Source organism: Fusobacterium ulcerans (assembly GCF_003019675.1).
Lineage (GTDB): Bacteria > Fusobacteriota > Fusobacteriia > Fusobacteriales > Fusobacteriaceae > Fusobacterium_A > Fusobacterium_A ulcerans.
Map to the genome: position 1 here is coordinate 519,043 of NZ_CP028105.1, position 57,671 is coordinate 576,713.

Consider the following 57,671-nt stretch of genomic DNA (forward strand, 5'->3'; position numbering starts at 1 on the left):
AGTATTTGATGTAAAAGGAGAGATTTTAAGAAATTATTATATCAATGCTTTTCCTACTACTTTTATGATAGATAGAGAAGGAAATATAATGGGATATGTTGCAGGTGGTCTATCTAAAGAAAATATGAAAAAAATAATCGAAATGACATTAAATAACGAAAAATAATAATTAAAAAAAAGAAATGATAGTTTCTACTTGAATAATATAATATACAAATTGTAAGTTAGTGTATTAATAGTATATTAATAAGGAGGACTATTATGAGTAATAAAAGTTTTATGGATGTGTTGAAAAACAGAAGGACTATATATACTCTTTCTAAAGAAACAACTATTCCTAATGAAAAAATAGAAGAAATAATAAAAGATGCAGTAAAACATGTTCCATCTGCATTTAATAATCAAAGTGCAAGAGTTATGATACTTTATGGGGAAAACCACAAAAAATTATGGGAAATTGTTATGAATACTCTTCGTAAAGTAGTACCCGCTGGAAATTTTGAAACAACTGAAAATAAGATTAAAGGATTGGCTAATTCTTATGGAACAGTTCTTTTCTTTGACTCTACTAGAACAACAAAAGAACTTATGGAGAAATTCCCTTTATATAGAGATAATTTTCCAGTGTGGGCTGAACAATCTAATGGAATGTTGCAGTTTGCTATATGGGCTCTTCTTGAAGAACAAGGATTAGGAGCAAGTCTTCAACATTACAATCCTTTGATTGATGATGAAGTAAAAGATGTCTTTGGAATACCTAAATCTTGGAAACTTATAGCACAAATGCCTTTTGGAAAACCAACTGCTCCTGCAACTGGTAAAGAGTTTCTTCCAATAGAAAAAAGAGTTATAATTTTATAATATACCAACATTATGAGACGAAATCATTCATTTCGTCTCTTTTTTTTATTGTCAAAGTATGAAATTTAAGTTATAATTATAACAGCGAAATAAAATATCTTGGAGGAGGACAAATATGAATAAAAAAAGAATTTTAGCTCTTATGCTATGTGCAGCTTTGAGTATTTCAGCTTTTGGAGTTGAATTCAAAGAAGGAACATATGTAGGTGAAGCTAAAGGATACAGAGGAGAGGTAAAAGTTGAAGTAAAAACTTCTAAAAATAAAATTGAAGAAGTAAAGGTAATAAAAAATACTGATACTCCTATAATCTCTGAATCAGCAGCAAAAAAAGTTCCTGAACAAATAGTAAAATATCAATCTTTAAGAGTAGACGGAGTCTCTGGTGCTACTGGTACAAGCAGAGCTCTTACTTCAGCTGTAAGAAATGCTCTTAAAAATTCTGGAGCTGATCTTAAAGAATTAAATAAAAAACCTGTTATAGAAGCTAAAAAATTAGTAAAAGAAACTCAAAATAAAGATGTAGTTGTAATTGGAGCAGGGGGAGCAGGTCTTGTTGCTGCTATTGAAGCTAAAAATAATGGTGCTAAAAATGTAATTGTACTTGAAAAAATGGCTTTTGCTGGAGGAAATACTCTTATATCTGGTGGAGAATATGCTGCCCCTAACAACTGGGTACAGGTTAAAAAAGGATTAAAAGACAGCAATGATGCTTTCTATAATGATATACTAAAAGGTGGAGACAACGAAGGTGATCCTAAATTAGTAAGAGTTCTAGCTGATAATGCCCTAAGCGGTGCTGAATGGTTAAAGGACTACATCAACATGACTTTTGAAGACAGACAGATGTTCTTTGGTGGACACTCTGTAGAGAGAAGTCTTGTTCCTCAAGGGGCTACTGGAGTTGAAATGATATCTAAGCTTCTTGCTAAAGCTGAAGAATTAAATATTCCTGTATTATATGAAACTCCTGCTACAGAACTTATAGTTGATAAGGGAAGAGTTACAGGAGTAAAAGCAGTAAGTGAAGATAAAGAATATACTTTCCTTGCTAAAGATGGAGTTATCCTAGCTACTGGTGGATTTGGTTCTAATCTTGAAATGAGAGTTAAATACAACAAAGATGTAGATGAAAATATTCTTTCTACAAACACAGTTGGAATAACTGGTGATGGAATAACTATGGCTGAAAAAATAGGTGCACAGCTTGAAGATATGCCGTTTATCCAAACTTACCCTACTTGTGATCCTATAAGTGGAGCTCTTCTTTACTTTGGAGATGTAAGACTTGTTGGTGGAAGTATTCTTGTTAATCAGGAAGGAAAACGTTTTGTTGAAGAATTAGAAAGAAGAGACGTTATCTCTATGGCTATAAAAAACCAAACTGGAAATGCTGCTTACCAATTCTGTGATGAAGCACAGGTAAAATTAAGCGGAGTAGCTGAGCACCATGCTGATGAAGTAAACTACTTATTTAATAATAAACTTTTAGTTAAAGCTGATACTATCAAAGAAGCTGCTGATTTCTTTGGAATAGATGCTGCTGAACTTGAAAAAACTGTAGCAAAGTATAATCAATATGCTAAAGATGGAAAAGATCTTGAATTTAATAAAAGAGGAAAACTTACTCCATTTGAAGCAAAAGGGCCTTTCTATATTATGAAAGCTGTTCCTGCTGTACATCATACAATGGGTGGAGTAAAAATTGATGAGAATGCAAGAGTTATAAATACTAAAGGTAAAGTAATAAAAGGACTTTATGGAGCTGGAGAAGTTACTGGAGATATCCATGGAACTAATCGTCTAGGTAGTGATGCAATTGCTGATATTACAGTATTTGGAAGAATTGCTGGACAAAATGTAGTTAAAGATAATAAATAATAATATAATATGAATAATTAAGAATGACCTAAAATTATATTATATGAATAACTTAAAAACTAGATTAAGTTTTAAAAGTTATTTATGTATATTTTTCTAAAAGGTCATTCTTTTTTTATTGAATTTATTTTTTAAAATATTTTTTGAAAAAAATAGATTTTTTCGCTACAATTGCTATTGATATTATACACTTTTTAAAGTATAATTAAATTAAGAATAGTAGTACATGAATGGACTACTTAAAATTCAGAGGGAGGAAGTTATGCAAGATGTGGTAGACAAATTAATGAATTTTGGATTTACCAGAACAGAAGCTATAGTCTATATAACCTTGCTGAAATCAGGAAAAACAAATGGTTATAAGTTAGCTAAGGAACTAAATCTCTCAAGATCCACTGTGTATCAGGCTTTAGAGTCTTTATATAAAAATGGATATATATTCATGATCCCTAATGGAAGTAAAGAATATGAGGCAAAAGAACCAGAAAAGATCTTTGAAGAAATAGAAAAAAAATTTCATAAAAATGCTGAAAGTATAAAAAAGCAGCTTAAAAATATAGAAAGACCTTTAAAGAAAGATTATTATCTAAGAATAGAAGGTTATGAAAACATTATTCATACTCTTCATAATGTAATAAAAGACGCTAAAAAAGAAATATATTTAAATACAGACTTCAACCTTGAAATAATGGAAGCTGATTTAAAAGAAGCAGTTAAAAGAGGAGTTAGAATTATAATATTTTCTTTTAATAAACTAGAAGATATTGGGGAAGATATAGAGTATTATCACAAAACTGAATTGAAAGAAACTCATAAAAATCCAAAAAGAATAATGATGGTAACAGATCTTCATAACAGTTTCGTAGTGACCAATACTGGCGATAAAATGATAGGTACTCTCACAGACAATGAAGTCTATGTACAAATAATCTCTGAGCATATACATAGTGATATCTACATGGCAAGACTAGCTGAAATATATGAAAAATCTTTCGAAAAGAAAATCAGTATAAACAGCCTTCATGAAAAGAAAAACTTTATTCAGTAACAGGGGGAACAATGTTTGAAAGAAGCAGCGGTATATTAATGCATATAACTTCTCTTCCTAGTAAATATGGAATAGGAGACTTTGGAAAAAAAGCATATGAATTTGTAGATTTTCTTGAAAGATCTGAACAGAAATTATGGCAGATACTTCCTATGGGGCCTACAGGATATGGAGATTCACCTTATCAATCTTTCTCAGCCTTTGCAGGAAATCCCTATTTTATAGATTTGGAAGAATTTGTAGAGCTTGAATATATAGATGATAATGATCTTACTCCTTTAAGAGAGATCAATTATGATGATAATCTCGACTATGAACAGGTAAATGAAAGAAAAACTAAACTTTTAAAAAATATTTTTGAAATTTTCTTGAAAAAAATAGAAAAAAATGTTGAAATAGAGGGAGACTTCAAAAGTTTTAAAGAAAAAAATGCTTACTGGTTGGACAACTATGTTTTGTATATGGCATTGAAAGAAAAATTTTCTGGAAAATCATGGCAGAACTGGCCTAAATATTACAAATATAGAAATTTAAAAAAAATTGAAAAAAATGATGAAAAAATGAAAAAAAATATAGATTATTTTTCATTTGTGCAATATACTTTCTATAATCAATGGTTTAGATTGAAATCTTATGCAAATTCCAAAGGAATAAGCATAATTGGAGATATTCCTATTTTCGTAGCAACAGATAGTGCTGATACATGGAGTGAATCAAAAATATTCCAATTTGATAAATATAAAAGACCAAAAAGAGTATCAGGATGTCCTCCAGACTATTTCAGCAAAGATGGACAGTTGTGGGGAAATGTACTGTATGATTGGAAATATCTTAAAAAAACAAATTATGACTGGTGGATAAAAAGAATAGCTTACTGTTTTGAGATATATGACATTGTCAGAATAGATCATTTCAGAGGATTTGAAGCTTATTGGAGTATTCCAGCAAAAGATGCTACTGCTGTGAGAGGACACTGGGAAAAAGGTCCTGGAATGGATTTCTTCAGAGCAGTTGAAAGAAGACTTGGAAAACTTCCAATAATAGCTGAGGATTTAGGACTTCTTACTGAAAGAGTAAAAAAACTTTTAAAAAGGAGTGGTTTTCCTGGAATGAAAGTGCTTGAATTCGCTTTCGATTCAGAAGACAGCGATTACCTGCCTCATAAATATGAAGAAAATTGTGTAGCATATACTGGAACTCACGATAATAATACTGTAACTGGATGGTATGAAACTATCTCACCAGAAACTAAAAACTATTGTGATGAATACTTAAAAAAATATCTTAGTAAATTTGAAAGTGATTACTGGCTTCCTATCAATTTAAGATTCATTGATGCTATTTGGGCATCAAAAGCAAATATAGTAATAGCTCAGATGCAGGACTTTATTGGTCTGGGAGAAAATGGAAGAATGAATGCTCCATCTACATTAGGAAAAAACTGGAAATGGAGACTTGATGAAAAATATATTACTGATGAATTGTGCAATGGGATAAAAATGGTGACTAGAAAATTTAAAAGATAAACAAACTGTTAAGGGGAGAAAATATGAAAATTGAAAAGAACGAACTGAAGAAGCAAATTGAAAAATATGTAAAAATAAGTTTTGGTAAAGACATAACTGAAGCCAACGAATTTGAAATTTACAGAGCTTTAGGGCAGGCTATTATTGAAGAGATTTCTGAAGACTGGTTTGAAACTAAAAAACTTTATTCACAAAAGAAGCAGGCATTTTATCTTTCAGCTGAATTTCTTATGGGTAGAGCATTAGGAAATAACCTTATCAACCTTGGATTATTAAATGAGGTAAAAGAAGTGCTGGCAGAATATGGTATTGATTACAATAAGGTAGAAGATGAGGAAGAAGATTCAGCTTTAGGAAATGGAGGGCTGGGAAGACTGGCTGCATGTTTCTTAGATTCCCTTGCAACTCTTAACCTACCTGGACAAGGGTATGGTATCAGATATAGAAATGGTATCTTTAACCAGACTTTCAAAGATGGATATCAAGTAGAAAAACCTGAAACTTGGTTAAAATATGGAGATGTATGGTCTATAGAAAGACCAGCTGATGAAGTAATCGTAAGTTTTGGAGATGAAGATGTAAGAGCTGTTCCTTATGATATGCCTATAATAGGATATGGAACTAAAAATATAAATACTTTGAGACTTTGGGAAGCTCATTCAATAGTAGACCTTGATCTTGGAAAATTTAATCAGCAGGATTATCTTCATGCTACTCAGGAAAAAACAAGAGCAGAAGATATATCAAGAGTCCTTTATCCTAATGACTCAACTGATGAAGGTAAAAAACTGAGACTGAAGCAGCAGTATTTCTTTGTATCTGCTTCATTGCAGGATATCCTAAGGAAATTCAAAAAAATCCATGGAAGAGATTTTGATAAATTTGCTGAATTTACAGCTATTCAATTAAATGATACTCATCCTGTTATAGCTATTCCTGAATTAATGAGACTTCTTTTAGATGTAGAGGGAGTGTCTTGGGAAAAGGCATGGGGAATAGTTGAAAAAACTTTCTCATATACTAACCATACAATACTTGCAGAAGCTCTTGAAAAATGGTGGGTTGGACTTTATGAGCAGGTTGTACCAAGAGTATATCAGATAACTCAGGGGATAAATGATCAACTAAAAGGATTCCTTGCTGAAAAATTTCCTAATGATCCAGCTAGACAAGGAAGAATGGCTGTCATACAGGGAAATATGATTCATATGGCATGGCTTGCTATTTATGGAAGCCACACAATAAATGGAGTTGCTGCTCTTCATACAGAAATTCTTAAAAAGAAAGAATTAAAAGACTGGTATGAAATATATCCTGAGAAATTCCAAAATAAGACTAATGGGATAACACAAAGAAGATGGCTTCTTCAATCAAATCCACAACTAGCAAAGCTGATAACTGAACTCCTTGGAGATGGATGGATCACTGATTTGAGCCAGTTAAAAAGATTAGAAGAATATATTGATGATGAGGGAATTTTAAGAAGAATCCTTGAAATCAAACATGATAAAAAAATAGAATTAGTTAATTATTTAAGAGAAACTCAAGGAATAGAAATTAATCCAAACTCAATATTTGACATGCAGATAAAGAGACTTCATGAATATAAAAGACAGCTTTTAAATATATTCCATGTTATTGGACTGTATCATAAATTAAAATTAAATCCATCTATGGAATTTAATCCAGTTACTTATATCTATGGAGCAAAGGCTGCCCCAGGATATTTGATGGCTAAAGGTATAATCAGGCTTATCAATGAAGTAGCTCAAGTTGTAAACAGAGACCCTGATGTAAATGGAAAATTAAAAATAGTTTTTGTTGAAAACTATAGAGTATCAGTAGCAGAGAAATTATTCCCAGCAGCTGATATCTCTGAACAGATATCTACAGCTGGAAAAGAAGCTTCTGGAACTGGAAATATGAAATTTATGCTGAATGGTGCTTTAACTATTGGAACTTTAGATGGTGCCAATGTGGAAATAGTAGAAGAAGCAGGAATAGAAAATAACTATATCTTCGGATTAAAAGTTAATGAAATAGAAGAAATGAGAACTAAAGGATATGACCCTCATGTTCCGTACAATAATGTACAAGGGTTGAAAAGAATAGTGGATTCATTGATTGATGGTACTTTTAACGATCTTGGAACTGGAATCTATGGAAATATTCATAGATCTCTTATGGAAAATGCTCCTTGGCAGCAAGCTGACCAATACTTTGTATTAGAAGATTTTGAAGCTTACAGAAAGGCTCATAAAACTATCAATAAAGAATACAGAGATAGAATAGGATGGGCTAAAAAACAGCTTATGAATATTGCTAATGCAGGAAAATTCTCATCTGACAGAACTATAAAAGAATATGCAGACGAAATATGGCATATAGAACCAGCTAAACTATAGGCTGGTTCATGTAACATCTTTGTTATCAAGGAGGTGCGTTTTAAAATGGAGCAAGAATTAGATGTGTATCTTTTTCATAGAGGAGAGCACAGAGAAGTATATAATTACATGGGAGCACATTTAACTAAAAATTCAGTTATATTCAGAGTATGGGCTCCTCATGCTAAATCAGTGGCTGTTGTTGGAGATTTTAATAACTGGACTGGCTATGACCATATGATGAAAAAAATAAATAATGAAGGTATATGGGAGCTTGAAATACCAAACCTAAAAAAATTAGAGAAATATAAGTACAGAGTGGAAAGTACTGATGGAAGAGTAGAGATGAAAGCTGACCCTTATGCTTTCTATTCTGAAATGAGACCTAATACAGCTTCTATTGTCTATGATATCCCTAAATTTAAATGGGCTGACAAAAGATGGCTGAATAAGAGAACTACTGGATTGAATAAACCAATTAATATATATGAAGTACATTTAGGATCTTGGAAAAGAGGAATCCATGGAGAATGGCTGAACTATAAAGATTCTGCTGTTATGCTTGCTGAATATCTAAAAGAAATGAATTATACTCACATTGAGATAATGCCTATAAATGAATATCCCCTTGATGCTTCTTGGGGATATCAGGCTACTGGATATTACTCAGTTACAAGCAGATATGGAACACCTGAAGATTTCATGTTCCTTGTAAACCTTATGCATAAAAATAATATTGGAGTTATTTTAGACTGGGTACCTGGACACTTCTGTAAAGATGCTCATGGACTCTACAGATTTGATGGAACTCCAACTTATGAATATTTAGATTCTAGAATTGGAGAAAATAAAGAATGGGGAACTTGTAATTTCGATGTTACAAGAAATGAAGTAAAAAGTTTTTTAATATCTAATCTTACTTACTGGTTTAAAGAATTCCATATAGATGGTGTAAGAATGGATGCAGTAGCTAATATGCTTTACCTTTCATATGGAAAAGACGGAGAAGATGATTTAAGAAATAAATATGGCGGAAAAGAAAATTTAGGTGCTGTAGATTTCTTCAAAGAACTAAATTCTGTTGTACATGATGATTTTCCAGATGTTTTAGTAGTGGCTGAAGATTCAACTGCATGGCCTAATGTTACTAAACACCCCATTGATGGCGGACTGGGATTTGACAGCAAATGGAATATGGGATGGATGAATGATACACTTAAATATTTTAGTATAGATCCTATATTCAGATATCAGCATCATGGAAAGCTGACTTTCTCTTTTATGTATGCTTTCTCTGAAAATTATGTACTTCCTTTGTCTCATGATGAAGTGGTACATGGTAAAAAATCAATAATTGAAAAGATGCCTGGATACTATGAAGACAAGCTGGCTCACACTAGATCTCTTTATTCTTATCAAATGGCTCATCCTGGAAAAAAATTAAATTTTATGGGTAATGAATTTGCTCATGGACTTGAATGGAGATTTTATGAATCTCTTGAATGGCATTTATTAGATCAGAATAATGGAAATAAAGAAGTGCAGGCTTATGTAAAAGCTTTAAATACACTTTACCTTGAGGATAAATCTCTATGGGAAGACAGTTGGGATACTTTTGAATGGATAGAGCATGAAAACTATACTGAAAATATGCTTGCCTTTCTTAGAAAAACAAAAGATTTCAAAGAACATTTAGTAGTTGTTTTTAACTTTTCTGGTGAAGACAAAAAGAAGTACAAGATCGGTGTACCAGAAAATAAAGTATATAATATTATCTTAAACAGTGATGACAAAAAATTCGGTGGAAATGGAACTGTTAAAAAGAAGAAGTACAAACCTATTGACAAAAGCTGGAACTATAGAGAGCAACATATAGAATTGGATATTCCTAAAAACACAGTAATTTTTTTAAAAACTGAAAAGGTTGAAAAGAAAAAAGGAGGAGCAAAGGGAAAAGGGACTGGGAAAGAAGAAAAAATAGAAACAACTGTAACAAAATCATCAACTAAAAAAGAAAATAAAAAGTTAGCCAAATAGTATTACATCGAATATTAGGAGGAAGTTATGAAGAAAAAACAAATAATAGCTATGATACTAGCTGGAGGACAAGGAAGCCGTTTATTAGATTTAACTGAAAAAATAGCTAAACCTGGAGTTCCTTTTGGAGGAAAGTATAGAATCATAGACTTTACTTTAAGTAATTGTTCTAACTCAGGAATAGACACAGTAGGAGTACTTACTCAATATGAACCTCATATCCTTAATGATCACATTGGAAGAGGATCATCTTGGGACTTGGATAGAATGGATGGAGGGGTAACTGTACTACAGCCTCATACTAAAAAGAATGATGAGGGCGGATGGTATAAAGGAACTGCCAATGCCATTTATCAAAATATGCAGTTCATTGATAAATATGATCCTGAAAATGTATTAATTCTTTCAGGAGACCATATCTACAAGATGGACTATGAAAAAATGCTTAAATTTCATAAAGAAAAAGATGCTGATGTAACTATTGGTGTATTTAATGTTCCAATGAAAGATGCACCAAGCTTTGGTATTATGAATGCCAATGAAGATTATTCAATATATGAATTTGAAGAAAAACCAAAACAGCCAAAGAGTACTCTTGCTTCAATGGGAATCTATATTTTTAAATGGAGCGTATTAAAAGAATACCTTCTTGAAGATGAAAAAGATCCTACTTCAAGTAATGACTTTGGTAAAAATATAATTCCTAATCTATTAAATGACCACAAAAAATTATTTGCATATCCATTTGAAGGATATTGGAAAGATGTTGGAACTATAGAAAGTTTCTGGGATGCTCATATGGATCTTTTAAAACCAGATAATGAACTGAATATATTTGATAAAGACTGGAAAATTAATACTCGTCAAGGAGTTTATCCTCCTCTATATGTAAGTGATGATGCTGTAATTACGACTTCATTAGTTGATAAGGGTTGTGAAATAGAAGGTGTAGTTAAAAATTCTGTTATTTTCCCTGGTGTTAAAATCGGAAAAAATAGTAAAGTCATTAACTCTGTAATAATGCAGGATACAGTTATCGAAGAAAATGTTATTATAAATAAAGCAATCATAGCTGATGAAGTAGTTATCAAGAAAAATACAGTTATTGGAGACGATACTGAAATTGCTATTATCGGTCATGGAAGAATAGTAAAAAGCGAAGTTATAAAATAAGCTTACAAGGGAGGACTTTATGCTAAATAATTATATGGCTATAATATTTTTAGCCGAATCTCTAGATAATATCAGATCTCTTACTAAAATGAGACCTCTGGCATCTGTTCCAGTAGGAGGAACTTACAGAATAATAGATTTTGCTTTATCAAATCTGGTTAATGCAGGAATAAGAAACGTTGGTATTTTTGGTGGAAATGATGATATGAACTCACTTACTGACCATATTGGAAGAGGTACTGAGTGGGATTTAGATAGAAAAAAAGATGGTATATTTATTTTTAAACAAATGGCTGATTCTACATATTCAACTAATATAAAAAGAGTTAAAAAGAATATGGAATATTTCTTCCGCAGCAAACAGCAAAATGTAGTTGTTTTAAGCTCTCATATGGTATGCAACATTGATATTGCTGATGTTGTAAAAAAACATGAGGAAAGCGGAAAAGATGTTACTCTGGTATACAAAAAAGTTGATAATGCAAATGAAAGATTTGATAATTGTGACAGTGTAAAAGTTGGAGAAAATGGAGAAATATTAGGAATCGGACAAAATCTTTTCTTTAAAAAGGATGAAAATATTTCTATGGAAGCTTTCGTTCTGAAGAAAGAACTTCTAATAAAGCTGATCTGTGATGGAATACAAGATGGGGCTTACTATACAGTAAAAGACCTTATCTCTAGAAACATTGCCAGATTGAGTATCAATGGATATGAATTCAAAGGATATTTAGCTTGTATCAACTCAACTAAAGAATACTTTGACTTCAACATGGATCTTCTAAATAAAGAAACTAGAGAAGATATCTTTAATAAAGATGGAAGAAAAGTTTACACTAAAACAAAAGATACCCCTCCATCAATGTTTAAAGAAAAAGCTGAAATAGTAAATTCCGTTATAGCTAATGGATGTATTTTAGGTGGAAAAGTTAAAAACTCTATTTTAGCTAGAGGAGCTACAGTTGAAGAGGGAGCTATAGTTGAAGACAGTATCCTTTTACAAGATAGTGTTGTCAAATCTGGAGCTGTATTGAAAAATATAATTGTAGATAAAAATAATGTAATCAAATGTAATGAAAGACTAAGTGCTTCTAGAAATTACCCTCTAGTTATTGAAAAGAGCATCAAATGGGATAAAGAACACTACAGAGATCTTTTAGAATACCTAAAAGGGAAGGGTAGAGACTAGTTCTTCATAAAGGAGTGATGAAGATGAAAGTACTTTTTGCAGCAGGAGAAGCATGGCCTTTTGTGAAAACTGGAGGGCTTGGAGATGTAGCTTACTCTCTGCCAAAAGCATTAAAAAAAGAAAAAATAGATGTAAGAGTGATAATGCCTAAATATAGTTCTATTCCTGATAAGTATAAGGAAATGATGCAGCATTTAGGAGATAAGCAAATATGGGTAGCTCATCATAATGAGTATGTTGGAATAGATTATTGTGAACTTGATGGGGTAACTTACTATTTCGTTGATAACGAAAGATACTTCAACAGAAGTAAAGTCTATGGTGAAGGAGATGACTGTGAAAGATTTGCATTCTTTGCCAAAGCTATCATAGAAACTTTCTATATCACAGGTTTTGAACCAGATATAATTCACTGTAATGACTGGCACACTGGACTGGTACCCATCTACTTAAAAGAAAGAGGAATGTACAATATAAAAACTATCTTCACTATTCATAATCTGAGATTCCAAGGTTTCTTTTACAATGATGTCATAGAAAAAACTTTAGAGCTAGATAGAGGAAGATATTTTGTTGAAGATGGAATCAAGTATTATGATATGATTTCTTTCTTGAAAGGAGGAGTTGTGTATTCTGACTATATCACTACTGTTAGTGATTCATATGCAGAAGAAATCAAAACTCCTGAACTTGGTGAAGGTTTAGATGGACTATTCAGAAAATTTGATTACAAACTGAATGGTATAGTCAATGGAATAGATGGAACTGTGTATAAGGTTCCTAGAAAAGGAAAGAAAAGATTAAAGGCTGAACTTCAGGAAAGTTTAGGACTTAATCAGGACCCTGATGTTCCTTTAGTGTCTATCATTACTAGATTAGACAGACAAAAGGGAATAGATTTGATTATAGACAGCTTTGATAGATTGATGAAATTAGGTATCCAGTTTGTTCTTCTTGGAAATGGTGAGCCTAAATATGAAGATTTCTTTAAATGGAAAGAAAGACAATATCCTGGAAGAGTCTGCTCATATATTGGATTTAACCAGCCTTTATCTATGGAGATATACAGTGGGTCAGATATGTTTTTAATGCCTTCTATCTTTGAACCTTGCGGCCTTTCTCAAATGATTGCTATGAGATACAGCTGTGTCCCTATAGTCAGAGAAACAGGTGGTTTAAAAGATACAGTCACTCCTTACAATGAATATACTGGAGAAGGAGATGGATTTGGTTTTAAAAATATAAGCAGTGATGAATTATATCAAACTCTGGAATATGCAATTTCTATTTATAAAGATAAAGATAAGTGGGAAAAAATTGTAAAAAGTGCTAAAGCTAGAGATAATAACTGGAATACATCTGCTAAAAAATATATTTCACTTTATAACGAAATTACAAAATAGAAAAAAAGGGAGAATACTTACAGGTAAGCTCCCTTTTACTATTTTTATTCTTGTACTCTGATTAGTAATTTTTAATTTAATTACTAATAGACTGTTATAAATTACTAACTATTTGTATTCTTTAAGTAATCTTCTTTTGTGTCCATTTCTTTATTGTATCTTTTATACTTTTTAGAAAATGGTTTTTTCATCTTAAAATACTTTTTATTTATGTTTTAAATCTATTTTTATTTAAAATTTTTCTAAAATCATTGTTCAATATAAATATAATAGTTACAATTATTAATGAAATTATTCCAACACTTATAGCTTTATAAAACCAAATTATCCAATTATTAATATTATTCAAACTTAATTTAAATACTTTACTTACAAAATAATCAATTGATATCATACTCAGTATAGATAAAGAAAAATATTTCATTAATGTTTTTAAATATTTTATTCCCTTTTGTTCAAAACATCTTTTAAATACTAATATAGGTTTTAAAATTAAAATTATAACTAAATTTGAAATTAAAGTTCCAATTATAACTCCATTCAACTGCATTTTTTGAACCATTATTAATGAAAATATTAAGTTTAATATCCCTTCTAAAAAAGGAGCATAAATGTCATCAAAAAAACCAGAAACAGTTTTAAAGATATCGGTTACTCCTCTTATCATTTGTATAAAAAGATTTATCAATATTAAAATTACACTTATCTTAGGTAACACATATTCTTCGCCTAACCAAAGTTTTATAAAAGGTGTTATTAAATAATATGTGCAAATAATTAAAAAAGTTGATATATAAAAATAAATTATGTATATTTCATTCCATTTTTTATAAATATCTTCTTTGGTATTTTCAGCTACATATTTTCCCATAATAGGAGTTAAAGCATCAGTAATTATTCCAATTAATATTATCAACATTTGATATATCATTAAATAACTTGAATATATACCAATTATACTTAAAGAAACAAATTTAGACAATACTATATAATCTGTATTAAAAACTATTACTCCTGCCAATTTATGCCAAAATAAATTTTTAGTATCCTTAATTAAGTTTTTATCAATTATTTTAACTTTATCAATTTTATAGTTAATTTTATAATTATAATTATAAAAAATATAAAGATATAAATTTTCTAAAATCATGATTAAAATAAAAATCAAAAAAGATTGAGTTTTTATCATAAAAATTATTTGTAAAATTTGAAAAACAATTCTTCCTGAGCCTTGTATCATTCTAACTTTATTAAATTCTTGGTTTGCAGTAAACAATATTGGATATTTTGCATAAAGATATGAAATTGAAGTATTTATAACATACAAACTCCAAAATATATATAACATATGACCATAACTATTAACTTTGATAAAATTATGTAGCATCACATTTAATAATAAACCCACTAATAATATTACTAAAGCAACTCTTTTATAAAAATAATTTATTGTTGCTATAATTATATTTATTTGATCTTGATTTCTCTCTGATAGAGGTCTATACAATGCATATGCAGATGCCATACCTATTCCCATATCAGCCAAATTTAAATATGCAATTATCTGGGTAAATAATCTCATTAATCCAAGAGTTTCTAAGCCCATATATTTACTAAAATAACCATTCAAAATAAAACCAGATATACTTGTTCCTAATGTAATTATCAAATTTAATTTCAAGTTTTGCTTCAAAATTTTTTTCATAATTAATTATCCTTTTATTTTAATAATTTTTTCAAATTTTTCTAAAAAGTTTTCATCTCCAAATGTTTTATTTATATCTAAATCTTCTTTTTCTTTCTCTTTTAGATTAAGTATTGCAAATTTTATTTTTTCTACAAAATCATTTTTTGAATCTAATGAGACAAAATATTTTTTTTTATAATTTTCTAAAACTTCACAACTTCCCAGAATTTTAGTAGCAACAATCATTTTATTAAAAATCATTGCTTCTATTAACGTTGTTGGCAGTCCTTCATAAAGAGAAGAGGATACATATATATTTGATTCTTTTAAATAAGGATAAGGATTTTCTTTAAATCCTAAAAGATATATTTTCTTTTCTAACTTTAATTTTTTTATTAAAGTTTCTATTTTATACATTTCTTCTCCTTTACCAATTATATATAATTTTACATTTTTATATTCTTTTAGAACTTCACTTATAACCTCTATTAAGTTTAAATACCCTTTCTCTGGAGATAATCTTCCTATTGTCAGAATATTTATATCATCTTCATTATATAATTTATTTTGCATTTTTGATTCTTCTTTTATTTTTTTTATATTTATTGGATTATATAAAACTTTTATTTTAGGGAAAAGAAAGGAATATTTTTTTTCAGCTAATTCCTTTACTGATTTAGATACTGCTATAATTATTTCTAATTTTTCATAAACATTTTTTTCCATTTTAGTTTGAATTTTACTTAATTTATTGATATCTGAATGTAACCAACCTATTTTTACAGATTTTAATTTTAGATTTGCTGCAATAAAATTAGATGGTCCTTCTTGAAATCCAATTATATATTTATATTCTTTTCCTTTTAAAATTTGATTAGACTTCATTTTTAAATACCACAAATAAATGTTTCTTCTAAATATTCCTTTAAAAAATATGCCTAACAACTTTTCTTTCAAACTATAATTTAAAAATAAAAGTTCTCTTAAAGGAATTTGTTTATATTTTGGAAAAATATTCATTATTTTTATATTTTCTTTAACATATTTTCTATATATACCATAATCATTAATCAATAGCAGCTCTACTTCATACTTTGTTCCAAAAATATTCAAGCATTCTATTAATATCTTTTGACTCCCTCCACTCCCGAGTGTATCCATAATAAAAAGTACTTTATTCATTTATTCTCATTCCTTTATTTTTATTGATTTTCTATAATATCTTTTTTAATTTTCTTATTCATAATAGATTTTAAAAATTTTATAAACAATAAAAAAACACAATATATTAAAAAAAATTGTATTATTTCTGATAATACTGGGAAAAAAGAAGCTCTTGGACTTATATATAAATTTTTTATAATAGGAATCATCATATATAGTTTAAATCTTGATGAAAGAAGGCTTTTTTCTATATTTGGAAAGGTATAACCTAATAAAACATTTATAAAAAATATAAAAATAATTCCTCCAAAATTATATAATTCTGCTAAATAATTTCCTCCTACACCAAATCCTAATAAATAGTATTCTTTATTTATCTGATATGATAAATGTGCTGAAATATTTGTTGTATGTAATAGTACTTCTAAAGATTGTTTTTTTGAATCATAGTTTTCAAACAAAAATACTATATAGTCTCTAATTGGTGAAAATAGCATTAATGTTGGATTTACTAAATATTTATCAATAAAAAGTTTATTTAAACCTATTATTCCTACACTTCCCCCCTGCTCTTTAAAAAATTTAATTATAGAATTTACTATACTCATACTTGAATTTATGCTACTTCTCATATTAGAAATTAACTGAAAAAAAAGTATTAGTGGAATAAATATTAATATCATTTTCTTAGTTACTTGTTTCTTAAATAAGATAATATAATATGTTAAGATAAGAAGTAAATTTATACCCAAAATTGTTCTTCCACCTTTAAGACTTTGAATTAAATTTATAATAACAAAAATAAAACTACACTTTAAAAAGTTCTTATGAGACGGTTTTGAGGCTAAAAATAAATAATAACTAAAAAAAAATAAAATATTCCATCCTTTTGTCCAAATTGGTAAAGAATAATTAAAGAATTCTCCATTATAAAGACCTGCATAACCTATCATTTTTATAATTTTTATTTCTAAAATTAACCTCATTAACAAAGGTAAAAATGAAATATAAATAATAACTTGAGATACTTTTTCCCAAATCTTATCTTCTTTTATTTTTACAACATATTTTTTTTTACAATTTTTATATAAAGTCATCCCTGTATATAGTCCTAAAATTGCAATAATTAATATTTTCAATGTATAGATTACTGTTTCGATATTTAAATAGCCATAATTAAAGATTTCAAGATTCCACCAATATTGTTTTGAAAATTTTGAAAAAAATATATTGCTTAAATTAAAAACTCCAAATGATAGTATAAAAAAGAAAATTATTGAAATTCCATTATTTATTTTGTAAGAATAATATAATATATATACATATATCATTAATAAAAAAGTTTCATTTGCCTTCAGTTCAGGCATAACTATAAGAAGAAACAAATAAATAATAGAAAATAATATTATACAAATAATTTCATTTAACAAATCTTTTATTTTCATTTTCTATTGATGAACTTAAAATCTTATTGCAAATATTTTCTACTGAAAATATTTGCTCATAATATCTTCGCCCATTTTCTCCTTTCTTATTTCTATCTTCTTCATCAAATACTATTTTTAAAGCATTCTGGAGTAACGATTTTTCATCTCCTGCTATTGAAGCATAGCCTCCCTTTATTTCATTTTCTAATATATTTCCATAATCAGTAAATTTATCAATTGAAGCTATTATTGGCAATCCTACTTTTAAATAATCTAAACTTTTAGAAGGAAAACTTGGAACAGTTAATTTAGAAGATAAGCTAACTATCCCTATATCAAAACTAGCAATTATTTCTTCATATTTTTCTCTTGGAATATAATCTAAAAATTTTATATTTACTATTTTTTGATCATTAACTATCTTTTTTAATCGTTCTTTGTCTGTCCCTTTTCCTATAAAAATAAATTTAATCCTTTCATAACTCAATAATTTTTTTGCCAAATTAATAATATTATCTAATTCTTGAACTATACTATGGGCTCCACCATATACAAAAATAATATCATCTTTTTTATATCCTAATATTTCCCTTGTTTGACTTCTTGAGTATTCTTTTCTCGAAGATATTTTAGCCCATATTGGGATTATCTTTAACTTCAATGGATCTATCCCTTTATAATTCATTAATAAAAACTCTTTGTTTCTCTTAGTCATACATCCTATCTTTTTATAAATTAAATAACTTCTATTTTCTAATATCTTCAAAATTTGAAAAAATAATTTAGATTTTAATAAATTTAGATCTAATAAATAATAAGGAAAAAAATCCCATAAAATTAAATAAGATGTTCCAGTAGATAGTTTTTGATAATATTTTACTATTTTGCTTGTTAGTAATGCTGGTGTAAATCCTATTATTAAATCAAATTTTATTTTTTTTAGATGTTTTTTAGTACTTCTTAAGGCCAATATTTGAAATATAAATTGTTTAATAAATTTTATAATTATAAAATCTGAAAAAAATAATTTTGGTAATTTATATCTATAAACTTTTATTTCATTTTCTTCTTTATATGAAGTTTCAGGGTCATCTTTTAACCATGATAAAGCTATCACATATACTTTATAATCTCTAGATTTAAGTTCATTAGCTAATTCATTTGTTAACCATTGATTACCTTGAATGCCATATTTTGTTGTTACTAACAATATATTTTTCATTAAACTTCCTTTCTCCATACTACTCTATTTATATAATCTGTATAAGATAATATTATTCTTAAAACTTTATCTGATACATTTGGCATAGAGTAATCATCTACTTTTCTTAAAGTAGTTTTATCTTGTGTTTCTAGAATACTTAATCCTTGCATTATTCTTTCTTTTTTCAATCCTACCATCATTACTGATGTTTCTTCCATAGCTTCTGGTCTTTCATGAGCTTCTCTTATATTCAATGCTGGAAAGTTTAATACAGAGGATTCCTCACTTATTGTTCCTGAATCACTAAGTACTGCTTTAGCCTCTTTTTGAAGTTTTACATAATCATTAAATCCAAGTGGTTTCATCAAATTTATTAAAGGATTAAAAATTATTCCTAATTCTTCTATCCTCTTTCTTGTTCTTGGGTGTGTGGATACTATTATTGGTAAATTATATTTTTCTGCTACCGCGTTTAAGCTTTCTACTAAGCTTAAAAAATTTCTATCAGAACCTACATTTTCTTCCCTATGAGCTGAAACAACAAAAAATTTTCCTTTTTCTAAATTTAATTTATCTAAGATATTTGAATCTTCAATATCTTTTAATTTCATATTTATTACTTCAAATATTGGACTTCCTGTTTTTATAATTCTATCTGCTGGTAATCCTTCTCTTAGTAGATATTCCCTAGCTATATCACTATATGTTAAATTGATATCTGCTATATGGTCTACTATCTTTCTATTAGTTTCCTCTGGAACTCTTTGATCGAAGCATCTGTTACCTGCTTCCATATGAAAGATAGGTATTTTCTTTTTTTTAGCAACTATTGCTGCTAAACATGAATTTGTATCTCCAAGAACTAAAAATGCATCAGGCTTTACTACATCTAGTAAAGAATCCATTTTTATTAAAATATTTCCTATTGTTTCGCTTGGTTTTCCAGTAGCCGTTTCTAAAAAATAATCTGGTTTTCTTATATTAAAATCTTTAAAAAAAATTTCATTTAGCTCATAATCATAGTTTTGACCTGTATGTACTATTGTGTGATCTATTGCATCTGATTTCTCTAGTTTGGCTATTACTGCTGAAAGCCTTATTATCTCTGGTCTTGTTCCTACTATTGTCATTACTTTTATTTTTTTCATTCATTACACCTCTAAGTAGTATGTATCTGGATTTTCTTTATCAAATAATTCATTTGCCCATATCACAAGTATCATTTCTCCAGTACCTATGTTCGTTATATTATGTGTATATCCAACTGGTATATCCACCACTTCTAATTTTTTATCAGATACATGATATTCAATCACTTTATCACTGTATATATTTCTAAATCTAATAACAGCTTCTCCCTTTATTACTAAAAATTTTTCATTTTTAGTATTATGATAATGATTTCCTCTTGTTATTCCAGGTTTTGAAGTTGAAATTGAGAATTGTCCACTATCCACTGTTCTTAATATTTCAACAAAAGCTCCTCTATTATCCTTGTGTTCTGTAAGCCCATATGAAAAGTTATCTTTTGAAAGATATGATAGATAAGTTGAATATAGTGCTCTTTCAAATCCTTTTCCTACTTTTTCTATTACAAGAGTTTTTCTATTATTTTTAAATGAATGAATAAGATCTGAAATCTCTCCAAGAGTTTTACTGTATACTGTTGGTATCTCGTAATATTCTTTAATTTCTATCTTTTCATGCAAATGAGAAACGAAAGTATTTACAACATCATCTATATATACAAAATTTAATTTTACATTTCTATCTGATATAGTTATATCTATATTATTTGCTATATTGTAACACCAAGTAGCAATTACAGAGTTGTAGTTTGGTCTGCACCATTTTCCAAAGACATTTGGAAGTCTGTAAATATATATTTGTGCATTATTTCTTTTACTATATTCTCTTAGAAAAATTTCTCCTTCTAACTTACTCTTTCCATAATCATTATCTTTTTCTGCCTGAATTGATGAAGTAACAAGAATTGGTATTTTTAATTCTTTTTTTTCTATTACATCTATCAGTTCTTTTATGGTATCTCTATTTCCTTTATAGAATTCTTCTGGATTCTCTGGTCTGTTTATTCCTGCAAGATGAAAGATAAAATCTATTTTTTCTATATATTCCTCAATTTCATCTATAGTATTTTCTTTATCAAATTGATGAATAACAATCCCATCTATCCTCAATAATCTTTCCACAAGGTTTTTTCCTATAAATCCTTTTGCTCCTGTTACAAGAACTTCCATAGTCATTTCACCCCAAACTCTTTTAATTCATCTTGTATTTCATATAGATTCAAAATCATCTTCTTTAATTCTTCTTCATTTAGTCTATATGTATTATGAGAATTATATTCATCTGCTTGAGTGATTACTTCCTGTCCATCTTCAAAGTATTTCGAATAATTAAGATCTCTTCCATCTGCTGGAACTCTAAAATATTCTCCCATATCTATTGCCCTTACTTTTTCTTCTTTAGTCATTAGAACTTCATAAAGTTTTTCTCCATGTCTTGTTCCTATTATTTTTACTTCATGTTCTGGTTTTCCTAATATATCTTTCATTGCATAAGCAAGAACTTCAATTGTTGCTGCTGGTGATTTTTGAATAAATAGATCTCCATTCTTTCCATTTTTAAATGCAAATAATACTAAATCTACTGCCTGATCTAAACTCATCATAAATCTTGTCATATTTGGATCTGTTATTGTTATTGGTTTTCCATTTCTTACTTGATCTATAAATAAGGGAATAACTGAACCACGTGATGCCATTACATTTCCATATCTTGTAAGGCATATTGTAGTTTCTTCTTCATTAATATTTCTTCCTTTTGCTACTATTACTTTTTCCATAAGAGCTTTTGACATTCCCATTGCATTTATTGGATAAGCTGCTTTATCAGTACTTAAGCAAACTACTTTCTTAACTTTTGATGCTATTGCTGCATTTAAAACATTTTCTGTTCCTAATATGTTAGTATAAACAGCCTGTACTGGATAGAATTCACATGATGGTACCTGCTTAAGTGCTGCTGCATGAAATACAAAGTCTACTCCTCTCATCACATCCATTACTGAGTTGTAGTCTCTTACATCTCCAATATAGAACTTCAACTTAGGATTATTATATGCTTTTCTCATATCATCCTGTTTTTTTTCATCTCTTGAAAAAATTCTTATTTCTCCAATATCAGTTTTTAAAAATCTTCTAAGTACAGCATTTCCAAATGATCCTGTTCCTCCTGTTATCAGTAAAACCTTATCTTTAAACATAAAATCTATCTCCTTAATCTTTTTTTATTATATTCATTATTGTTTTATATGCCTTATCTACTCCTAAATGTTCTTCATAATATCTTCTTCCATTATTTCCTAACTGCTTTCTTAAATCTTTACCATTGTATAAAATTAAAAATTTTTCATATAAATCTTCAACATTTCCAGCCTCAGCAAAAATTCCTCCCTTTACCTCTTCTTCAAGAAATTTTCCATAGTCCGCTGCTGAACATTTATCTAAACTTGCTAAAATTGGAAGCGATAATTTAAAATAATCTGTTGTCTTTGAAGGAAAATTTGGCACTGTAAATCTTTCATCAAGGCTTACAAGACCAATATTACAAGCACTTGTAAATTTTTCATAGTCTTCTCTTGGCAGCTGATCTATAAATCTGATATTTTTTAACTTCTTATCCATGGCTATTTTTTTCAACCTTTCTCTTTCTGAACCATTACCTACAAATATGAATTTCACCTCTGGTAATTCTAAGCATTTTTCAGCTAAAGATAGTATATTTTCTAATTTTTGTGGTTTTCCCATATTTCCACCAAATATAGCTAAAAAATCTTTTTTGGGATATCCATATTTTTTTCTTATTTCTTCTTTATTTATTTCTAATTTAGGTTTTAGATATGCCCAATTTTTTAATAATTTTATCTTATTTTTATCTAAACATTCATATTTCTCTTGTAAATATTTAATATTTCCATTTGACATACACCAAATTTGATCATATGCTAAAAACATTTTCTTTTCTTTTTGTTTAAAAAAATTAAATATTATATTATTTTTCATCATTCCAATGTCTTTTGCATTTTGTGGAAAAATATCCCATAAAATTAAATGTGCTGGACATTTAAAATACCTTTTTAAAGGATTGATTAGTGATGCATCTGATAAAAATGGTGTATGAGTTATTATTAAATCATATTTTTTATCTCCTAAATATTTTAAAATACCTCTTTTTAATTTAGGTATCATTGTTAATGTTGTTATTCCTTTTTCTATTTTGTTCCCTACATTAAAATAGTTTCCAGTTTTAACTCTTAAAACTTCATATCCATTTTCTATTTTATATTCTGTTTCTCTTTTAAATTTTTTTTCTAAAATTGTTACTACAGTAATATTATTTCCATTTCTTGAAAATTCATCTGATAAATCTTTTGTCAATGTTGAATCATTTTCACTTCTTGAATGTCTTAAATAAAGAAATAGTATATTCATCAATTCTCACCCATTTATTGTTGATTAAATTTAAAAAATTTTATTTTTTAATCAATACTCAACTCCTATTTTTTCTACCAATTCACTCTTTTTATTTAAAAGTATTTCATCTTTTACTATCCACTGAATTTTTGCTTTATCTACTATTTTTAAGAAAGTAGCTATTATCAGATAAATATCATTCCAAAAGTTTCTATTTTCTATATAATATAGATTAAGTTCTATCTTATATGGCATTATCTGTTCTATATAGAATTTCTCTGGATCTGAAACCTGATTCATCAGATACTCCTCATCTGAAAACACTATGCTTGCTGGAGATGATATTCCACTTCTTACTTTAAAGATTCCTTTGCCTCTTTCAGAATAATATTTTAATCTTCTTGGAAGTTCTGGCCTTGGTCCTATAAAGCTCATATCTCCAACAAGGATATTAAACAACTGCGGAAGTTCATCAATCTTTGTCTTTCTGATAAATTTTCCTATTGGTGTTATTGCACTGCTATTTCCTTTTACTTGTATCCCTTTAGCATCTTTATCAAAATCTGTCCTCATACTTCTAAATTTATATATAGTAAATTCTCTTGCTCCTTTTGTCAGTCTTTTCTGCTTAAATAATATCGGACCAGAAGAAGTCAACTTTATAATTAATCCTATTAATATCATTAAAGGTAAAAAAAATATTATTCCTAAAAATGATACTGTTATGTCAAATACTCTTTTTAAAAACATTTTTTCTTTCCCCCATTACAAATAACTTACTTCTTTATATGAAACAACTAACTTTTTCATTATATCTTTGATTTCATCTATGTTTGCATGTTGTCCTGCTTCCCATAGCCTTTCAAAGAATTGTGTTATATCTACTTCTCCATCTTCAATTTTTGTTATGAAGATTTTTTTATTTTCTGTCTTTATCGCTGAATTTATATCATAGAGAAGTTCTTCAAATAACTTTTCCCCTGGTCTAAGTCCTACTATATCTATTCCTACATTTGAGTTTGAAAGTTTTATCATTGTTTGTGCAAGATCATAAATTTTTACTGGCTTTCCCATATCAAGAATAAATATTTCTCCACCATTTCCTAACGATCCTGCTTCTATTACTAATTGTGCTGCTTCTGGTATTGTCATAAAATATCTTGTTATATCTTTATGGGTAAGAGTTAGATTTTTTCCTTCCTCTAATAGTTTTCTAAATATCGGAATAACAGAACCATTACTTCCAAGTACATTTCCGAATCTTACTGCCATATATTTTGTATGTTTAGCAACTTTATTCATATGCTGAATTACAAGTTCACATGCTCTTTTACTAGCTCCCATGAGATTTGTTGGATTTACTGCTTTATCTGTTGAGATAAGAACCATTCTTTCAACTCTGTATTTATCTGCACATTCAGCTACATTTTTAGTTCCAAATATATTGTTCTTTATCGCTTCCTCCGGATTATGCTCCATCAGAGGTACATGTTTATGCGCTGCTGCATGGAATACTATATTTGGTCTATATTTTTCAAAAAGTATTTCAAGTTTTTTCTTTTCCCTTACATTGCATATTTCTGATATAAGTTCAAGATTTGGGTACTTTCTCTTCATTTCAAGTTCAAGAAAATATATTGAATTTTCATTGATATCAATATTTACAAGCTGCTTGGGAGAATATCTAGCTATCTGTCTTGAAAGTTCAGAACCTATACTTCCTGCTCCACCAGTTACAAAAATAACTTTTCCTTCAATTAAATTTCTAATATTTTCATCATTAATCACTATTTCATCTCTTCCCAATAGATCTTCTATTCTTACTTTTCTTAATTGAGAAGCCAATTCTCTATTTTCAAGTATCTCTGCTATAGTTGGAACTGTTTTAATCTCCACATTTCCAACTGACTTTATTCTATCCACAATATTTCTCATTTCTGAACTATGAAGAGAAGGCAGTGCTAAAAGTACTTCAGAGACTTTTTCTCTTTTAATTATTTCTTCTAAATTTTCCTTATCCCCCAAAACTTTTATATTATATATATATGTATCTTTTTTCTTTGGATCATCATCTAAAAATCCAACTATATGATAGGGAAATATTGGATTTGTCATTGATTCCTGAGCTAATATTGCTCCTGCTTCTCCTGCACCATATACTAAAACCCTCTCTTCTGGAACTAATCCTCTATTTTTACTTTTATAGAATCTCTTTAATCTAAATAAATATCTACAAAATAATTGAAAAGAAATTGAAAGTATTAAAGAAACTAAAACAGTAGATACTGGATAATCAATTATTCTTGTATATATAATTATTAAAAAAGCAATTGTTGATATACTGTTTAAAAAGATAAGGTTCAAAACATCTAATATATTTGTATAACTCCAGCTCTTATCATTCATTCTTGTATAAAAATATCCAATCAAAAATATCCCTAGATAAGTGAATAGGTACTCTGTCTCTAATTTTTCTTCCCATTCTAAACCATACTTCGATATAAAAGCACCTACCATTCCAAAAATTATTCCTAAAGAATCTATTCCAAATTTTATAAAACTTCGCTCATTTATTAATTTAGGAGTTTCATTTTTATTTTTTTCTTTAAATTTTACTATTAATCTATAAATAAATAATTGAAAAAGCGAAAATACTATAAATACTGTAAAAATTGAAAGAATTTTATAAAATAAAAAGAAAATTCCAAATATTAAACTATTAATAAAAATTGTATTACAGCCCACTTTTTCTTCATTAAAATTTAAATTTCCTGTCATAGAATAGAAGAAAACTAAAATAATAAATAGGCCATATACAGCAGTATTTATACTAAATCCTGTTATTCTAAGCATCATTTCATAAACTATGAATAACAAAGCTATATATATTATTCCTAAAAGACTTATTTTTTTTCTCTCCATAAGAAAATCCTCCCAAGATTTTTCGTATCTTTATTTTTTATTTTTTTATTCTTAATAAATGTCGAAAATATAGTTTTCAAACTAAATTATACATCATTATTTTATTTTTTTCTACATGATTATAAAAACCATTACACAAAGAAAACTTTTAAACTTGTCATAATAATCTTTAAAATTAGAAACTTCTTTTTTTTATAATTATATTTTTTTTATATTTTTTTAAAATCAAATTTCATTTTCTATTTTATTTAATTTTTAATGTTTGACAACATATTTTACGTTTTTTATATAATATAAATATGTTAATTATGTGTTTTAAAGAAATAAAAAAGAGATCATTCCTAAAATATGATCTCTTTTTTATTTAAATATAATTTTAATCGTTTTTATTCTTTAATTCTATAACATATCTAAAACATATTTTTATTTGAAAAAATATGTTTTTATTTTTTAATATTATTTTAATAATTTTTTAAATTTAATTTTTATTTTTCTAAATTATTTAATAATATAGCACTACTCTAGAATGTACAAATATTAGAATTTGCTTATAAATTATAATAAATTTTTTATTTTTTTCTCAATTATTCTTCTTAATATTTTTTTAGTAAAAACTTTATTCTTCCAATAAGATTTATTAAATAAAGATATTTTATAATACATGATTGTTTTTAAAACTTCTTTTACATCTACCTTAATTATTTCCATCTCTTCTTTTGAATATTTTTCTTCAAAAATATTTTTTAATTTTATTTCAAATTCTCTCGTTTCTGATAAAGAAATATCCATATTTTGTGCTTTATAACTCAATGCTTTATAATATGTCATTACTAAATATACTCTAGTTTTTTTGAAATCATTATTTTCTATTTTTTCCATAATTTTTTCCAAATATATTATAATTTTTTTATATGCTTCTATCTCTTTCGTTTTATCTGGATTAGTTGTAGTACTCCCATTTCTATTTTGTCTATAATAATAATGGAATTTATTTATATATTTTACATTATTTGATGTAATAAATGCTGTAAAATTAAATGGAACATCCTCAGTTATAATTTTTTCTATAAATAATATATGATTTTCTTTTAAAAAACTTCGTTTATATAATTTAGAGGTCACACATTTGAATTTAAGCAACTGATTAGTCCAAATCATACTCCCTATTCTTGTCTTTTTCTCATAATTAATTTCTCTTCTTTTACATTTACTTAAATTATCATATAAAATAAAATCAGAAAACACTATATCTGCATCTTCAGCATCTTTATATAAATCCTCTATCATTGTTAATTCAATAAAATCATCAGGATCAACAAAAGAAATGTATTCTCCTTTTGCTATCTCCATTCCTGTATTTCTTGCTGATGAAACTCCACCATTTTCTTTATTTACTATAGTTATTCTTTCATCTGAGAAAAATCTTTCTATTTTTTTCATAGAGTTATCTTGTGTTCCATCATTTACTATTATTATTTCTATTTCTTCCAATGTTTGATTCACTACTGACTCCATACATTCTTCTATATATTTCTCTACATTATAGACTGGTATAATTATACTTACTTTTATTTCATTCATTTATATTTTCCTTTCTCACTTTACATAAAGCTAAAGCAAATGTAAAGAATACTAATTGATTAACTTTACTAAAGTATATATTACAATCTGTTAAGCCAGTTAGATTTAAAAAAACTACTAAACTAATAGAAAGATAAATCAATATTTCTTGACTTTTTATTTGTGTTGATTTTAATTTTTTTATAAACTCCAAAAATAAAAAAATATTAAAACAAATATAAAATGTTAATGCACCTATCCCTTGAGTTACCATTATTTCTAAAAAATTATTATGAAGATGTGGATTTTTTTCCCAAGAAATAGCTCCTAATTCATGATTTTTATAATAACAGAACCCTAATGCCTTGTACTTATTTTCTTTAAAATCGTTAATTCCTTTTTTCCAAATTTTTATCCTTGTTTCTTTTTCCAAGTTTTCTATCGATGTCAATTGTTTTACTCTATATAGATATTTATTTACATGTGGTTCTTTAATAAAACAAATACCTAAAATAAAAAAAACAATTAAATATTTAAATTTTATTTTAAATTTAATTAAAAGTGTTATCGCTATTATTAAAGGAATTACTAAAAGAGTTATTCTGCTATTTGTACTAATTAATACTAAAAAAGATAATACAAAAATAATAAAGGAAATGGCCTTAACAATAATTTTCTTTGAATATAGTAAAGAAAAAAAGCTCATTAAAACATAAATTCCTACTTCAATGGTCAATATTGTCGGTTCTGTTCTCATTTTTACTCTATAGTATGGTGAAAATTTATTTAAATGCCATTCTTCTAATCCTTTTATTGTCACTATTAGTGAACATAATATAAAGAAAAGTAAAAAATTTTTATAATATTTCTCATTTAATTCTAATTGGGTCAAGCATAAAAATAATATATAATTATGAAATACTACTTTAAAAAATAACTCAATATTATAATTTATAGAATCACTTTTAAAAAAACTCAAAGCCATAAAAAAAATATACCCAACTATACTAACAATTAATCCCATAGATATTTTATTATATTTTCTCTTATATAAACAAAAAAATATAGTTATTCCCATTAAAATACAATCTACAACATATCTTTCGCTTCCTTTTCTAATTATAAAGAAAATAATTACCATTGTTAATATACTTAATATTTCAGTGTTTTTACTTAAAAAAAAATTTTTCACCATTATCCCCTTTATTAATTCATAGATTTAAAAGTTCAATGAAAGATTTTTCAAACTCATCTATACTTATATTATTTATTTCCAAATTTGAATATTTTTCATCTTTTACTTCATTTAAATTCTCTTTTTTTCCTTCTAATATTTTAGTAAATTTTTCATTATGAACATATGGAACCTTCTTGCTCCTGAATAGAGCTATTTGTTTTTTTCTTAGTGTATATCTAAAATTATATAAACCAGAATCAAATCCAATAAAAATTTTTGCCTTTGCCACTATTTCCAAAACACTTTGTAAATTAGTTTTATTTACTAAGTTTACTATGTTTTCATTTGAACATAACTCAATTATTTTTTTTGAATATATTTCCTGAGACTTCCCACCACCTACTAAATAAATTTTCTCTTCTGGACAAATACTTACCATCGCCTTTATATATTCACTCATTTTATAGGGATTACAAACTCTATTTTTATCAGTTGCTCCTACCCCAATCACAATACCTTCATTACAAAAAGAAGTGTAAAATTTATCTTTTAAATTTGGAATTAATTCTTCTTTTTCTATTGATTTATCAAATAAAAATATTGCTATCTCCTTTAGAAAATCAATTATATTTTTCTCTTCCTCATTAAAAATTTTTTTTGTTCTTAATTTTAAACTCTTTGTATAACATTTATTATTTTTTTTATCCTCTTCTTCTAAAGCTTCTATTCCTAATTTTTCTTTTGAATAAATATTTCGTATAAGATCATCATTGCTCCATTCAAGATTAATAAATTTTTTTATTCCAATTTTATTAATCTGATACATTTTTTTTATTCTTCTAATTAAATTATATCTTTCTTTTCTTGAAATAGTAATAATCGGAAACTCTAAAGCTTTTCCAAGAAAATTATATTCTTCTCTTACTAAAAAAAATACATTTTCATATCCATATTTTTCAATAATCTTTTCTATTAATTTACTTCTTATTACAATATCTCCCAGTCCATCAGTCATTTTAACTATTATTTTTTGAGGGTTTTTAATTTTTTTTTTGAAAAAGCAAAGAAAAAAATTGGTAAAAAAAACATTTACTTCATCTCTCACATATGATTTTTTAAAAAAAAATTTCTTTTTCATATTTTCCATCCTTTTTTTCTCAACTCTTTTTTCTTTGATTTTATTTTTTCTATAAATTTTAGCTTTTTTATTTTTCTTATAAGTAAAATTACATAGTATGAAAAATCCTTGTTTTTTTTATAATATTTTTCTTCTACTTTATATTCTTTTTCTATTACTAACAAATCATTCTTCATTATAAAAAGATCATTCCATCTCTTAAAATAAAAAAACTTTTCCTTCTTCCCCTGAGTATCTATTATTTTTATTCCATTTAAGCTTTTTATGAAGTTTGAAGTATTTAAATCTCCATGATATATTTTTATTTTATGTAATTTATTAACTATTTCCATTATTTCATCTATATCAGAAATACTCTTTATTGAATTTCCTTCTACACACTCCATTAATATGTAGCTTTCTTTTATGAAAAACTTTTTTTTCACTATAGCTAAAAAGGGAACTGCATATTCTGTAATTCCTTCTGCTATTCTTTCTCTCACATTTATTAAAGTATTTAATGCTTCTCCTTTTTTTATAAATGTTTGTATTTTTCTCTGAGGTATTATTGTTTCCGACTTAGGAGACTTCAATATATACTTCTTTCCTTCTATTTCTATTTTTGCTACATAATTTCTCTCTGTGTTTTTATATACTTCTAACTCTTTATATTCTTTATCAATTATTTTTTTTCCTAATTCCTCATAGAATATTTCTTCTTCTGGATAATATATATTATATTCTTTATACTTTTCATTTTTTATCATTTCAATTATCCTCTACTCTAAATTTCTTCTATTAATTTTTCATATTCTTTTATAACTTTATTTTTATTAAATTCTTCTTTCCTTAAAATTACATTCTTTTCATATAGTTCTCTATTATTTTTATTAGTCAAAAATTCAATTAGATAATCTCCTAATTCCTTTATATTCCCTACTTCAAATAATTTTCCACAGTTTTCATTTTTTAATATCTCTTTAGGTCCTGTTGGACAATTTGAAGATATTATCATTTTATTGCATATCAATGCTTCTATTAAAACAGTTGGCAATCCCTCATATTTTGAGCTATGTACAAATAATTTAGAATTCTTTAGCCATATATATGGATTCTTTGAAAGTCCTATTAATTTAATATTTTCTTCTAAACTTAATTTTTTTATTTCATTAATTATTTCTTCTTTTGAAGGTCCATCTCCTATGATATATAATTTATCTTGTATTCCGCTTTCTTTAATAAACTTATATGCTCTTACAAGCGTTAGAAAATCCTTTTGGACATTATCCAATCTTGCTATTGCAATACAATAATCTTCATTTAGCATTTTTTTTTGTTCTTTTGTTAACTCTCTTTCATCTTCCATTAACTTTTCTATTCTTTCAAAATTAAATGGATTATATATTCTGCTTACTTTCCCTTTCAAATTTGGATATATATTTTCTATCTCTTCTTTCATTTCATCACATATAGCCACTACTCTGTCATATTTTTCTAATCTCTTTCCAAATCTTTTTATCTTACCTTCTTTCTTCTTTAAATTAGGTATAGAGTTATGGATCCATACAATTTTCTTTTTTATATCTAATTTCTCTATATACTTTGAAGCTCCTGCATCAAAGTCTACTATTACATCTATTTTCCCTATATCTTTTAATATTTTCTGCATATTTCTATACATAACTTTATTTTCTTTTTCCATCATTAAGTTATACATCAATTTATATATAATATTTTTCTTTTTTTCTTTATATTTTTCCGTTTCTCTTATCAATTTTTCTGGTTTAAGAAAAAAGTAGGGAATATCTTTAGGTATATCCTTTTCAAATATATTTTCTTTTCCACAATCATCATCTATTACAAGATAAATATCAAATTTTTCTTTATCAATAGTTTGAAGAACTTCTATTAAGACTCTTTCAAGCCCTCCCATCCTTAAACTTCCACTTCTGAATATTACTTTCTTCTTCATCTATACCTTCCATTTTAATTTCTCTATTATTTCTTCTATGTATTTTTTCATCTCTTCTTTATCAAAATCTCTTATCCAATTTCTGTCTTCACACTTTATTACATAACTTAACTCTGATTTTGGTGAAAAATATTCTATACTATTTTCATTATTTGGAAATATTGAAATTACTGGTATATTATACACAGAAGCTATATGTACTACTCCTGTATCTACACTTACCAATATATCTGCATACTTTATCATTGCTGCTGCTTCTAATATATCTTTTGTTTTTTCACAAATTTTTATTCTTTCTTCTTTCAATTCATTTATTTCTTTTTTCAATTCTTCATATTTATCTGGTAATGTCATCACATATACAATTATTCTTTTATCTATTTTTATAAGCTTTTTACAGCTTTCTTTTACTTCTTCTAATGACAAATTTTTCTTTATATTTCCACCTGTATAATTAAATATTATATTTATATTTTCTTTGGAATAATAATCCTTATACTTTTCTTCCATCTCTCCTAAAAATAATTCATATTTTCTATTCTCTACTTTCTTCCCCAATACTTCTATTCCTGCTAAGCTGATATCTCTCATATGATTACTTTTCTTTGTTTCTATATATCTATCAAAAATAGTTAATTCATCTTTTTTTATTCCATGTTTTTCTTCCCTATATACCCCTATACTATATCTTGGTTTCATTATTTTTAAAGCAAATACACTATAGAATCTTAATCCACTAGTAAATTCAAAATATAAATCATATTTCTTTCTTTTCAAAAATGCATCATACCATGAAGATATTATCCTTAATATTTTTACTCTATGTACAAATCTGCTTCCCCTTTTTGTTTCTATAACATTTAAATATGGACAATTTTTAAACAATGGTGTTACTATCTTATCTAAATAAACATCTATCTCTGCTTCTGGAAAAAACTCATGTAATTCTCTGATCAATGGTGTTTCACATACCATATCTCCTATTCTTCCACCTGGAACTAATATTCTTCTTATATTTTCCAACTCTATATTTTTTTCTTTATTTTTCATTCCCACTAGTCTTATGAAAAGGCCTCTAAACTTACTCATTCTTTTCCCCCATAATTCTCAAGATAATTTTTTACACTACTTCATTTATTACTTTTTTTATTCATTACAATAATTTTTTTATTATTTTATACTCTTTTGGTCATCTCATATTTTTTATATGATTTTATTTATCAAATGATGGTATTCTCTTTCAGATTCAGGTGGAATTTTCAAATAATCTCCATATATTTCTTTTAAATAAGTGTCATAATTATTAGGGACAGTATATGTTTCCCCTTCAAATTTTAATGTTTTTAATGGATAAAAATCATCAAATGGCAAAAGTACTAAATTAAAATGTGCCTCTAGACCTCTTCCTATATACAAAGGTTTTTTGTTTGAAATTATAAAATTTAAAAATAATTTTTTTCTAAATATCTTTCTTAAAATTTGTGAACGCCAAAATTTAGAGATATTTCTTAAATTAAATTTCTTTTTTCCTTTTTCATTTCTTTCCTGAGTTAAATTAACAAAGTATTTGTCTATGAACCTCATTAATTTTATATTAGAATAATAATCAAAAGGAAAAATATCTATAGCTATTTTCTTTTTTTCTAATTTATCATTAATAATATAATTTTTTTTACTAAATACATTTAAGTTTCTATTTCTTAAAAATTCTATTGAAATTTCTGGATGATCTTCATAATTTTTATAAATAGAAAGTAGTTTATTATAATTTTTTCTATCCATTCCTATATCAATATCATCATCCCATGGAATAAATCCTTTATGTCTTACTGCACCTAATAAAGTTCCAAAATCTAACCAGTATTCTATGCCATTTTCATTACAAATCTCTACAAATTTATCCAACATATTCTTTTCTATTAATTGTAATTTTCTAAGCTCACTCATTTTTCCTCCAAGAATATTTGCATAACTTTTTTATTTCTTTTTCTATTTCTTTTACATCAAACTTATTTATATCTGCTTCTTCTCCATTTGTAATCTCAAAATCTTTAGAAAATATTTGTACAGATCCTTCATAATTAGGTGCCCATAAATATCTATTTATTTTATTTTCTTCCTTATTATCCAACCTATAAATTGCTATCAATTTTCTTTTAAAGGCTGCTGCTATATGTACTATTGAAGTATCTGGTGTTATTACTAAATCAGCTTTACTTATCAAATATGATGTCTCCATTATATTTTCTAATTCTGGAAAAACTGCTTCTTTTCCTAATTCTTTTATTACATTTTCAAGTTCTTTCTTTCTTCTTTTTTCTCCTATAAAAATCAAAATATTATTTTCATCTTCAAGAACTATTTTTCCTATTTTTAATATGTTTTCTAAATTTAGGTCTCTATGTTTACTTGCTGCAAATGGATTGAATACAACTATTTTTTTATGACTAATCTCCCTTAGTAAATCATCAACTTTATTTTTTTGCTCTTCATCGAAAAACAATTCATAGCCTATTGTGATATCTGTTATTCCTAATTTCTCTAATATTCTTCTATAGATTTCTGTTATATGAATATATCCTTCTGGTTTTGAATATGATATATCAAATAGACTCCACTCTTCTTTATTTAATCCCATATTAAATCTTGCTCTACACAAATTTATTAGCATCATTTGATTTACTCTCAATATTTCTGAAAAATCTATTACTAAATCATATTTTTCTTCTGTTATTTTAGAAGCTAATTTTTTTATACTTTTTCTATCTTTTTGATATTCATATATTTTATCTACATTTGGATTATTTTCTATTATTATTCTTGCTCCACCTTTTGTTACTACTCCTATTTCAATATGTGGATACTTTTTCTTTATTTCTCTAAACATTAAGGTATTTATTACCATATCTCCTATTTTTCCATCATATCTCATAAATAATATTTTTTTTATATTATTATTTTCTATAAAATTTCCTACTTTTATTTCTTCTTTAATCTTTTTTTTATCATATAAATATCTTCCTAACTTTAACCTCTTTTCTCTCATACAATCTTGAAATATTCTGTTTAATTTTCTCAGCATAATTCCCCCACAATTTTATAAAAATTAATCATATATTCATTTTTTTATTTACTTTAAAAGATAATGAAATTGTTTTTTCAAACAAAATTATACATTAAATACATTATTTTTACCACTATTCATTTTTTTAAATTAATTTAGTTTTAGTAAATACAGTTCTTTAATTTTAAAAATAAAATATAAAATTATTATTTTTTTAAAAAATAATTAAATAAAATTTGTTACATTACAATAATAACCTTTAAGATTAATTTTAAACTTTTTTTGCAATATAATTATGTTTAAATTGTGTTTTAAAATAATTCAACATTTGTTGTTAAAAATTAAAATTCCTATTTTTAATTTATTTAGTTTTTTACTTTTAACTACAGCAACATTTTTTCACTACTGTTCGCTTTTATTTAAAAAGGCGTCCTGTTTCATTATTATCTTATATTCTTATTTATATAAAATAAAATTTATATGAAGAAAATTTTTAAAAATTGACAATTTCACATAGAAAGAGTATAATTTATATTAATATAATCTTTATTCCTAGTTTTTAATTTGTATTTTTAAATTTCATTTTTAAAGCAAATCGTTCTATAAATATAAAAGTTCGCCTTTTTAAATAAAAGCGAACTTTTTTATCTTATTTATTTTTCTTCAATACCATTAAAAAAACTCTAAAAACAAAAAAAGACTGGATTTTACTCCAATCTCTTTTTTAATTAAATATTTTATTTTTATTATCTACTTAAAGCTTCCCCTACCCATTTTTGATTTTCCAGGTACCATCTTATTGTTTGTTCTATTCCTTTATCAAATGATGTCTCTGGATACCATCCTAATTCTGTTACTATTTTCTCTGGATCTATTGCATATCTTGCATCATGTCCCAGTCTATCCTGCACATAACTTATCAAAGCATATGATATATTTTCTACATCAGTTTTTAATACTCTTCTATACTCTGGTTCTTCTTTCATTATTTTAGCTATAGTATCTATTGTCAGTTTTACTATATTGATGTTTTTCTCTTCATTGAATCCACCAATATTATATACTTCTCCTAATCTTCCATTATTAATTACCATATCCACTGCTTTATTATGATCTTTTACATACAACCAGTCTCTTACATTACTTCCATCTCCATATACTGGAAGATTCTTTCCTTCTAATATATTTTTTATAATAAGTGGTATCAGCTTTTCTGGAAATTGATATGGTCCATAATTATTAGAGCATCTTGTTATGTTCATTGGAAATTTATATGTCTCTGCATATGCTCTTACTATCATATCACTTGATGTTTTTGAAGCTGAGTATGGTGATCTTGGGTCTAGTGGCGTCTCTTCTGTAAAGAATTTATCTCCATATGTTTTTAAATTCTTTCTTCCTTCTGCTACTTTTTTTACTTTATCATTAAGTACAAGTTCTTTTGCTTCTGTATAGTCTTTTGAAAGCGATCCATACACTTCATCTGTGGATATATGCAGAAATTTCTTTCCTTCTTTATACACTGGATATCCATTTTCATCTTTTCCTATGCTCCAGAATTTTTTAGATACTTCTAACAGGTTTTGTGTTCCTAATATATTTGTCTCTAAAAATATCTGTGGATTTGATATACTTCTATCTACATGAGATTCAGCTGCAAAGTTTACTACATAGTCTATTTCATATCTAGAAAATATATCCTCTACTAATTCTCTGTTACAGATATCTCCTTTTACAAAATCTATCTTTTTAGAGTCTATTTCTTTTTGTATATTTTCAATATTTCCTGCATAAGTTAGTTTGTCTAGAACTACTATTTTTATATATTCTCCATATTTTTCAAGCATATACTTCACAAAATTTGTTCCTATGAATCCTGCTGCTCCTGTTACAAGATATGTTTTCATCTATATCTCTCCCTTTTCTTTCATCTCTTCTAAAAATCTATCTATTCCTGTTTTCCAGTGTGGTATTTTTCTATCAATTATTTTCTCTATTTTACTGCTGTCTAGTTTAGAATATTGAGCTCTTTTAGCTGACAATGGAAACTCTTCTGTTTTTCCTCTTTCAAGTACTCCAGTCCATCCTATTTTTTTTAATATATATTGCGCTTGTTCAAATTTAGAAGCTTCTCCATCATTTGACAGATGATACAATCCATATTTACCTGTCTGAATAAGTTCCCATGAGTATTCTGCTAAATCTTTTGAATATGTTGGAGATGATATCTGATCATCTACTATCCTTAATTTATCTTTTCCTTTGCTCCAATTTATTACCTGCTTGCAGAAGTTATTATTCCCCATTCCAAATACCCATGATGTTCTTATTACAAAACTTTTGTCATAACCAAGAGAATATTTTTCTCCTTCTAGCTTTGCTTTTGAATATATTGATAATGGATTTGTAATATCTTCTTCTGTATATGGTATTTCTTTTTCTCCGTCAAATACAAAATCTGTTGAATATGTTACAAATGCTATATTTTTTTCTTTACATATCTCTACCAGATACTTAGGAACATGTGAATTTAGAGCATAGCATTTCTCCAGTTCTTCTTCTGCCTTATCTACATTATTGTATGCAGCACAGTTTATTATCATTGTAAAATCATGGTTATCTACAAATTCTTTTACTTTTTCTTTATCAGTTACATCTAATTCTCTATAGTCTGTAGCTGTATATTTTATACTTAATTTATCAAAAAGTTTTTGAAAGTCCTGACCTAGCTGTCCATCTGCTCCTGTAAGCAATACATTTTCTCCACTATATTTTTCTGTGTATTCCTTAAAAGATTGATGCTTTTTATCTTTTTCAGATAAAATTATATTCTCTTCTTTTAATCCATTTTTTTCAAAATTCCAGTCAATAGCTATATCTTTATCATTCCACATTATTCCAGAATCATAATGTGGTGCATAATATTCATCACACTTATACTCTATTTCAGTATCATCTTCCAGCGCTAAAAATCCATGTGCAAAGCCTTTTGCTATATACAGCATCTTCCTATTTTCTGCACTTAACTCAGTTCCACACCATTTTCCATATGTGCTGCTGCCTTTTCTTATATCAACTACAATATCCAATATTTTTCCTTTTATTACTCTTATAAGTTTCGCTTGAGAATGCTTAATTTGAAAATGAAGTCCTCTAAGTGTACCTTTTTTAGACTTAGAATGATTATCCTGTATAAAATTTGTTGTTATTCCTATTTTTTCGAATTCAGCTTTATTATATGACTCAAGAAAAAAACCTCTACTATCTTCAAATACTAAAGGCTCAATTATGTATATTCCCTGTAAGTTTATTTCTAGTTTTTTTAATTTATTCATAATCTCTCCAAATAATTAAAGTTCTATTTGATATTATATCACATTATTACAATAAGCTGAATAAAGCTATTAAAATCTTAAAATTTAAAATCATAAAACTAAATAAAATACTAAAAAAATTCATAACCTTTTATAAATAAGTATAATTTATTTATCAATAAAAAAACTTGACTTATAGAATATATTGTAGTCAAATATCAATTAAAAATAATTACAGTTTTCTATGATAAATTTAAAATTCACAGAAAACTATTCAAATCACTCTTTATTTAATTTACAAAATTTTTTCTCCACACTTTTTATACAATTAATTTTTTATGAAATCCTTCTTCCATATTATATCCTTTCTTACTATCTTATTATTTCCTACAACAATGGAATTTTTATTTAATATATTTTTTGTTATTATAGAATTTAGACCGATTACATTACCACTTTCAATAGTTACTCCTTTTAAGATTTTAGCTCCTTGACCAATCCATACCTTATCCTTTATCACAACATCTTTACTTTGATTAATTCTTTTTCCTGTTTTTAGTTCATAAATTGGGTGAGAATCCGTATTTCTAATTTCAATATTATAAGATAATAGGCAACTATTTCCTATTGAAATTATTCCATCGTTTTCAAATTGCCATACTCGTATTCCATAGATACTGTTTTCATATCCAAAATTTGTAATATTATTATTCCCTTCTACAGTAATAGTACTATTTTGGATAAAGGAATTTCTTTCTATTTGTAGTATATTATTGTTTCCTGAAAGTTGGATATTTAAATTTTTTAGTTTTACATTATTTTTAATTATAATTTTATTATTTATTCCATTTATTTTTAGATCAAGATTTTTTATATCTTCACTCTCTATATTTAAAGAATTATTAGTATTAAAAATTCTAATTTTATTATTATAAAAAGAATTTTTTATTGTTTTAAATATTCCAAAGATTTTAAAATTATTTATCAAAAATTTTATTTTCATTTTAATCTCCATTTCTTAAATTTCAATATCATTTATTATTTCATAGGGTCAGAAAACTTCACATTCTTTATATATAATATATAATTTTTTATAATAAAAGATTTAAATTATTATTTAATAGAAATATATAATTAAATATCATTTAACTTTTTCTGCATTTGGTTATATGACATTTTAATATAAACTTAATTTAATTTTTTTATTAAAAGAAACTCTATTATACACAACTAAAAAATATACAAATTCTTAGATTATATTTTTTATTTAATTTTAAATCCAACTTATAAATTATTTTTCTTCTAATAATTTTTTGTATTCTATTAATATATTTTTCATAGAAAATTTCTTTATCATTTTTTTTGCTTTTAGAATATATTTTTGTCTTCTATCATTATCAAATAATAACTTCTCTATTTTTTGTGCTAATTCTTCAAAATTTCCTACTTCAAATAATTCACCATATTCTCCATTTAATAAAATTTCTTTTGCCCCACATTTAAAATCAGATGATATTATTGGAACTCCACAATACATTGCTTCAACTAATACAAGTCCAAACCCTTCCAATTTAGAACTGTGAATAAACATATCTGCATTTTTCATCCAAATATATGGATTATTCTTTTGCCCCAACAAAAAAATTTGATTTTCTAATCTATTTACTTTTATCATCTTTTCTAAATTCTCTCTATTATTCCCATCACCTATTATATATAGTTTTTCATTTATACCTTTTTCATTTAAAATTTTAAATGCATTTATTATTGTTTCATAATCTTTAACAGTTGCTAATCTTCCTACAGAAATACAGTAGTTTTCTTTTAGCATTTTTTCCTCTTGTATATTTAAGTTAAATTTACTCAATTTTTCTTCTATCTTTTCAAAATTTATAAAATTATATATTTTTATAATTTTTTCTTCTAAAATTGGAAAAAGTTTTCTAACTTCTTCTTCCATTTCATCACAAATAGTAACAATTCTATCAAAATTTTGAAATCTTTTTTCTAATTTTTTTCTTTTATTTTCTTTTATTCCTAAAAAGCTTAAATGAATCCACATAACTTTTTTTATATTTTTTATTTTATGAATATATTTTCCTGCTTCTCCGTTATAATCTATAAAAATTTCTGCTTCTTTATTGTTCTCTATATAATTGTTTATACTTTTTGATAATATTATTTTTTCACAACTCATTAAAATATTATATAACAATTTATAAAAAATATTTTTCTTTCTTGATTTTATTTTAACAAGAAATGGATTGAACCAATCCGGTTTTAAATATACCTTTTCTACATTCTTATCCAATTGATCTTCTAAAAAATTTTCCTCTTTATTTTCAATCAATAAAACAATTTTTTTATCTTCTAGCTTTAGATTATTTAAAATATCTATTGCTAACCTTTCTATTCCACCTATTCCAAGCCCTTTTACTTTAAATAAAATTTTTTTCATCTTTCCTCTCAAAATTCCTCTTTTTTTAATTCACTTGCTACTATCATCATACTTAATAAAATTTGAAAAAAGTTTTGGACAACTCCATAATATCCCCATACACTCCATGTTATTCCATAAAGTAAAAAACAAACTCCACCAAAAAAACATCCTGATAAAATTTCATTCCTTTGAGATTTTAAAAATCTTTTAGGAATTAAATAAAATAATAAATATAAATAACCTATAATTAATAATCCAGTTTGAGATAAAAAATTAAAATATATACTGTGAGCCTCACCAAAAGCTTTTCTTCTTATAAAAGCATCATTTAAATTCTTGCTTCTATTCATTTTTTCTGCTGCTTTTATCACAAATGGCTGAGTATCACTTACCGCACTTCCTACTCCTATTATAGGTGAAGAATAAAAAGCATCTAAACTTCCTTGCCACATTATTAATCTCGCCTCATTTGAAAAATTATTTTTAGTTTGAAATGAAGTCTTTATCTCACTTTTAAATTGAGGAGGTGCTACAACATAGAAAAGAGATAAAATTATACATCCAGCCAAAAATATTCCTACAATTTTTTTAAAATCAAATTTCAATTTCCATATTATATATAACAAATATATTCCAACAGTTCCTATTATAACTAAAAAGCCCATTCTAGAATCTGAATACCCAACACCTTTTAATAAATATAAGTTTATAAAAAAACAGATAATTATTTCTCCCCATTTTTTTTTATCCTTATAATTTTTTAATATTTCCAACCAATAAGAAATTGTAAATCCTGTTGCTACTGTTAATATTCCTCTTTTTCTTATGAAATCTAATTTTACATATTTTGAATTATTTATAATATCAAAACTTAACAATAAACTTCCTACTATGATTATATAGAGAAGATTTTTTAATTTTTTCCAATTATCTATGAATAATATAAGCATTATTCCATTAAAAAATTTCAAATTACGATCCATAAATTTATTTACTCCATCACCATTAGTTGAAATAAAATTAAATATAATTCCTATTATCAAAATAATTATAAATGTTAAGTAAATTTCTTTCCCCTTTAATTTTATATTTTTATAATCTAAACCTATTTTTATTAAACTTAATCCCTGCAAAACATATCCAATTTTCATAGTTAATTTACTGTCTATAAACATAGAGAATGCAAATAAATAAATTATTATTTCTCCTGCAATATTTACTTTTTTCAAAATATTTCCTTTTGATACTTCCATTTTATTCTCCTATTATTTTATAATTTTAATTTTACATTCATCTTTATCCTTTGAATTATCATATCCATATTCACATCTATAATCTTTTTTTCTAAAAATTTCATCCTTTCTTTTATAGTAATACTTTTCATTTAAACTAATTTTTTTAGTTATATCTTCTCCATGATACATATGAACTAAAATATTCTTATAGTTTAATGGAATTACTTTTAATCCATAACAATAAATTCTATTACATAAATCATCATCCTCATATCCCCACCCTATATAATTCTCATCAAATCCATTGAGTTCAATAAGATTTTTTTTAAATATACCTATTCCTAACCCTATTATTTTAGCTCCCCTTTTAGCAAGATTTAAATTATATAATAAATTTTTAATTATATCCTTTTTATATTTTTTCTCTATTATTTTTTTTTCATCTTTAGTTATATATTTTTCTATTATTTTATAATCAAATTTTTTTTGCCTACCTAGCTCTGTTTTTATTTTTTCTGTTTCTTTTTCATTTAAAGAAATAGCATCCATTTTTATTACTATTCCTTCTTTAATAACTTCTTTTATATTTTTTATAAAAAAATTATCAAATAATATATCCTGATCTAAAAATAATAAAAATTCTCCCTCTGAAAACTTAATTGCATTATTTCTTGATCTAGATAATCTAAAACCAATATCTTGCTGATAAACATGTTTCAATCTATATGAAATTTGAGGAATAATTTTTTCAATAACCTTTTCTAAATTTTCAGAAGATCCATCATCTGCAATTATCACTTCAAAGGGTTTTTCAATTTGAGATTCCAAAGCTAATAAAATATTTTTCAAATATTCTAATCTATTGTAAACTGCTACTATGACAGATATTTTCATTCTTGTCCTTGTATGATAAAAGCGTAGTAAATTATTTATCATACATCCTCCTTCTTTAATTCATTTTGGTATATAATTAATTATTGAAACTGTGGACTTTTTACTTTTGCCTAAAGATTCTTTTGAATACTTTTACTAGGAGATTATTGCCACTGTTTTTTCTCAAACACTTATAGTTGGTTAAAATTCTTTTGATTTTTTATGTTTGCAAGGATGTGTTGATTAAAACTTTGTGGATGCGCAGTTTCTTATCTCTTTTAAAGGATGTGATGTTTATGTTATTGTTAGGTATTGATATCGCTAAATTAAATCATGTGGCTTCTCTTGTTGATTCTGATTCTGGGGAACTTATTTTTTCTAATTTTAAATTCCAGAATAATATGCCTGGATTCCTCTCCCTTTATGAAAAAATTGTAGATTTTCCAATTAAAGACATTATTATTGGTTTAGAATCAACTGCCCATTATGGAGAAAATTTTATTAATTTTTTCTTTCAAAAAGGATTTAAAATTGCTGTAATCAACCCTTTACAAACTTCACATTTACGTAAAGCTAATATTAGAGATACTAAAAATGATCATTTAGACTCTATTACTGTTGCTAAAGCTTTACTTTTTGATAATTTCAAATTTGTTTCTCAAAACAATGTTTCTAATTTTGCGCTAAAAAAACTTACTCGTTTTAGAAAAAGTCTAGTTAAACAAAGATCTAGAAGTAAAATTCAGCTTGTTTCTTTACTAGATATTATTTTTCCTGAACTACAATATGTTTTTAAAGCTGGTATCCATACTAAGGCTCTTTATGCCCTTCTTAAGAAATATCCTTCTACAGAAAAAATAGCTGCTTTAAGAGAAAAATCATTATTTTCTATTTTAAGCAAAGCTTCTAAAGGCCATTATGACATGGCAAATGCTTTACTTTTAAAAAGTCATGCTAAATCTTCTGTAGGTGTCAAGGATACATCTATATCTATACATATCCCTCAATTAATTGAATTAATTGAGCTGTTAGATAAGCAAATTAAATCAATAGAAGAAGAAATTGAAGCTTCTCTTGATAATGGATCACCAATTCTTTCTATTCCAGGAATTAGTAATGTTGCAGCTGCCAGCATAATTGGAGAAATTAATGATATTTCTAATTTTGATTCCCCATCTAAATTACTTGCATATGCAGGACTTGATCCTAAGATAAGGCAGTCAGGAAATTTCAATGCTTCTTCATGTAGGATGTCTAAAAAAGGGTCTCCATATTTGCGCTATGCTTTAATTTACACTGCTTGGAATTTAGTAAGAAACAGCAAAATATTTAAAGACTATTATTTAATTAAAAGAGCACAGGGAAAATCTCATTACAATGCTTTAGGGCATGTTGCGCACAAATTGGTGAGAGTGATTTATGCTTTATTTAAGAAAAATTTAATCTATCAAGAATTTCAACTCTAACATTCTTAGATTAAAAATATTTTAAAGAGTTTTCAAACTCTAATTTTGTAATGCAGAAATATTAAGATGAAATTTATTTATTTTTATCTTGACTTTTCATAGTTGGTCTCCTACAATTTCTTTAGTTTTTTTACAGCTAAAGCAATATAATAATATATATTTTTTGAATATGGATATTTCATATTAGAATATGAGTCTAATTGCATCGTAAGCATATCATAATGAGCCCTATAATTTCCTAATATCATCTTTTTCATTTTACTGTCTATTATTTTTACTTCTTTATTTTTTTTCTCTTCAATAAAATTATATGGATTACAATCTCCATGATATCTCTTAATAAAGTGTAATTTTTTTACTACTTCTATAGCCTTATCTTTAAGAAAATCCTCTTCGCATACTCTTCCTTCTACTTTTTCCATAATTACAAAGGATTTTTTTAAAACTCTAAATTTTCTTTTTTCAATAATACCAATTATTTTGGCAAAATTATTAAATCCTTCTTCCCTTACCTTTATACTATTCTTTAAAATTTGGACTCCATCGCTATTTAAAAATATTTTTTTAATAATATAAAAAAATTTTTTATATTCATTTTTATTATCTTTTAATATATAGTTTTGATTGTCAACAACTATATCTGCAACATAATTTCTTTCACTATTTTTAAATTCTTTTTTTATTTTAAATTCCTCTTTAGAAATTTTTTCTAATATTTTTAATTTTTTTTCATCTATATAGTAAAAGTCAAAATCATTATTTTTTACTTTAAATATTTTTTTCATTTTTTCCTTTCTAAATTTCTTCAAAATAATATCCATCTAAATCTTTTCTATTTTCTATTCCATAAGTACATTTATAATTTCCTTTTATAATTTTTTCTTTTTTTTCACTGTATATTTTCTTATTCTGATTTCCTGTCTTAGTGGGATCTAATGGATGGCACATATGAATTGATGGTATTTTTGTAGAAAATGTTACTGATTTTAACCCTAAAGCATAAAGTCTCAAACCTAAATCAGCATCTTCTCCTCCCCATCCTTTATAGTCTTCATCATATCCATTTATTTCTATATAGTCTTTTTTAAACAGAGCAAATCCAATTCCCATAAGACCTGTGCCTCTATCTCTTAATCCTATTTTATATCTAAAGTTATTATATTTATCTCTCCAAAGATATTTTTTCAATACTTTAAAATGACTGAATGAAACTTTTGATATTACTTCCTCATATCTCCATTTGTTCTTCACTAATGTTTTCTGAATATCTATTCTTTCATCATTTTCAGACCATATTACTCTAAGAATAGAAAATTTATTTTCTTTTTTATTTTGTATAAAAGTTTCAATTAGATTATTAGGAAAAATAGCATCTTGATCTAGAAAAATTAAATAATCTCCTTTGCTTTCTATAACTGCGTTATTACAAGCTTTTGATTTCCGAAACCCTAAATCTTCTTGATAAATATATTTTATCTTAAACTCACATTTATCTTTGTATTTTTTCAATATTTCTTTCAAGTCCTCTTTTGACCCATCATCTGTAAAAATCACTTCATAAGGTTGAACACTCTGTTTTATCAAACACTTCAGTATATTTTCTACATATTCAAATCTGTTATATACAGTTATTATCAATGATATTTTCATTTTTTCACCTTTCTTTTTTGTTTTCATCATAATTATATCACATAACAATCACTTTATAATAAGTTTTTATCTAAAAATCGGAAAAAATTTTCTATTTTTCTATATAATTCATTTCAAACATAAAAAAATAACTATCCCTCAATTTTGAAGTATAGTTATTTCTGTAGTTCTTATTTATTTTCAATTTTTATTATATCTTTAATATGTTTATGATGTAAAGGTTTTTGATTTTCAGGTGGAGTCATATAGTCTCCATATAATAATGTAAGAAAACTATCATAATCTTTTGGTGCTTTATATTTTCTGTCTTCAAATTCAATTTCTGTTAAAGGAAAGAATTTTTCTACAAGATTCAATTTAATTTTAAATCCAGTTTCCACACCTCTTCCTATGTATGGTCCTTTAGTTTTTGAAATAAATTTCTTCTTGAAAAAACTGTTTGATAATATTTTTAAATGTATCTCTCTTTTAAAATGAGTTTTCCATTTTCTCCATAGAGAACTCCTATCCTTACTTAATTCTAAATATCCATTCAGAAAATTTACTTTTTCTACATCATCATAGTAATCTAAAGGAAAAATATCAATATCAATTTCTGATTTACTTCCATCTTCATTTAATATATAGTGATTATTATCTTTCAATTTATAGAAAGCTCCTCTTTTATACGTCTCTAAAGAAAATCTTCCATTATTTGTATACTTATCAAATATCTTTAAAAATTTTTCATAATCTTCTCTAGGCATTCCCAGATCAACATCATCATCCCATGGGATGAAGCCTTTATGTCTTGCTGCACCTAATAAAGTTCCAAAGTCTAATATATATTCAAGATTATTTTCTTCACATATTTTCACAAAAAAATCTAAACAGTCTTTTTCTACTAACTGTAATTTTCTTAATTTATCCATAATTTCCTCCAAGTTTATTATAAATATTAAGGAAATTATATCATATTTAAAATATTTTTACTTACTTATTTTCTAATTCTTTTTCTATTTGCTCATATATTTTTTCACCATTAAGACAATCATTAATCTTATTAAGAAGCTTTTCCATATATATTAATTTTTCTCTTAATCTTTTCATCATTTTATTTTTTCTAAAAATAAAAAAAATATCTTTTCTATAATCTTCAAGATCAATTACAAACAATTCTCCATTATTCACAATAAAATTATAATAATTAAAATCTCCATAATAAATTCCTAATTTTATGATTTTCGCTACTATTTCTACATATTTATTTATGAGAATTTTTACTTTTTCTTTTTCTTTTGTTTCTAATATTTCTACCAATAAAGAATTCCCTTGAATCTCTTTTGTTACCACTTCATAAAAGGTTTAGCTGGATTTCCACCAGCTATAGCTAATGATGGAATATCAAAAATAACCACTGATCCTGCTTGAATAATTGCTCCTTCACCAATTGTAACTCCACCTAAAATAGTCACATTTTGACCTATCCAAACATTATCTTCTATTATAACATCTTTATATATATCATTGTCACTGTATGGAAGTCCAGTTTTATAGTCATGATTTCCTGTTAAAATTAAACAACCTTTTGCAAAAGAAATATTGTTTCCTATAGTTACATTTCCATTTTCTCTTATTATTACTCCATTAAGTAGAACATTACTTCCAATAATTGTATTTTTATTGATCTTTACTCTATCATTTATAACTATATTTTTTCCTAATTTTTTAGCCTTGGCAATAATTTTCTTTTTTGAAGTATATATATCTATCATTCTTTGAATTCTTCTTAACATTTCTCCCCCAAGATAATAATTAAATATTCATTTTTTAAACAACATACTTGAATTCTATAATTTTCTTAAAACCAAATATATTCAAAGTAATTTTACATTTTAAATTTGAAAAAGTCAATTATATTTTAATAAAAAAATAACTATCCTCAAATCTTGAAGTATAGTTATTTCAATATATTATATTTATTTTTCTAATTCTTTTTCTATTTGCTGATATATTTTTTCACCATTAAAATATTCATGCATTTTTATTAAAACTTCTTCTTTTTCTAAAAGTTGTCTTTTTAGTCTCTTCATTGTAGATTTTTTTCTAAACTTAGTAAGAAAGTCTTTTCGATAGTCTTCTAAATCTATTGCATACACTTCACCATTAGAAACTATGAAATTATTAAAATTAAAATCCCCATAATACACATTTAAATTTATAATTTTAGTAACTATACTTACAAATTTATCTATCAATATTTGAGCTTCTTCTTTACTTTTAGTTTCCAGTATTTCATCCATTAAACTTCTGCCTTCTATTTCACTTGTTACAACTGAATGTTTCGAATATTCCAGTACATTAAAAGTTTTAATTCCATTTTTTTGAAATATTTCAGCAATATATTTAATATTTTCTCCTGGATATTTCCTTAAACCTAAAATACATTTTATTTTCTTTTTCCATTTTAATTTTATTGTCTTAGTATATGTTTTTGCTTCGGTATCATATACAACCTTTCGTAAAACTCCATCAATTATAATTTTCTGCATCTTTCCCCCATGTATTTTTTATTAAATTTTTATATTTTCAAACTTTTGTAGCTAGAATTTTTCTGCCATATCTGTTAAACTAAAATTATATAATAAACATTAAAAGTTAAAAAAGGAGTTCTACTATGAAAAAAGTTAAATTTATTTATAACCCCTTTTCAGGTGAAAATGAAATTCTGAAACATCTTGATACTATTATTCACCTTTATCAACAACAATCTATGGAAATAGTCCCCTTTAGAATAAGTATGGAAACTCCATTGGAAAATGCCTTTACAACCTTAGATGAAAGTTATGATCATATTTTAGCTGCTGGTGGTGATGGTACTATCAATCAAGTTGTAAATATTATAAAGAACAAAAATATTGATCTGCCGCTTGCTATTCTTCCTGTTGGAACAGCAAATGATTTTGCTAAACATATTGGAATGTCTTCTAATATTGAAGATTCATGTAAAAAAATACTAAAAGGAACTCCAAAAGATGTCGATTTAGGATTTGCCAATGGTAAATATTTTATTAATGTATTTAGTTATGGGCTTTTTACTGATATTTCTCAAAAAACTCCTACTCATTTAAAAAATACTATTGGAAAATTAGCATATTATTTTAATGGTATTATGGAACTTCCTACATTTAAAAAAATGAATATTTCTGTAGAATCATCTGAATTCAACTATGATGGAAGTGCCCTTATATTTTTTGCTTTTAATGGAAGAACCGCAGGAAATATCAATATTGCTTACAAAAGTGAAATAGATGATGGACTTTTAGATATAATAATTGTAAAAGGAGATACTCTTACAAAAACTCTTACTTCCCTATTTCAATTTTTTAAGAGTGAACATCTTGAGATCCCTGGAAGTTTTATTCACTTTAGAACATCTGATCTCAAAGTATCTTGTGAAGATAAGTCTATTGTTACAGATATAGATGGTGAACCTGGACCAAGTTTTCCATTAAATATTTCTTGTATAAAAAGTGGTATAAAAATAATTTATTAGATTTGAAATTGATTCAAATTTCTAAAATTTTTCAAACATTTTTTCAACACATTTTAATCACTTTAAAAGTTTTCTTTTTTATATGAATACCAAAATTTAAATTATATATTTAAACTTTGTTTTTATACACCTTAAAGCAAACAAATTTTATTGTATATTTAATTTAAAAAAATGTCAATTCCATTTTTTATTTGTAATATTTTCATAAAAAATATTTTTAGCCCATTTTAAAGGAAGAATGTATTATATATTGGACAAAAGTATTCAATATTTTAGAAAAACAGAAAATTTTGAAAAAAAATTTCTGTTTTTTTAATTTATGTTTTTTTTTATTTTTTCTGAATATAAATTATATATTTTATAAATTATTATTATTATTTTCATTCTCTTTTCTAATAAAATCATTTCTATTTTAGTATGTGTGTTTTGTTTTTTATATTAATCGTTCTTTTTTAGAAAACTATATATTTAAAAAAAACTATATTTTTTATTTTTTACCTATTAAAAAAAATATAATCAATTCTATTCTATTCTTTTTATATATTTTAAACATTACTGGAGTATATTATATGAACTATTGACTATTTGAAAATATAAGGTACTATTAATAATATAGGGTATCATGACAAAAATATTTTTAGGAGGTTCAAAAATGTTTGAGTACAAATTTAACATGGCTGAAACGCTGGCCATAGCTGCAGTCTTACTTTTCTTGGGAAGATGGATAAAGAATAAAAGTGAATTTTTACAAAAATTCTTTATACCTGCACCAGTTGTTAGTGGATTGATTTTTTCTATTTTCGTTTTTATAGGACGTCAAACTAATGCTTTTCAATTTGATTTTGATTTAACACTTCAAAATTTCTTGATGATTGCATTCTTTACTACTGTTGGGTTCATGGCAAGTTTCAAGCTGTTGGCTCAAGGGGGAGTTGGAGTTGCTATATTCTTAGTTGTTGCTACAGGATTGGTAATCTGCCAAGATGCAATTGGAGTTACATTATCTAAAGTTTTAGGAATGAATCCATTATTTGGTCTTATAGTAGGATCTGTACCTCTTACAGGAGGACATGGTACTGCGGGAGCTTTTGGAGCTACAATAGAAGAATTAGGAGTAGTTGGAGCTAGAACAGCAGGATTTGCTGCTGCTACATATGGACTTGTTATGGGATGTTTAATTGGTGGTCCAGTTGCTAGAAGACTTATGATTAAACATAACTTAAAAGGTGAAGATAATAAAGCTCAAGATCCTGATTTAAAAGCTGAAAAAGTTGAAGTAACAGAAGAAAAAATATTAAATGCTGTTATTATTATAGCTGTTGCAATGGGAATAGGGGCATCTATACCTCCATTTGTTAAAGCACATACTGGTTGGTTAATCAAAGGTGGACTAGCTCTTCCTGCGTATATCGGACCAATGCTTGTTGCTGCGGTATTAAGAAATATTGCTGACTCAATTAAAAAACCTCTTCCTATGAAAGAGATTGATATTGTTGGAAGCATATCTCTATCTGTATTTTTATCAATGGCATTAATGACAATGAAACTATGGGAACTAGTAGAACTAGCTGTTCCTATGATCATTATCTTAGCTGTACAAACAATCTTTGTTATACTATATACTTATTTTGTAACTTACAATGTTATGAGACTTCCATTTATAGCAACTAAATATGACGCTGCTGTAATGGTTACAGGACACTGTGGTTTTGGTATGGGAGCTACTCCAACAGCTATTGCTAACATGGAATCTTTTACTTCTGTAAATGGTTTCTCTACAAAGGCTTTCTTCATCGTACCTCTTGTAGGAGCACTATTTATTGACTTTACAAATGCTGCTGTAATAACTTTCTTTATAAACATGTTTCAATAAATATTAATGTAAATTTTTATTTCAGGGGGGCTTGAATCATGAAAAAAAACTATAACATCGGAGTTTTTGACTCTGGAGTTGGAGGAACAACAGTATTAAAAAGAATTATTGAATTATTACCTAATGAAAATATTATATATTATGGTGATAATGGTAACGCACCTTATGGTGAAAAGACAATCAAAGAGATTCAAGGATTTTGTCTAGATATTATGGATTTTTTCATGATGAACAACTGCAAAGCTGTTGTTATTGCTTGTAATACTGCAACTGCTGCTTCATTAGAATTAATAAAGGAAAAATATACAGTTCCTGTTATTGGAGTTATCTCACCTGGGGCTAAGTCAGCTGTTGAAGCAAGTACAAATAAATGTATTGGTGTTTTATCTACTCCATTTACAGCTGCATCAAATGCTTATGCTGATGAAATAGCTAAGTATTCAAAAACTGCTAAAGTATATCAAGAAGGATGTCCAGAATTATGTCCTATGATAGAAGCAGGTTGGGAAACTTTTGAAGACAGAGAAACTATTATTAAAAATCATATTTCTAAATTTCCTAGAAATGTAGATACAGTTGTTTTAGGATGTACACATTATCCTATAGCAAGAGAAGATATTGCAAGAAACTTCTGTGGAAACATTGTTGATCCAGCAAGAGAAACTTCAGTTGCTTTATACAACACACTAAAAAATTCTAACCTTTTATCTGATTCTGATACTAAAGGAAAAATTGATTTCTTTGTTAGTGGAGATAAAGATAAGTTTAGAAAAGTAGCAGAACAGTTTTTAGGCTTTGAAATAAAAACTCTTTATAGAATTGAAAAATAAAAATTGAATAGAAATTACTAAGCTAGAGTGGTCTTAGACCACTCTTTTTTATTTGGATATAACACATAAAAGGATTTTTCAATATTTTTCTAATATTAATATTGAGATTTTTTTTAATTATTTTAATCTAAATACTTACCAAATTTTAATCTTAGTTTGTTATTATCATATTAAATAACATTTTTATTCTATGAGGTGCTTCTATGAAAATACTAATAATTCGATTCAAACAAATAGGAGATGCTGTTTTATCTTCTGTTCTTTGTAATACATTAAAGAAATCTTTTCCTAATGCTGAGATTGATTATGTTTTATATGAACATATCTCTCCACTTTTTCAGAATCATAAATATATTGATAATGTAATTTCTATAACTAAGGAGGAGCAAAAAAATCCATTAAAATATATTTTAAAAGTATGGAAAGTCACAAGAAAAAAATATGATATTATTATTGATATTATGTCTACTCCTAAAAGTGAAATTTTTTCTCTTTTTTCTATGGATAGTAAATACAGAATAGGAAGAGCAAAAAAATACAGAGGCTTTATTTATACAGATAAAGTAGAAGAGCCTGAATATGCAAAGGATAAAGTTGATAAGTTTTTAAAATTATTGGATCCATTAAAAAAAGAATATAACTTGATATATGACAATCAATATATTATTTCTGTAACAGACAAAGAAAAAAAGTTAATGAGAGAAAGAATGGTTGAAGCTGGAATAGATTTTTCACGTCCTGTATTTGCATGTGCCATAAATTCCAGAAGGCCTGAAAAAGTTTATGATACAGAAAAAATGAAAGTTATTATTGAGCAGTTAATAAAAGATTTGAATGCTCAGATTATATTCTATTATTGCTCCAGCGAAAAAGAATTTGTTAAAAATATTCATAAAAAATTAAATAACAATATCAATATTTTTTCAAATATAAAAACTAATTCTATTAGAGAGCTTGCAATGCTTTTAGCTAATTGTGATCTGTTTTTTGGAAATGAAGGAGGACCCAGACATATAGCACAAAGTTTGGATATTCCAAGTTTTGCTATTTTCAGTCCAAGTGCTTCTAAAAAAGAATGGCTTTCTAATGCCTGTGAAAGACATCAGGGGGTAGAATCAAAAGATATGCCTTCATATACTTCTTCTCTTTCCAGAGAGGAAAAATATGCTCTTATAATTCCTGAATATGTTATTACTAAAATAAAAGAAATATACAATAAGTTTGTAAAAAAACCTGAGTAATTATTTTATACTCAGGTTTTTTATCTATTTATCTTCTTTTTTTATTTTCTCAATTGTAAATCCTGTAAATCCATATATTATAGATAAAACAGGAGAGATAAGATTAAAGAAACAGTATGGTACATATACCCATGGTCCTACTCCTAAGGCTCCCATCATGAAGGCCCCACATGTATTCCAAGGGACAAGAGGAGATGTCATTGTTCCAGAGTCCTCTAAAGCTCTGGAAAGGTTTTTTGCAGCCAATCCTCTCTCCTCATAACTTTCTTTAAACATTCTTCCAGGTATAACTATTGAAAGATACTGATCTCCAGCTACCAGATTAACAAATATAGGTGTAAGTATAGTTGAAAGAATTAATTTTCCATTTGTATTGGCAAATTTAAGAATCTCTTGTGCAATCCTTCCAAGCATTCCAGATTTTTCCATTATTCCACCAAATGTCATAGCACAAAGTATCAGGGAAACTGTCCACATCATTGAATCCAGTCCTCCCCTTGTAAGAAGCTCATCTACCATGGGCATTCCAGTATGGCCTACATATCCATAATGAAGTGAGTAAAGTGCTTCCTTCAAGCTAGAATCCTGCACAACTATTGCTGTAGCAGCTCCTATTAATGATCCAACAAAGAGTCCAGGAATTGCTGGCACTTTCATTATAACCATTCCAATAACAAATACTGGTATCAGCAGAAGGAAAGGATTTATTTTAAACGAACCTGTAAGAGCATTTAAAATCTCATTTATCTGAGCTGTATCCACTTCCCCACCAGATGTCTTCCTCAATCCAACCACTACAAATCCAATCAAAGTCAAAATATATGATGGTACTGTTGTGTACAGCATATGTTTTATATGATCAAATAAATTAGATCCCGCCATTGCTGGTGCCAAAGTTGTTGTATCTGACATAGGTGAAAGTTTATCTCCAAAATATGCTCCTGAGATAATAGCCCCTGCTATTATAGGTCTGGGAAGCCCCAATCCTTCTCCTATACCTACTAATGCTATTCCCACTGTAGAAGCAGTACTCCAAGAGCTCCCAGTAGATATAGATACTATAGAACATATTATTACAGTTACTGGCAAAAATACTGAAGGCTCTATTATTTTCAATCCATAATATATCATTGTTGGAACTACTCCTGATAGTATCCAGCTTCCTATTACCATTCCTATTATTATTAAAATCAGTATAGCTCTCATAGACATCTTTATAGTGTCTACCACACCATCTTCCAATTCATTCCAAGTTGCACATCCAGATATTTTTGCTATTAATGCTGCAAAAATTGCTGAAATAAAAATTGGAATATGCACATCAAGTTTAGCTACTTGAACAGCGTAATAAAGTGTTACTACCAAAAATATTACTGGCAGCAGTGCATAATAAAGTGATACCTGTTTCTTTTTCATTTCTCTCCTATCATCTCCCTCTTAATATTGATTTATTTGCAAATTTAATATACTTTATGTTGAGGTAAAAGTCAACATAATTATCAAATTATTTATTTTGCCTCTTCCTCTGTATTTTTCTTGATTTTTTCAATTGCTTTTCCATCATGATTATCTTCTATATAAGTATCCTTTAGATTATCCATAAGTTCATCATATTTTTCATCAGTTAATTTCAAATCTTTAACAATATACTCTAAAGAATATTTTTTAGAATAATTAAATTCTGTTGCATAAAAATCTGCACTTATTTCAGTTTCTGTATTAGTTATTATAATTTGAAAATCTGACTCTTCTTTATTTTTACAACTAAATAAATATTTTAATGAACCAAATCTATATCGTTCTATTTCATATTTGATCCATTCTATATCCCCAGCATACCTGTAGTAGATCCTTATTTCATCTTTGTTCTCTTCTCTTTCTTTTTTCCCAGAAAATTTAAAAAGTATTAGCAGCCCTATAACAATAACAGCTCCTACTGCTCCAAATGTTAAGTTGTCCATATCAATTCTCCTTTATTGTTATTTATACAATGAGTTATTATAGCATTCTCACATGATTTTTCAAGTAAAAATATTCTTTTCCTTTTATTAATTATCTTTATTTCACTTTAAAAAATGAAATAAAAAAAACAGACCTGAATAAAAGATTTTACTCAAGTCTGCCTGTATTTATAATTTATTTATGATCATGAGCATGGTCACTGCATTTTCCGCCACAGCCCTTGCATCCTCCACCACATCCACAACTGCTCTCTTCTCCTTTGAACATTCTATATACACTTCTAAGAGAATAAAAAGCTATAACTGCTACTATTGCTATCAATATCACTGTTTTCATTTATTTTCATCTCCTTTTTTCAGAAAATAAACCTTTCCCAAAAGAACTAAATTAGAAGAACAAGCTTCCTATTTGGAATATCAATACTGAAACAACATATGGTACTACAAGCATTATTGATACTACAAAACCTAAATATTTCCATCCAAACTCTTGTTTAATTGCTGCCAGAGTTGCTACACATGGTACTACAAGAAGTATAAATGCCATAAATGAATATGCTCTTAATGGAGCTAAATTATCATTTGGCCATAAGTTTGCTGTAGCCTGTACAATTCCTCTTCCTTCTTCTTCTATTTCTTCTTCATCAGGAGTTACGAAAAGTCCTTCTAAATCAAAACTAAGCATACCTACTACTGAATCTTTCACTGCTATTCCTAAACCTTTTACCTGCTCAATAGTATCTTCTGCAAATGTTGTTGCCTCTTCTTCCTCATCACCTTCACCAGCATCCTCTAATGGAAGTACCTGAGCCATAAATCCAACTACTATTTCCTTAGCTGCGATACTTGGGGGGATAGCTGCAACAGTTTCCCATCTGTCTCCAAATCCAGTAGGTCTCATTATTGGAGCAAATGCATGTCCAAACTTAGCTATATATGATACACTTGCATCTCCTTTTCCAGGGAAATAAGTAAGTGTCCAAAGAATTATCAAAATTCCCATAATTATAGTTGTTGCTCTTTTTAAATATTCAGATACTCTCATCCAAGTTGAATTCAAAATAACTTTTAAACTTGGAACTCTATATGGAGGAAGCTCTATTAATAAAGCTTTATTATCTGTTTTAAATCCTTTTACATTTTTAAGAGCAAGCCCTACAAGAATAGCTACAACTATTCCTAAAACATATAAAGACATAACTATTATTCCTGCTTTAGCTCCAAAGAAAGCTGCTGTAAACAGCCCATATACTGGAAGTCTAGCTCCACATGACATAAACGGCGCCATTGCTGCTGTCATTTTTCTTGAGCTTTCATCTTCCAATGTTCTTGTTGCATAAATAGCTGGTACAGAACATCCAAATCCTACTACCATAGGTACAAAAGCTTTACCATTCAATCCAAGTTTTCTCATTATTTTATCCATTAAGAAAGCTACTCTTGACATATATCCACTTTCTTCCAGTATTGCAAGGAAGAAATAAAGGAATACCATAACAGGAACGAATACTAAAACTCCTCCTACTCCTCCTATTATTCCATCTACTATCAGTGAATTTAACCAGTCTGGAGTTCCTTCTACCAGAACTCTTACATATTTTCCTATATATCCATTGATAAATCCATCTACCCAATCTATAAATGGAGCACTACCATTAAACACAAATCCCATTACTCCTGCCATTATCAATAAGAATAATGGAAGTCCAAAAACTTTATTTAATAGTATTTTATCTACCTTATCAGTAAAATCAAGTCTTGATTTTATAGAAGTAGTGAAAGTACGAGCAAGAATCCCGTTTACTGCTCCATATCTTCCTTCTGCTAAAATAGTTTCACTGTCATTGTCATATTTTTCTTCCATTTTAGCTATTTCTTCTTCAAAGGCACCTTTTAAATCGACACCATATTTATTTTTAAGTTTATCAATTAAGTGACTGTCTCTCTCCATAAGCTTTATAGA

The 57,671-nt window shown here is 26.6% G+C and carries 49 protein-coding genes (2 of these 49 only partly in view); 15 read left to right on the top strand and 34 right to left on the bottom strand.

What is annotated here, in order from left to right; genetic code table 11:
• The 10 genes from C4N20_RS02430 to C4N20_RS02475 form a co-directional block, all read left to right on the top strand.
• Positions 1–166 carry the end of a redoxin domain-containing protein gene (locus tag C4N20_RS02430; protein WP_005981239.1) on the top strand. The gene continues 1,079 nt to the left of window position 1, outside the view, so only the last 166 of its 1,245 coding nucleotides appear in the window; the start codon falls outside the window, past its left edge; the stop codon is at positions 164–166.
• Positions 167–261: 95 nt separating this feature from the next.
• Complete coding sequence (locus C4N20_RS02435) at positions 262–861, top strand: nitroreductase family protein (RefSeq protein ID WP_005981237.1); 600 nt, start codon at positions 262–264, stop codon at positions 859–861.
• Positions 862–976: 115 nt separating this feature from the next.
• A complete protein-coding gene (locus C4N20_RS02440) occupies positions 977–2,740 on the top strand; it encodes a flavocytochrome c (protein ID WP_005981234.1) in 1,764 nt (587 codons plus the stop codon).
• Positions 2,741–3,002: 262 nt separating this feature from the next.
• Positions 3,003–3,788: a TrmB family transcriptional regulator gene (locus C4N20_RS02445; RefSeq protein WP_005981232.1), complete on the top strand. Its 786-nt coding sequence runs from the start codon at positions 3,003–3,005 to the stop codon at positions 3,786–3,788.
• Positions 3,789–3,799: 11 nt separating this feature from the next.
• Complete coding sequence (gene malQ / locus C4N20_RS02450; RefSeq protein ID WP_005981230.1) at positions 3,800–5,314, top strand: 4-alpha-glucanotransferase; 1,515 nt, start codon at positions 3,800–3,802, stop codon at positions 5,312–5,314.
• 23 nt (positions 5,315–5,337) lie between these two features.
• Complete coding sequence (locus tag C4N20_RS02455) at positions 5,338–7,719, top strand: glycogen/starch/alpha-glucan phosphorylase (RefSeq protein WP_005981228.1); 2,382 nt, start codon at positions 5,338–5,340, stop codon at positions 7,717–7,719.
• Positions 7,720–7,764: 45 nt separating this feature from the next.
• Complete coding sequence (gene glgB / locus C4N20_RS02460; protein WP_005981226.1) at positions 7,765–9,735, top strand: 1,4-alpha-glucan branching protein GlgB; 1,971 nt, start codon at positions 7,765–7,767, stop codon at positions 9,733–9,735.
• A 27-nt stretch (positions 9,736–9,762) separates the two neighbouring features.
• Complete coding sequence (locus C4N20_RS02465) at positions 9,763–10,908, top strand: glucose-1-phosphate adenylyltransferase (RefSeq protein WP_005981224.1); 1,146 nt, start codon at positions 9,763–9,765, stop codon at positions 10,906–10,908.
• A 19-nt stretch (positions 10,909–10,927) separates the two neighbouring features.
• Complete coding sequence (gene glgD, locus C4N20_RS02470; RefSeq protein ID WP_005981222.1) at positions 10,928–12,097, top strand: glucose-1-phosphate adenylyltransferase subunit GlgD; 1,170 nt, start codon at positions 10,928–10,930, stop codon at positions 12,095–12,097.
• Between the two features lie 23 nt (positions 12,098–12,120).
• A complete protein-coding gene (locus C4N20_RS02475; RefSeq protein WP_005981220.1) occupies positions 12,121–13,500 on the top strand; it encodes a glycogen synthase in 1,380 nt (459 codons plus the stop codon).
• A 208-nt stretch (positions 13,501–13,708) separates the two neighbouring features.
• Here C4N20_RS02475 and C4N20_RS02480 read toward each other — a convergent pair whose 3' ends face one another.
• The 24 genes from C4N20_RS02480 to C4N20_RS02595 form a co-directional block, all read right to left on the bottom strand.
• The gene (locus C4N20_RS02480; RefSeq protein WP_005981218.1) at positions 13,709–15,205 is read right to left on the bottom strand and encodes a lipopolysaccharide biosynthesis protein; all 1,497 of its coding nucleotides are present in this window, start codon (positions 15,203–15,205) and stop codon (positions 13,709–13,711) included.
• A gap of 6 nt (positions 15,206–15,211) precedes the next feature.
• Entirely contained in the window at positions 15,212–16,369 is a 1,158-nt protein-coding gene (locus C4N20_RS02485; protein ID WP_005981217.1) for a glycosyltransferase, read from the bottom strand.
• Between the two features lie 20 nt (positions 16,370–16,389).
• On the bottom strand, positions 16,390–17,796 hold the full coding sequence (wzy, locus tag C4N20_RS02490) for an O-antigen polysaccharide polymerase Wzy (protein ID WP_005981215.1): 1,407 nt from the start codon (positions 17,794–17,796) through the stop codon (positions 16,390–16,392).
• Positions 17,771–19,000: a glycosyltransferase family 4 protein gene (locus C4N20_RS02495; RefSeq protein ID WP_005981213.1), complete on the bottom strand. Its 1,230-nt coding sequence runs from the start codon at positions 18,998–19,000 to the stop codon at positions 17,771–17,773. Before C4N20_RS02495 ends, wzy begins: the two co-directional genes overlap by 26 nt.
• Positions 19,000–20,130, bottom strand: coding sequence for a non-hydrolyzing UDP-N-acetylglucosamine 2-epimerase (wecB, locus tag C4N20_RS02500; RefSeq protein ID WP_005981211.1), 1,131 nt, complete (start codon positions 20,128–20,130; stop codon positions 19,000–19,002). The genes C4N20_RS02495 and wecB overlap by 1 nt, the downstream gene beginning before the upstream one ends.
• A 3-nt stretch (positions 20,131–20,133) precedes the next feature.
• Positions 20,134–21,240, bottom strand: coding sequence for a polysaccharide biosynthesis C-terminal domain-containing protein (locus C4N20_RS02505; protein WP_040490901.1), 1,107 nt, complete (start codon positions 21,238–21,240; stop codon positions 20,134–20,136).
• Positions 21,241–21,242: 2 nt separating this feature from the next.
• Positions 21,243–22,268: a polysaccharide biosynthesis protein gene (locus C4N20_RS02510; RefSeq protein WP_005981206.1), complete on the bottom strand. Its 1,026-nt coding sequence runs from the start codon at positions 22,266–22,268 to the stop codon at positions 21,243–21,245.
• A gap of 13 nt (positions 22,269–22,281) precedes the next feature.
• Positions 22,282–23,496 (bottom strand): glycosyltransferase family 4 protein, encoded by a 1,215-nt coding sequence (locus C4N20_RS02515; protein WP_005981204.1) that lies wholly within the window; start codon positions 23,494–23,496, stop codon positions 22,282–22,284.
• Positions 23,497–23,547: 51 nt separating this feature from the next.
• Positions 23,548–24,228, bottom strand: a complete 681-nt coding sequence (locus C4N20_RS02520; protein ID WP_005981202.1) for a sugar transferase — start codon at positions 24,226–24,228, stop codon at positions 23,548–23,550.
• 15 nt (positions 24,229–24,243) lie between these two features.
• Positions 24,244–26,400, bottom strand: coding sequence for a polysaccharide biosynthesis protein (locus tag C4N20_RS02525; RefSeq protein WP_005981200.1), 2,157 nt, complete (start codon positions 26,398–26,400; stop codon positions 24,244–24,246).
• Positions 26,401–26,955: 555 nt separating this feature from the next.
• On the bottom strand, positions 26,956–27,981 hold the full coding sequence (locus C4N20_RS02530) for a glycosyltransferase (RefSeq protein ID WP_005981198.1): 1,026 nt from the start codon (positions 27,979–27,981) through the stop codon (positions 26,956–26,958).
• Complete coding sequence (locus C4N20_RS02535; RefSeq protein ID WP_170067063.1) at positions 27,974–29,152, bottom strand: O-antigen ligase family protein; 1,179 nt, start codon at positions 29,150–29,152, stop codon at positions 27,974–27,976. The genes C4N20_RS02530 and C4N20_RS02535 overlap by 8 nt, the downstream gene beginning before the upstream one ends.
• Before the next feature lie 19 nt (positions 29,153–29,171).
• On the bottom strand, positions 29,172–30,275 hold the full coding sequence (locus C4N20_RS02540; protein ID WP_106878546.1) for a glycosyltransferase family 9 protein: 1,104 nt from the start codon (positions 30,273–30,275) through the stop codon (positions 29,172–29,174).
• Positions 30,272–31,021, bottom strand: a complete 750-nt coding sequence (locus C4N20_RS02545) for a lipopolysaccharide core heptose(II) kinase RfaY (protein ID WP_005981194.1) — start codon at positions 31,019–31,021, stop codon at positions 30,272–30,274. The genes C4N20_RS02540 and C4N20_RS02545 overlap by 4 nt, the downstream gene beginning before the upstream one ends.
• A 17-nt stretch (positions 31,022–31,038) precedes the next feature.
• Positions 31,039–32,226, bottom strand: coding sequence for a glycosyltransferase (locus tag C4N20_RS02550; RefSeq protein WP_005981192.1), 1,188 nt, complete (start codon positions 32,224–32,226; stop codon positions 31,039–31,041).
• On the bottom strand, positions 32,227–33,315 hold the full coding sequence (locus C4N20_RS02555; protein WP_005981190.1) for a glycosyltransferase family 9 protein: 1,089 nt from the start codon (positions 33,313–33,315) through the stop codon (positions 32,227–32,229).
• Between the two features lie 114 nt (positions 33,316–33,429).
• A complete protein-coding gene (locus C4N20_RS02560; protein WP_005981188.1) occupies positions 33,430–34,173 on the bottom strand; it encodes a LicD family protein in 744 nt (247 codons plus the stop codon).
• Complete coding sequence (locus C4N20_RS02565; RefSeq protein ID WP_005981186.1) at positions 34,166–35,308, bottom strand: glycosyltransferase family 9 protein; 1,143 nt, start codon at positions 35,306–35,308, stop codon at positions 34,166–34,168. Before C4N20_RS02565 ends, C4N20_RS02560 begins: the two co-directional genes overlap by 8 nt.
• A 728-nt stretch (positions 35,309–36,036) precedes the next feature.
• The gene (locus tag C4N20_RS02570) at positions 36,037–37,197 is read right to left on the bottom strand and encodes a dTDP-glucose 4,6-dehydratase (RefSeq protein WP_005981184.1); all 1,161 of its coding nucleotides are present in this window, start codon (positions 37,195–37,197) and stop codon (positions 36,037–36,039) included.
• Positions 37,198–38,625, bottom strand: a complete 1,428-nt coding sequence (gene rfbD, locus C4N20_RS02575; RefSeq protein ID WP_005981182.1) for a dTDP-4-dehydrorhamnose reductase — start codon at positions 38,623–38,625, stop codon at positions 37,198–37,200.
• 307 nt (positions 38,626–38,932) lie between these two features.
• On the bottom strand, positions 38,933–39,607 hold the full coding sequence (locus C4N20_RS02580) for an acyltransferase (protein WP_005981181.1): 675 nt from the start codon (positions 39,605–39,607) through the stop codon (positions 38,933–38,935).
• 288 nt (positions 39,608–39,895) lie between these two features.
• Entirely contained in the window at positions 39,896–41,062 is a 1,167-nt protein-coding gene (locus C4N20_RS02585; protein ID WP_005981178.1) for a glycosyltransferase, read from the bottom strand.
• An 8-nt stretch (positions 41,063–41,070) separates the two neighbouring features.
• Complete coding sequence (locus C4N20_RS02590) at positions 41,071–42,297, bottom strand: O-antigen ligase family protein (RefSeq protein ID WP_005981176.1); 1,227 nt, start codon at positions 42,295–42,297, stop codon at positions 41,071–41,073.
• A 12-nt stretch (positions 42,298–42,309) separates the two neighbouring features.
• Entirely contained in the window at positions 42,310–43,215 is a 906-nt protein-coding gene (locus C4N20_RS02595) for a glycosyltransferase (RefSeq protein WP_005981174.1), read from the bottom strand.
• Positions 43,216–43,448: 233 nt separating this feature from the next.
• Between C4N20_RS02595 and C4N20_RS02600 the strand changes: the two genes are divergently transcribed.
• Entirely contained in the window at positions 43,449–44,618 is a 1,170-nt protein-coding gene (locus C4N20_RS02600; protein ID WP_005976615.1) for an IS110 family RNA-guided transposase, read from the top strand.
• Positions 44,619–44,728: 110 nt separating this feature from the next.
• Here the strand turns inward: C4N20_RS02600 and C4N20_RS02605 are convergent, their stop codons facing one another.
• The 6 genes from C4N20_RS02605 to C4N20_RS02630 form a co-directional block, all read right to left on the bottom strand.
• Positions 44,729–45,403: a lipopolysaccharide core heptose(II) kinase RfaY gene (locus C4N20_RS02605; protein ID WP_005981171.1), complete on the bottom strand. Its 675-nt coding sequence runs from the start codon at positions 45,401–45,403 to the stop codon at positions 44,729–44,731.
• Between the two features lie 10 nt (positions 45,404–45,413).
• Positions 45,414–46,268 (bottom strand): glycosyltransferase, encoded by an 855-nt coding sequence (locus tag C4N20_RS02610; RefSeq protein WP_005981169.1) that lies wholly within the window; start codon positions 46,266–46,268, stop codon positions 45,414–45,416.
• 170 nt (positions 46,269–46,438) lie between these two features.
• On the bottom strand, positions 46,439–47,179 hold the full coding sequence (locus C4N20_RS02615) for a LicD family protein (protein WP_005981167.1): 741 nt from the start codon (positions 47,177–47,179) through the stop codon (positions 46,439–46,441).
• A 61-nt stretch (positions 47,180–47,240) separates the two neighbouring features.
• Positions 47,241–47,567, bottom strand: coding sequence for a BUD32 family EKC/KEOPS complex subunit (locus C4N20_RS02620; protein ID WP_005981165.1), 327 nt, complete (start codon positions 47,565–47,567; stop codon positions 47,241–47,243).
• Positions 47,568–47,593: 26 nt separating this feature from the next.
• Positions 47,594–48,043, bottom strand: a complete 450-nt coding sequence (locus C4N20_RS02625) for an acyltransferase (RefSeq protein WP_005981163.1) — start codon at positions 48,041–48,043, stop codon at positions 47,594–47,596.
• A 183-nt stretch (positions 48,044–48,226) separates the two neighbouring features.
• Positions 48,227–48,799, bottom strand: a complete 573-nt coding sequence (locus tag C4N20_RS02630; protein WP_005981161.1) for a BUD32 family EKC/KEOPS complex subunit — start codon at positions 48,797–48,799, stop codon at positions 48,227–48,229.
• Between the two features lie 125 nt (positions 48,800–48,924).
• Here C4N20_RS02630 and C4N20_RS02635 point away from each other — a divergent pair, with 125 nt between their 5' ends.
• From C4N20_RS02635 to C4N20_RS02650, 4 genes are all read left to right on the top strand, one after another.
• Entirely contained in the window at positions 48,925–49,803 is an 879-nt protein-coding gene (locus C4N20_RS02635; RefSeq protein ID WP_005981160.1) for a YegS/Rv2252/BmrU family lipid kinase, read from the top strand.
• 652 nt (positions 49,804–50,455) lie between these two features.
• Complete coding sequence (gltS, locus tag C4N20_RS02640; protein ID WP_005981158.1) at positions 50,456–51,676, top strand: sodium/glutamate symporter; 1,221 nt, start codon at positions 50,456–50,458, stop codon at positions 51,674–51,676.
• Positions 51,677–51,714: 38 nt separating this feature from the next.
• The gene (murI, locus tag C4N20_RS02645) at positions 51,715–52,506 is read left to right on the top strand and encodes a glutamate racemase (protein ID WP_005981156.1); all 792 of its coding nucleotides are present in this window, start codon (positions 51,715–51,717) and stop codon (positions 52,504–52,506) included.
• Positions 52,507–52,709: 203 nt separating this feature from the next.
• Positions 52,710–53,747 (top strand): glycosyltransferase family 9 protein, encoded by a 1,038-nt coding sequence (locus tag C4N20_RS02650; protein WP_005981153.1) that lies wholly within the window; start codon positions 52,710–52,712, stop codon positions 53,745–53,747.
• A gap of 24 nt (positions 53,748–53,771) precedes the next feature.
• On the opposite strand, the gene nhaC is transcribed toward C4N20_RS02650, so the two are convergent.
• The 4 genes from nhaC to feoB form a co-directional block, all read right to left on the bottom strand.
• Entirely contained in the window at positions 53,772–55,163 is a 1,392-nt protein-coding gene (gene nhaC, locus C4N20_RS02655; protein ID WP_005981151.1) for a Na+/H+ antiporter NhaC, read from the bottom strand.
• Between the two features lie 92 nt (positions 55,164–55,255).
• The gene (locus C4N20_RS02660) at positions 55,256–55,708 is read right to left on the bottom strand and encodes a hypothetical protein (protein ID WP_005981149.1); all 453 of its coding nucleotides are present in this window, start codon (positions 55,706–55,708) and stop codon (positions 55,256–55,258) included.
• Positions 55,709–55,883: 175 nt separating this feature from the next.
• Positions 55,884–56,045 carry a FeoB-associated Cys-rich membrane protein gene (locus C4N20_RS02665; RefSeq protein ID WP_005981147.1) on the bottom strand — a complete coding sequence of 54 codons (162 nt, stop codon included), beginning with the start codon at positions 56,043–56,045 and terminating at the stop codon, positions 55,884–55,886.
• Positions 56,046–56,096: 51 nt separating this feature from the next.
• Positions 56,097–57,671 carry the 3' portion of a ferrous iron transport protein B gene (gene feoB / locus C4N20_RS02670; protein WP_005981146.1) on the bottom strand. The gene runs 621 nt beyond the window's last position, so only the last 1,575 of its 2,196 coding nucleotides appear in the window; the start codon falls outside the window, past its right edge; its stop codon occupies positions 56,097–56,099.

Excerpts from the sequence above, each read along its gene's own strand:
- C4N20_RS02435 (WP_005981237.1), top strand. The coding sequence starts at position 262 with ATGAGTAATAAAAGTTTTATGGATGTGTTGAAAAACAGAAGGACTATA.
- C4N20_RS02440 (WP_005981234.1), top strand. The coding sequence starts at position 977 with ATGAATAAAAAAAGAATTTTAGCTCTTATGCTATGTGCAGCTTTGAGT.
- C4N20_RS02445 (WP_005981232.1), top strand. The coding sequence starts at position 3,003 with ATGCAAGATGTGGTAGACAAATTAATGAATTTTGGATTTACCAGAACA.
- malQ (WP_005981230.1), top strand. The coding sequence starts at position 3,800 with ATGTTTGAAAGAAGCAGCGGTATATTAATGCATATAACTTCTCTTCCT.
- C4N20_RS02455 (WP_005981228.1), top strand. The coding sequence starts at position 5,338 with ATGAAAATTGAAAAGAACGAACTGAAGAAGCAAATTGAAAAATATGTA.
- glgB (WP_005981226.1), top strand. The coding sequence starts at position 7,765 with ATGGAGCAAGAATTAGATGTGTATCTTTTTCATAGAGGAGAGCACAGA.
- C4N20_RS02465 (WP_005981224.1), top strand. The coding sequence starts at position 9,763 with ATGAAGAAAAAACAAATAATAGCTATGATACTAGCTGGAGGACAAGGA.
- glgD (WP_005981222.1), top strand. The coding sequence starts at position 10,928 with ATGCTAAATAATTATATGGCTATAATATTTTTAGCCGAATCTCTAGAT.
- C4N20_RS02475 (WP_005981220.1), top strand. The coding sequence starts at position 12,121 with ATGAAAGTACTTTTTGCAGCAGGAGAAGCATGGCCTTTTGTGAAAACT.
- C4N20_RS02480 (WP_005981218.1), bottom strand. The coding sequence starts at position 15,205 with ATGAAAAAAATTTTGAAGCAAAACTTGAAATTAAATTTGATAATTACA.
- C4N20_RS02485 (WP_005981217.1), bottom strand. The coding sequence starts at position 16,369 with ATGAATAAAGTACTTTTTATTATGGATACACTCGGGAGTGGAGGGAGT.
- wzy (WP_005981215.1), bottom strand. The coding sequence starts at position 17,796 with ATGAAAATAAAAGATTTGTTAAATGAAATTATTTGTATAATATTATTT.
- C4N20_RS02495 (WP_005981213.1), bottom strand. The coding sequence starts at position 19,000 with ATGAAAAATATATTGTTAGTAACAACAAAATATGGCATTCAAGGTAAT.
- wecB (WP_005981211.1), bottom strand. The coding sequence starts at position 20,130 with ATGAAAAAAATAAAAGTAATGACAATAGTAGGAACAAGACCAGAGATA.
- C4N20_RS02505 (WP_040490901.1), bottom strand. The coding sequence starts at position 21,240 with ATGGAAGTTCTTGTAACAGGAGCAAAAGGATTTATAGGAAAAAACCTT.
- C4N20_RS02510 (WP_005981206.1), bottom strand. The coding sequence starts at position 22,268 with ATGTTTAAAGATAAGGTTTTACTGATAACAGGAGGAACAGGATCATTT.
- C4N20_RS02515 (WP_005981204.1), bottom strand. The coding sequence starts at position 23,496 with ATGAATATACTATTTCTTTATTTAAGACATTCAAGAAGTGAAAATGAT.
- C4N20_RS02520 (WP_005981202.1), bottom strand. The coding sequence starts at position 24,228 with ATGTTTTTAAAAAGAGTATTTGACATAACAGTATCATTTTTAGGAATA.
- C4N20_RS02525 (WP_005981200.1), bottom strand. The coding sequence starts at position 26,400 with ATGGAGAGAAAAAAAATAAGTCTTTTAGGAATAATATATATAGCTTTG.
- C4N20_RS02530 (WP_005981198.1), bottom strand. The coding sequence starts at position 27,981 with ATGAATGAAATAAAAGTAAGTATAATTATACCAGTCTATAATGTAGAG.
- C4N20_RS02540 (WP_106878546.1), bottom strand. The coding sequence starts at position 30,275 with ATGAAAAAGAAATTTTTTTTTAAAAAATCATATGTGAGAGATGAAGTA.
- C4N20_RS02545 (WP_005981194.1), bottom strand. The coding sequence starts at position 31,021 with ATGATAAAAAATGAAAAGTATAAAGAATATAATATATATTATCCAGAA.
- C4N20_RS02550 (WP_005981192.1), bottom strand. The coding sequence starts at position 32,226 with ATGAAGAAGAAAGTAATATTCAGAAGTGGAAGTTTAAGGATGGGAGGG.
- C4N20_RS02555 (WP_005981190.1), bottom strand. The coding sequence starts at position 33,315 with ATGAGTAAGTTTAGAGGCCTTTTCATAAGACTAGTGGGAATGAAAAAT.
- C4N20_RS02560 (WP_005981188.1), bottom strand. The coding sequence starts at position 34,173 with ATGAGTGAGCTTAGAAAATTACAATTAATAGAAAAGAATATGTTGGAT.
- C4N20_RS02565 (WP_005981186.1), bottom strand. The coding sequence starts at position 35,308 with ATGCTGAGAAAATTAAACAGAATATTTCAAGATTGTATGAGAGAAAAG.
- C4N20_RS02570 (WP_005981184.1), bottom strand. The coding sequence starts at position 37,197 with ATGAAAACATATCTTGTAACAGGAGCAGCAGGATTCATAGGAACAAAT.
- rfbD (WP_005981182.1), bottom strand. The coding sequence starts at position 38,625 with ATGAATAAATTAAAAAAACTAGAAATAAACTTACAGGGAATATACATA.
- C4N20_RS02580 (WP_005981181.1), bottom strand. The coding sequence starts at position 39,607 with ATGAAAATAAAATTTTTGATAAATAATTTTAAAATCTTTGGAATATTT.
- C4N20_RS02585 (WP_005981178.1), bottom strand. The coding sequence starts at position 41,062 with ATGAAAAAAATTTTATTTAAAGTAAAAGGGCTTGGAATAGGTGGAATA.
- C4N20_RS02590 (WP_005981176.1), bottom strand. The coding sequence starts at position 42,297 with ATGGAAGTATCAAAAGGAAATATTTTGAAAAAAGTAAATATTGCAGGA.
- C4N20_RS02595 (WP_005981174.1), bottom strand. The coding sequence starts at position 43,215 with ATGATAAATAATTTACTACGCTTTTATCATACAAGGACAAGAATGAAA.
- C4N20_RS02600 (WP_005976615.1), top strand. The coding sequence starts at position 43,449 with ATGTTATTGTTAGGTATTGATATCGCTAAATTAAATCATGTGGCTTCT.
- C4N20_RS02605 (WP_005981171.1), bottom strand. The coding sequence starts at position 45,403 with ATGAAAAAAATATTTAAAGTAAAAAATAATGATTTTGACTTTTACTAT.
- C4N20_RS02610 (WP_005981169.1), bottom strand. The coding sequence starts at position 46,268 with ATGAAAATATCATTGATAATAACTGTATATAACAGATTTGAATATGTA.
- C4N20_RS02615 (WP_005981167.1), bottom strand. The coding sequence starts at position 47,179 with ATGGATAAATTAAGAAAATTACAGTTAGTAGAAAAAGACTGTTTAGAT.
- C4N20_RS02625 (WP_005981163.1), bottom strand. The coding sequence starts at position 48,043 with ATGTTAAGAAGAATTCAAAGAATGATAGATATATATACTTCAAAAAAG.
- C4N20_RS02630 (WP_005981161.1), bottom strand. The coding sequence starts at position 48,799 with ATGCAGAAAATTATAATTGATGGAGTTTTACGAAAGGTTGTATATGAT.
- C4N20_RS02635 (WP_005981160.1), top strand. The coding sequence starts at position 48,925 with ATGAAAAAAGTTAAATTTATTTATAACCCCTTTTCAGGTGAAAATGAA.
- gltS (WP_005981158.1), top strand. The coding sequence starts at position 50,456 with ATGTTTGAGTACAAATTTAACATGGCTGAAACGCTGGCCATAGCTGCA.
- murI (WP_005981156.1), top strand. The coding sequence starts at position 51,715 with ATGAAAAAAAACTATAACATCGGAGTTTTTGACTCTGGAGTTGGAGGA.
- C4N20_RS02650 (WP_005981153.1), top strand. The coding sequence starts at position 52,710 with ATGAAAATACTAATAATTCGATTCAAACAAATAGGAGATGCTGTTTTA.
- nhaC (WP_005981151.1), bottom strand. The coding sequence starts at position 55,163 with ATGAAAAAGAAACAGGTATCACTTTATTATGCACTGCTGCCAGTAATA.
- C4N20_RS02660 (WP_005981149.1), bottom strand. The coding sequence starts at position 55,708 with ATGGACAACTTAACATTTGGAGCAGTAGGAGCTGTTATTGTTATAGGG.
- C4N20_RS02665 (WP_005981147.1), bottom strand. The coding sequence starts at position 56,045 with ATGAAAACAGTGATATTGATAGCAATAGTAGCAGTTATAGCTTTTTAT.